Source organism: Streptomyces sp. Ru62 (assembly GCF_002920615.1).
Classification (GTDB): Bacteria; Actinomycetota; Actinomycetes; order Streptomycetales; family Streptomycetaceae; genus Streptomyces.
Map to the genome: position 1 here is coordinate 114,905 of NZ_PQSU01000011.1, position 57,671 is coordinate 172,575.

44 protein-coding genes, 1 tRNA gene and 2 pseudogenes (2 of these 47 running past the window's edge) are annotated in these 57,671 nt (G+C 67.1%); 32 read left to right on the plus strand and 15 right to left on the minus strand.

The annotated features are described in order from the left end of the window. From C3492_RS16725 to C3492_RS16740, 4 genes are all read right to left on the minus strand, one after another. Window positions 1-226: the 5' portion of a C40 family peptidase gene (locus C3492_RS16725; RefSeq protein ID WP_103812556.1), read on the minus strand. It extends 848 nt beyond the left edge of the window; the window shows 226 of its 1,074 coding nt (coding positions 1-226); it begins with the start codon at window positions 224-226; its stop codon lies off the left edge, out of view. Window positions 227-338: 112 nt separating this feature from the next. Further along, entirely contained in the window at window positions 339-641 is a 303-nt protein-coding gene (locus C3492_RS16730) for a hypothetical protein (RefSeq protein ID WP_103812557.1), read from the minus strand. A gap of 10 nt (window positions 642-651) precedes the next feature. Further along, window positions 652-1,302: a TetR/AcrR family transcriptional regulator gene (locus C3492_RS16735; RefSeq protein WP_103812558.1), complete on the minus strand. Its 651-nt coding sequence runs from the start codon at window positions 1,300-1,302 to the stop codon at window positions 652-654. A 74-nt stretch (window positions 1,303-1,376) separates the two neighbouring features. Continuing rightward, window positions 1,377-2,315, minus strand: coding sequence for a diiron oxygenase (locus C3492_RS16740; RefSeq protein WP_014674968.1), 939 nt, complete (start codon window positions 2,313-2,315; stop codon window positions 1,377-1,379). Window positions 2,316-2,438: 123 nt separating this feature from the next. On the opposite strand from C3492_RS16740, the gene C3492_RS16745 reads away from it, so the two are divergent. Together C3492_RS16745 and C3492_RS16750 are read left to right on the plus strand one after the other, a co-directional pair. Continuing rightward, window positions 2,439-3,548 (plus strand): ferritin-like domain-containing protein, encoded by a 1,110-nt coding sequence (locus C3492_RS16745; RefSeq protein ID WP_103812559.1) that lies wholly within the window; start codon window positions 2,439-2,441, stop codon window positions 3,546-3,548. A 53-nt stretch (window positions 3,549-3,601) separates the two neighbouring features. Beyond that, a complete protein-coding gene (locus C3492_RS16750; RefSeq protein ID WP_103812560.1) occupies window positions 3,602-4,450 on the plus strand; it encodes a hypothetical protein in 849 nt (282 codons plus the stop codon). A 39-nt stretch (window positions 4,451-4,489) separates the two neighbouring features. Here C3492_RS16750 and C3492_RS16755 read toward each other — a convergent pair whose 3' ends face one another. The 5 genes from C3492_RS16755 to C3492_RS16775 form a co-directional block, all read right to left on the minus strand. Beyond that, window positions 4,490-5,947: a penicillin-binding transpeptidase domain-containing protein gene (locus tag C3492_RS16755; protein ID WP_181140418.1), complete on the minus strand. Its 1,458-nt coding sequence runs from the start codon at window positions 5,945-5,947 to the stop codon at window positions 4,490-4,492. Between the two features lie 32 nt (window positions 5,948-5,979). After that, window positions 5,980-7,341: an FtsW/RodA/SpoVE family cell cycle protein gene (locus tag C3492_RS16760; RefSeq protein WP_103812562.1), complete on the minus strand. Its 1,362-nt coding sequence runs from the start codon at window positions 7,339-7,341 to the stop codon at window positions 5,980-5,982. 142 nt (window positions 7,342-7,483) lie between these two features. Beyond that, entirely contained in the window at window positions 7,484-8,743 is a 1,260-nt protein-coding gene (locus tag C3492_RS16765; protein WP_103812669.1) for a HAMP domain-containing sensor histidine kinase, read from the minus strand. Continuing rightward, window positions 8,743-9,468 (minus strand): hypothetical protein, encoded by a 726-nt coding sequence (locus tag C3492_RS16770; RefSeq protein ID WP_103812563.1) that lies wholly within the window; start codon window positions 9,466-9,468, stop codon window positions 8,743-8,745. The genes C3492_RS16765 and C3492_RS16770 overlap by 1 nt, the downstream gene beginning before the upstream one ends. Before the next feature lie 92 nt (window positions 9,469-9,560). Next, entirely contained in the window at window positions 9,561-10,067 is a 507-nt protein-coding gene (locus tag C3492_RS16775; protein WP_181140405.1) for a dual specificity protein phosphatase family protein, read from the minus strand. 100 nt (window positions 10,068-10,167) lie between these two features. Between C3492_RS16775 and C3492_RS16780 the strand changes: the two genes are divergently transcribed. Further along, window positions 10,168-10,971 (plus strand): nuclease-related domain-containing protein, encoded by an 804-nt coding sequence (locus C3492_RS16780; RefSeq protein ID WP_103812564.1) that lies wholly within the window; start codon window positions 10,168-10,170, stop codon window positions 10,969-10,971. Between the two features lie 94 nt (window positions 10,972-11,065). Here the strand turns inward: C3492_RS16780 and ligD are convergent, their stop codons facing one another. Then, window positions 11,066-11,953: a non-homologous end-joining DNA ligase gene (gene ligD, locus C3492_RS16785; protein ID WP_103812565.1), complete on the minus strand. Its 888-nt coding sequence runs from the start codon at window positions 11,951-11,953 to the stop codon at window positions 11,066-11,068. A 54-nt stretch (window positions 11,954-12,007) separates the two neighbouring features. Here ligD and C3492_RS16790 point away from each other — a divergent pair, with 54 nt between their 5' ends. Together C3492_RS16790 and C3492_RS16795 are read left to right on the plus strand one after the other, a co-directional pair. After that, window positions 12,008-13,081, plus strand: a complete 1,074-nt coding sequence (locus C3492_RS16790) for a Ku protein (RefSeq protein ID WP_181140406.1) — start codon at window positions 12,008-12,010, stop codon at window positions 13,079-13,081. Between the two features lie 289 nt (window positions 13,082-13,370). Beyond that, window positions 13,371-13,979 carry a hypothetical protein gene (locus C3492_RS16795; RefSeq protein ID WP_103812567.1) on the plus strand — a complete coding sequence of 203 codons (609 nt, stop codon included), beginning with the start codon at window positions 13,371-13,373 and terminating at the stop codon, window positions 13,977-13,979. A 112-nt stretch (window positions 13,980-14,091) separates the two neighbouring features. Here C3492_RS16795 and C3492_RS16800 read toward each other — a convergent pair whose 3' ends face one another. Then, complete coding sequence (locus tag C3492_RS16800; protein WP_103812568.1) at window positions 14,092-14,547, minus strand: GNAT family N-acetyltransferase; 456 nt, start codon at window positions 14,545-14,547, stop codon at window positions 14,092-14,094. 199 nt (window positions 14,548-14,746) lie between these two features. Then, window positions 14,747-14,956 (minus strand): hypothetical protein, encoded by a 210-nt coding sequence (locus C3492_RS16805; protein ID WP_103812569.1) that lies wholly within the window; start codon window positions 14,954-14,956, stop codon window positions 14,747-14,749. Window positions 14,957-15,465: 509 nt separating this feature from the next. Here C3492_RS16805 and C3492_RS16810 point away from each other — a divergent pair. Further along, window positions 15,466-15,741 carry a hypothetical protein gene (locus C3492_RS16810; RefSeq protein ID WP_103812570.1) on the plus strand — a complete coding sequence of 92 codons (276 nt, stop codon included), beginning with the start codon at window positions 15,466-15,468 and terminating at the stop codon, window positions 15,739-15,741. A gap of 749 nt (window positions 15,742-16,490) precedes the next feature. Beyond that, window positions 16,491-17,966, plus strand: a complete 1,476-nt coding sequence (locus C3492_RS16820) for a sialidase family protein (RefSeq protein WP_103812571.1) — start codon at window positions 16,491-16,493, stop codon at window positions 17,964-17,966. A gap of 1,481 nt (window positions 17,967-19,447) precedes the next feature. On the opposite strand, the gene C3492_RS16830 is transcribed toward C3492_RS16820, so the two are convergent. Further along, window positions 19,448-20,353, minus strand: a complete 906-nt coding sequence (locus C3492_RS16830; protein WP_181140407.1) for an LppX_LprAFG lipoprotein — start codon at window positions 20,351-20,353, stop codon at window positions 19,448-19,450. Window positions 20,354-20,996: 643 nt separating this feature from the next. Here C3492_RS16830 and C3492_RS16835 point away from each other — a divergent pair. Then, window positions 20,997-21,716, plus strand: a complete 720-nt coding sequence (locus C3492_RS16835; protein WP_258055738.1) for a DUF6308 family protein — start codon at window positions 20,997-20,999, stop codon at window positions 21,714-21,716. A 107-nt stretch (window positions 21,717-21,823) separates the two neighbouring features. Beyond that, window positions 21,824-23,260, plus strand: coding sequence for a DNA phosphorothioation-associated putative methyltransferase (locus C3492_RS16840; RefSeq protein WP_103812574.1), 1,437 nt, complete (start codon window positions 21,824-21,826; stop codon window positions 23,258-23,260). Between the two features lie 6 nt (window positions 23,261-23,266). On the opposite strand, the gene dndA is transcribed toward C3492_RS16840, so the two are convergent. Next, complete coding sequence (gene dndA / locus C3492_RS16845) at window positions 23,267-24,421, minus strand: cysteine desulfurase DndA (RefSeq protein WP_103812575.1); 1,155 nt, start codon at window positions 24,419-24,421, stop codon at window positions 23,267-23,269. 260 nt (window positions 24,422-24,681) lie between these two features. Here dndA and dndB point away from each other — a divergent pair, with 260 nt between their 5' ends. The 19 genes and pseudogenes from dndB (at window position 24,682) to C3492_RS16930 (ending at window position 52,341) form a co-directional block, all read left to right on the plus strand. Beyond that, complete coding sequence (dndB, locus tag C3492_RS16850; protein WP_103812576.1) at window positions 24,682-25,821, plus strand: DNA sulfur modification protein DndB; 1,140 nt, start codon at window positions 24,682-24,684, stop codon at window positions 25,819-25,821. Further along, the gene (gene dndC / locus C3492_RS16855) at window positions 25,818-27,398 is read left to right on the plus strand and encodes a DNA phosphorothioation system sulfurtransferase DndC (protein ID WP_181140409.1); all 1,581 of its coding nucleotides are present in this window, start codon (window positions 25,818-25,820) and stop codon (window positions 27,396-27,398) included. The genes dndB and dndC overlap by 4 nt, the downstream gene beginning before the upstream one ends. Continuing rightward, entirely contained in the window at window positions 27,385-29,412 is a 2,028-nt protein-coding gene (dndD, locus tag C3492_RS16860) for a DNA sulfur modification protein DndD (RefSeq protein WP_103812577.1), read from the plus strand. The genes dndC and dndD overlap by 14 nt, the downstream gene beginning before the upstream one ends. Beyond that, the gene (gene dndE / locus C3492_RS16865) at window positions 29,402-29,782 is read left to right on the plus strand and encodes a DNA sulfur modification protein DndE (RefSeq protein ID WP_103812578.1); all 381 of its coding nucleotides are present in this window, start codon (window positions 29,402-29,404) and stop codon (window positions 29,780-29,782) included. The genes dndD and dndE overlap by 11 nt, the downstream gene beginning before the upstream one ends. A gap of 902 nt (window positions 29,783-30,684) precedes the next feature. Further along, a complete protein-coding gene (locus C3492_RS16870; RefSeq protein WP_146075693.1) occupies window positions 30,685-31,371 on the plus strand; it encodes a GIY-YIG nuclease family protein in 687 nt (228 codons plus the stop codon). 7 nt (window positions 31,372-31,378) lie between these two features. After that, the gene (locus C3492_RS16875; RefSeq protein WP_103812580.1) at window positions 31,379-33,607 is read left to right on the plus strand and encodes a DNA sulfur modification protein DndB; all 2,229 of its coding nucleotides are present in this window, start codon (window positions 31,379-31,381) and stop codon (window positions 33,605-33,607) included. Between the two features lie 246 nt (window positions 33,608-33,853). Beyond that, window positions 33,854-35,659, plus strand: a complete 1,806-nt coding sequence (locus C3492_RS16880) for a hypothetical protein (RefSeq protein WP_103812581.1) — start codon at window positions 33,854-33,856, stop codon at window positions 35,657-35,659. Beyond that, window positions 35,659-37,803 carry a DEAD/DEAH box helicase family protein gene (locus tag C3492_RS16885; protein ID WP_181140410.1) on the plus strand — a complete coding sequence of 715 codons (2,145 nt, stop codon included), beginning with the start codon at window positions 35,659-35,661 and terminating at the stop codon, window positions 37,801-37,803. Before C3492_RS16880 ends, C3492_RS16885 begins: the two co-directional genes overlap by 1 nt. 46 nt (window positions 37,804-37,849) lie before the next feature. Further along, window positions 37,850-38,014 carry a hypothetical protein gene (locus C3492_RS44640; protein WP_019524112.1) on the plus strand — a complete coding sequence of 55 codons (165 nt, stop codon included), beginning with the start codon at window positions 37,850-37,852 and terminating at the stop codon, window positions 38,012-38,014. After that, the gene (locus tag C3492_RS16890; RefSeq protein WP_103812583.1) at window positions 38,011-40,068 is read left to right on the plus strand and encodes an AAA family ATPase; all 2,058 of its coding nucleotides are present in this window, start codon (window positions 38,011-38,013) and stop codon (window positions 40,066-40,068) included. The genes C3492_RS44640 and C3492_RS16890 overlap by 4 nt, the downstream gene beginning before the upstream one ends. After that, window positions 40,068-40,535 (plus strand): DNA phosphorothioation-associated protein 4, encoded by a 468-nt coding sequence (locus tag C3492_RS16895; RefSeq protein ID WP_103812584.1) that lies wholly within the window; start codon window positions 40,068-40,070, stop codon window positions 40,533-40,535. The genes C3492_RS16890 and C3492_RS16895 overlap by 1 nt, the downstream gene beginning before the upstream one ends. 133 nt (window positions 40,536-40,668) lie before the next feature. Continuing rightward, complete coding sequence (locus C3492_RS16900) at window positions 40,669-43,296, plus strand: hypothetical protein (protein ID WP_103812585.1); 2,628 nt, start codon at window positions 40,669-40,671, stop codon at window positions 43,294-43,296. Between the two features lie 45 nt (window positions 43,297-43,341). Continuing rightward, on the plus strand, window positions 43,342-45,690 hold the full coding sequence (locus C3492_RS16905; protein ID WP_103812586.1) for a UvrD-helicase domain-containing protein: 2,349 nt from the start codon (window positions 43,342-43,344) through the stop codon (window positions 45,688-45,690). Window positions 45,691-45,992: 302 nt separating this feature from the next. After that, on the plus strand, window positions 45,993-47,711 hold the full coding sequence (locus C3492_RS44185) for a hypothetical protein (RefSeq protein ID WP_146075694.1): 1,719 nt from the start codon (window positions 45,993-45,995) through the stop codon (window positions 47,709-47,711). Window positions 47,712-47,719: 8 nt separating this feature from the next. After that, a complete protein-coding gene (locus tag C3492_RS16910; protein WP_103812587.1) occupies window positions 47,720-48,673 on the plus strand; it encodes an HNH endonuclease signature motif containing protein in 954 nt (317 codons plus the stop codon). Window positions 48,674-48,869: 196 nt separating this feature from the next. Continuing rightward, window positions 48,870-49,151, plus strand: coding sequence for a hypothetical protein (locus C3492_RS45810; RefSeq protein ID WP_258055739.1), 282 nt, complete (start codon window positions 48,870-48,872; stop codon window positions 49,149-49,151). Window positions 49,152-49,718: 567 nt separating this feature from the next. Then, window positions 49,719-50,801 (plus strand): annotated as a pseudogene (locus C3492_RS16920) (replication initiator); the annotation flags it as partial. After that, window positions 50,801-50,971: an AlpA family transcriptional regulator gene (locus C3492_RS16925; RefSeq protein ID WP_171159685.1), complete on the plus strand. Its 171-nt coding sequence runs from the start codon at window positions 50,801-50,803 to the stop codon at window positions 50,969-50,971. The pseudogene C3492_RS16920 and the gene C3492_RS16925, both read left to right, overlap by 1 nt. Then, complete coding sequence (locus C3492_RS16930) at window positions 50,968-52,341, plus strand: tyrosine-type recombinase/integrase (protein WP_103812590.1); 1,374 nt, start codon at window positions 50,968-50,970, stop codon at window positions 52,339-52,341. The genes C3492_RS16925 and C3492_RS16930 overlap by 4 nt, the downstream gene beginning before the upstream one ends. 710 nt (window positions 52,342-53,051) lie before the next feature. Here C3492_RS16930 and C3492_RS16935 read toward each other — a convergent pair. Beyond that, a tRNA-Arg gene (locus tag C3492_RS16935) sits at window positions 53,052-53,123 on the minus strand. A 117-nt stretch (window positions 53,124-53,240) separates the two neighbouring features. Between C3492_RS16935 and C3492_RS16940 the strand changes: the two are divergent. From C3492_RS16940 to C3492_RS16955, 4 genes and pseudogenes are all read left to right on the plus strand, one after another. Further along, window positions 53,241-53,738, plus strand: a pseudogene (locus C3492_RS16940) (response regulator); the annotation flags it as partial. A gap of 421 nt (window positions 53,739-54,159) precedes the next feature. Further along, a complete protein-coding gene (gene nrtL / locus C3492_RS16945) occupies window positions 54,160-55,593 on the plus strand; it encodes an ArgS-related anticodon-binding protein NrtL (protein ID WP_103812591.1) in 1,434 nt (477 codons plus the stop codon). A gap of 53 nt (window positions 55,594-55,646) precedes the next feature. Beyond that, a complete protein-coding gene (gene lysA / locus C3492_RS16950) occupies window positions 55,647-57,038 on the plus strand; it encodes a diaminopimelate decarboxylase (protein WP_103812592.1) in 1,392 nt (463 codons plus the stop codon). Between the two features lie 159 nt (window positions 57,039-57,197). Continuing rightward, window positions 57,198-57,671, plus strand: partial view of a homoserine dehydrogenase gene (locus C3492_RS16955; protein WP_103812673.1) — the 5' portion only. 816 nt of this gene lie beyond the right edge of the window; the window shows 474 of its 1,290 coding nt (coding positions 1-474); the start codon lies at window positions 57,198-57,200; its stop codon lies beyond the right edge, outside the window.

The window sequence follows — 57,671 nt, forward strand, 5'->3', positions numbered from 1 at the left end:
CGCCGTCGAGCCGGGCCACCTCGGCGCGCTGCCGCTTCAGCTCCTCGGTCACGGCGTTGTAGGTCTCGGTGGCCTGCTCGGTCTTCCGGTAGAGCTGCTGAAGTTCCGTCAGCAGCTCGGCCACGGACCGCTGGGGGTCCGGTGTGGCCGCCGCGGGTACGGGCACGAGGACGGCCTGGGCCGCCGCCACCGTCGTACAGGCCAGACGCAGAAGCCTTCCTGACACGTCATCACCTCCGCTGCGAGGGAAGCGGAATCTCCACTTCCCAGCGCAACCCGATAATCAGACGTGTCGGTGCCGGCTGGATACGAAGCCTGCGCGGTTCGGCGCAGCGGTTTCACCCGTTCGCGTCGTCCGGCTTGCCGGACGGCGTGGCGTCCGGCTTGGACCAGGGCCAGCGGAGCCTCCCGCCCGACCTGTCGTCCGGGTCGTACCGGTACTTCCACCCCTGGATCAGCCCCAGCCGCCTGCTGTGCCCCCGGGGCACACGGCGGTAGACCAGTACCGTGGGCGGGCCGCCCCCGGGATCCGGGACGGGGATGCGGTACGTCTTCGGGGGGTGCCCGGTGGGGCCGACCAGGACGGGCAGCACGCGTCCGTCCATGGGGCCGCCCTCGAACGGGGTGTCCTGGCTCTTCACGGGTCCAGTCTCAGCCATCCGCCGACAGCGCGGTGACCAGCGCGGCCGTCTGCGGGTCCCGGCCCGCGGTGACGGTGAGGACGGCCAGGAACTGCTCCACCAGCCAGTCGCGCAGCTCCTCCACCGGGGGCTGCTTGTCCTCGTCCAGCCAGATCAGGGAGGCCGCCTCCACCGCCGTGATCCACATCCTGACGGTCATGCGCAGCCGGGGACCGGGATCGGCCACGCCGAGGTGCTGGTGGATGTGTTCGGCGGCGGACCGGCGCACCCCGTCCACGATGGCGGTGGTGCGGGAGGTCTCCACCACGCTGCCGCCCTGGAGCAGCGCGCTGAAGCCGGTGTCGTGCTCGTCCACGAAGGCCAGATAGCGGTCCAGGGCGCGGGACAGCCGGGGCAGCAGGGGGCCCTCGCGGGGCTCGTCGAAGCACTGCCGGAGCTCTTCGGCGGCGGAGCGCAGCGCGGCCTCGTAGAGCTGCTGCTTGCCGCCGGGGAAGTACCGGTACACCAGCGGGCGCGACACCCCGGCCGCCTCCGCCACGTCGTCCAGGGAGACGTCCTCGGGCGCGCGGTGCGCGAAGAGGCCCAGGGCGGCGTCGAGGAGCTGGCTTCGCCGCTCCTCGACGCTGAGCCGGCGGTATGCGGGGGTGGCCGACGGGGTCATGCCTCGCAGCCTAATCGCCGCGCGGCCCCGGCCGGCTTCCAGCCGCCGGTGCGCGGGGCCGCTCGTGCAGTCGCCTATGCCAGGAGGCCGGAGGACCTCCACAGGCGCCGGCCGACACCCCGCAGCACCCCGATGTCGTCGAGGAAGTCCGTCAACCGTTTCGCACCCGTCTGCATGACCTCCCGCCGGTGCGCACTGGCCTTCACCTGCGCCATCGCCTCCCGCTTGTCCAGGCCGACGTTGGTGTAGACCTCCGGGTTGACGAAGGCGACCGAGAAGACGCGGGCGAACTCGCCCGACGTGACCCGGGTGAACTCCTGGGACCACTTCGGCGCGGTCACCATCTGGCGCCGCAGCTCCTCACGGGCGTACCGCACGTGCCGCGCCTCCTCCACCACGTGGATCCGCGTGACGCCCCGGATCAGCGGCTGCACCCGCTCGTCGGGGAACGTCAGCCGCTGCATCCAGTCCAGCACCTCCTCGCCGAGCAGCGTGGCGGTGAAGGAACCGGGGGTGGTGGAGATCGTCTTGAACAGGCGGCCGAGGTTCTGGTGGGCGCGGCTCACCGGGTACCAGGGCGTGCCGCCGTGCGAGATCAGCCGGGCGAACATCTTCGAGTGCCGGCACTCGTCCTCGATCTCGGTGAGCGCGTACCGCACGTGCGCGCTCGTCGCCGCCTTGTCGTAGATGTGCCGGACGAGCAACTGCATGAGGATGATCTCGAACCAGATGCCGAGCGAGGCCAGCGCGGCGGCCTCGTGCCGGGAGAGCAGGATGCGCTGTTCCTCGCTCATCCGCTTCCACATCGGCGTGTCGTACAGCGACACCAGCTCCGGCGGCCAGAACCACTTGCCCTCCTCGAAGGGCGCGTCCCAGTCCAGCTCCTCGTCCGGGTCGAAGGAGTGCTTGGCGGAAGAGACGAGCAGCCGTTCGGCCACCTGTTCCCGGTCCTTGAGCAGGCCGAGCGCGTCGCGCAGCCCGTCCAGCGCGTCCGCTTCCGTCAGGGTCGTCATGGCTCCCTCACCTCGTTACCCGGGGGTAGTCGTCCTGCCTCTTATGAGACTGCCTGTCAGCAAGGTCGTCAATCCCTTGCGCATGACTTGTTGACCCGGCGTCTACGTGTGAGCCTGCGGGGTATGCCGACCCATGAGCTCTACGCCAACGAGCCGGGAGACTCCCCCTGGCAGGTCCCCGCCGCCGGCGCGGCCCGGTTCAGCTGGGAGTACGACGACGGCCGCGACCGCCTCCTCGCCCTGTACCAGAAGGGCAAGGACAAGCAGTGGGACGGGCTGACGCGGATCGACTGGGACCTGGAGGTCGACCCGTACGACGCCCTCGGCACGCCCGACGAGGCGATGTCCCTGTACGGCACCCCGTACTGGGACAAGCTCTCGCAGAAGGACAAGGGCGAGCTGCGCCGGCACTACGCCTCCTGGCAGTTCAGCCAGTTCCTGCACGGCGAGCAGGGCGCGATGATCTGTGCGGCGCGGATCGTGGAGTCGGTGCCCGACCTGGACGCCAAGTTCTACTCCGCGACCCAGACCATGGACGAGGCCCGGCACGCCGAGATCTACGGCCGCTTCCTGCACGAGAAGATGGGCCTCGTCTACCCGATCAACGACAACCTCCGGTCGCTGCTCGGCGACACCCTGCGCGACAGCCGCTGGGACATGCCCTACCTCGGCATGCAGGTGCTGATCGAGGGCCTGGCGCTGGCCGCCTTCGGGATGATCCGGGACACCACGAACAAGCCGCTGCCCAAGCAGATCCTCACGTACGTCATGCAGGACGAGGCCCGGCACGTGGCCTTCGGCCGGATGGCGCTGCGCGACTACTACAAGCAGCTCACCGACGCCGAACTGCGCGAGCGCGAGGAGTTCGTCATCGAGGGCTGCTACCTGATGCGCGACCGGCTGCGCGGGGTGGAGGTGCTGGAGAACTTCGGCATCCCCAAGGCCGAGGCGGAGGCGCTCAGCGAGCGGTCCGAGTTCCTCCGGCTCTTCCGCAAGCTGCTGTTCAGCCGCATCGTCCCGTGCGTCAAGGACATCGGCCTGTGGGGCGAGCGGCTCCAGCGGGCCTATGTCGACATGGGCGTGCTGGAGCTGGGCGACTCCGACCTGGACCTGCTGATGGCCCAGGACGAGGAGCTGGCCGAGCGGCTGGACGCCGAGCGCTTCGCCGCCGAGGAGCGGGAACGGGTGGCCGAGGTGGAGACGGCGATCGAGTCGGGGGCGGCGGAGGACTGACCGGGCGCGGAACGCGGTGCCGGCCGTTCACCCGGGTGCAGTAGCGTGCTGGCGTGTCCATGCCTCCACCGCCGCAGAATCCCGGCCCCTACGGCCAGCAGCCGCCGCAGCAGCCGGGGCCGTACGGCCAGCAGCCGCCGCAGGCCCCGGGCCCGTACGGCTCCCCGTATCCCCAGCAGCCCTACCCGCAGCAGCAGCCGTACCCGGCCCAGCAGCCGTACCCGCAGCAGCAGCCCTATCCCGGCTGGGGCGTGCCGCCGATGGCCCCGCCCCCGAAGAAGCGGCGGATCGGGCTGGTGCTCGGCATCGTGGGCGGTGTCGTCGCGGCCGTCGTGGTACTGCTCATCGTGCTCGGCATGGTGGCCGAGAGCGGCTTCCCCGCGGCGGAGCACAAGCTCACCCTGCCCGGGAAGCTGCTCGACGGGACGTACGAACTCGTCGACGACCTCTCCGGGTCCGAGGGCAAGAAGATCAGCGACGAGGCCGACGGAGCCTGGGACGCCAAGGACACCCACGGCGTGGTCGGCACCTACAGCCCGGGTGGTGACGAGGCCAAGGGCACCCTGGTGGTGTCCGGCATGTACGGCCGGTTCAAGAACACCGAAGAGGCCCGTACGAACATGATGAAGGGCGCCGGCGAGGGCGACGGCGCCACGATCGCCGTACCGGCGAAGGAGTTCGAGCTGGACGGCATCACCATCAGCTGCGAGGTGATGACCGAGGAGCACCTCGGCACGAAGATCACCGTGCCGGTGTGCGCCTGGGCCGACGGCAACACCGGCGCCACGGTCGCCGAGGTGGCCACCGCGGCCATGGATCAGGCCCCCTCGGACGTCGACCTGGAGGCGTTCGCGCGCAAGACCCTCACGATCCGCTCGGAGATGCGCAAGCCGATCGGCTGAGCCTCACGATCCGCTGGTGGGGCCGGTCGGCTGACCGGCTCACCGCCCCAGCACCGCCCGCATCACCTCGCGCGCGATCGGCGCCGCGTCCCCGCCGCCGCTGATCTCGCCCCGGTCCGCCGAGGCGTCCTCCACGACCACCGCGACCGCCACCTGCGGCTCCAGGGCGTCCTCGGCCTGCGCCCAGGAGACGAACCAGGCGTAGGGCACCCCGGCGTTGCCGATCCCGTGCTGGGCGGTGCCGGTCTTGCCGCCGACGAGCGCGCCGGGGATGGCCGCGTTGGTGCCGGTGCCGTCCTCCACCACGCCGGCCATCAGCTCCTTCATGAGGGCCGCCGTGGACGGCCGCATCACCTGCCGCGCCGGCCGGGCCGCGCTGCCCGAGACCGTCTCGCCGCCGTGCCGGACGGTCCGCTCCACCAGGTACGGCGGACGCAGCCGGCCGCCGTCCGCGACCGCCGCCGCGACCATCGCCATCTGCAACGGCGTGGCCCGCGTGTTGTACTGCCCGATCGAGGACAGCGCGAGCTGCGCCCTGTCCACCCGCGTGTCGAAGGTGCTGGGCGCCACGGCGAAGGGGATGCGCACCCCGGTGTCGTTGAACCCGAACGCCTGGGCCGTGGTCGCCATGTCCCGCACCCCCACGTCCACGCCCAGCTTGGCGAAGACCGTGTTGCAGGACCACTCGAAGGCGTCGCGCACCGAGGCGTCCCGGCAGCCGTCGCCCTCGTTGGTCAGCCGGGTGGTGGTGCCGGGCAGCCGGTAGGGGTCGGGGGAGTCGGTGCGCTGGTCCAGGTCGGTCACCACGCCCGCGTCCAGCGCCGCCGCCGCGGTGACCACCTTGAACGTCGACCCCGGCGGATAGGTCTGCCGTACCGCCCGGTTGAGCATCGGCTTCTCCGGGTCGCTGTTGAGCCGCGCCCACGCCGCCGTCACCGCCTCGCTGTTGCCGGACAGCTCAGAGGGGTCGTACGACGGGCTGCTCACCAGTGCCAGGACCCGGCCCGTGGCCGGCTCGACCGCGGCCACCGCTCCCTTCCGCCCGGCGAGCCCCCGGAACGCGGCCTCCTGTGCCTGCCGGTTCAGGGTCGTGACCACATCACCACCGCGGCCCCGCGCCCGCGTCACGTCGTTCCACAGCGGCAGCGGCGCGAGCACCGGATCGGTGCCGGACAGCACCCCGTCCGCCGCGTGCTCCAGATACGTGGTGCCGTACTTCTGCGAGGAGAAGCCGGTGACGGGCGCGTACAACGGGCCGTTGCCGTAGGTGCGTTCGTAGCGGAGCTGCTCACCGGTGTCCACGGAACCGGTGACCGGCTCGCCGCCCACCAGGATGTTCCCGCGCGGCACCTGGTACCGGGCGATCGCGGCCCGGCGGTTCGCCGGATTGCCGTTGTACTCCTCGGACTGCACGACCTGCACCCGGGTCGCGTTGGCCAGCAGCGCCGCCAGCAGCAGCGCGCAGAACACACAGGCGTGCCGGATGTACCTGCCCATCGGGCGCCCGCCGTCGGGAAGGCCGTACTCGGTCACGGCGCCTCCCGGCCGTCGTACTGGCTGCGCGCCGAATCGCTCACCCGGACCAGCAGGGCCACGATCGCCCAGTTGGTGACCACCGAGGAGCCGCCCTGGGCGAGGAACGGCATCGCCATGCCGGTCAGCGGGATCAGCCCGGTGACCCCGCCCGCGATCACGAACACCTGCAACGCCACGATCGAGGCGAGCCCGACCGCCAGCAGCCGGCCGAACGGCTCGCGCAGCGCCAGCCCCGCCCGGTAGCCGCGCTCCACCAGCAGGGCGTACAGCAGCACGATCCCCGCCAGCCCCGCCAGGCCCAGCTCCTCGCCGGCCGTCGCCAGGATGAAGTCCGACTTGGCGGCGAAGCCGATCAGGATGGAGTGGCCGAGTCCGAGCCCGGTGCCGAGGAACCCGCCGGCGGCGAAGGCGAACAGCGACTGGGAGAGCTGGTTGGGGCCCTGCCCGGCCTCGATGGTGGCGAACGGGTGCAGCCAGTCCTCGATCCGCCCGCCCACGTGCGGTTCCAGGCGCCCCACGGCGAACGCGCCGAGCACGGCCAGCAGCAGCCCGACCGCGATCCAGCCGGTGCGCCCGGTCGCCACGTACAGCAGCACCACGAACAGCCCGAAGAACAGCAGCGAGGTCCCGAGGTCCCGCTCCAGCACCAGCACGCCCACGCTCACCAGCCAGATCGTCAGGATCGGCCCGAGCACCCGCCCGGTCGGGAACTGCAACCGCCACAGCCGGCGCCCGGTGTACGCCAGCGCGCTGCGGTTGGCGGCCAGGTAGGCGGCGAAGAACACCGCGAGCAGCACCTTCGCGAACTCGCCCGGCTGGATGGAGAACCCGGCGATCCGGATCCAGATCCGGGCCCCGTTGACCGGCGGGAACAGGATCGGCAGCGCCAGCAGCACCAGGGCGGCCACCACACACACGTACGCGTACCGCTGGAGCACCCGGTGGTCGCGCAGCACCAGCACGACGGCGATGAACAGAGCCACCCCCAGCGTGGACCACACCAGCTGCGTGGGGGCGGCCCGGTCACCCGGTGTCTCCAGGTCCAGCCGGTAGATCAGGACCAGCCCCAGCCCGTTGAGCAGCACGCCGATGGGCAGCGGCAGCGGATCGGCGTACGGCGCCCGGATGCGGACCACGACATGGGCGAACAGGGCGAGCACGCCGAGCCCGGCGCCGTAGCCGACGGCACCGGGCGGCACGGTACCGGTCCGCGCCAGCCCCACCGCGCAGTAGCCGTACACGGACAGCAAGACGGCCAGCACGAGCAGGGACAGCTCGACGCCCCGGCGCCGGGGGAGGCGCACGGCACGCGCGGGAGCGGGAGCCGCCGCCAGGGTGGTTCCGGCCTTCGTCATGTCCGGAACCTACCTAAACGGGGCGTCTTGTGTGTGACGCCGCCCGGGGACAGCGCCCCGAAAGGGGCGCGGGGCCGGGTCGGCATGCGGCTCCGCCGTACGGGCGCGAGCAACCACACACGACGGAAAGCCGGAGAACCGTCTACGGCCCCGGCCCGGACCCGGCCACCGGCAGCGTCAACGTCGCCACCGCGCCCCCGTCCACCGCGTTGGCGAAGGTCAGCGTGGCGCCCAGCACCTCCGCCTGCCCCACCGCGATGGTCAGCCCCAGTCCATGTCCCGTGGCGCCACCCTCCGTGCGGAACCGCTGCGGCCCGTGCGCGACGAGGTACCCCGGATACCCGCCCCCGTGGTCCCGCACGGTCACCACGGGCCCGTCCACGGTCAGCACCACCGGCGGCGCCCCGTGCTTGTGCGCGTTGGCCACCAGGTTCCCCAGCACCCGCTCCAGCCGCCGCCGGTCGGTCTCCACCCGCGCGTCCCGGAGGATCCGCACCTCCGTCTCCGTACCGGACGCCCGCACCACCCGCCCGGCCAGCGCGCCCAGCTCCTCCGTGTCGGCCTCCAGCAGCTCCCGCCCGGTGTCCAGCCGCGAGATCTCCAGCAGGTCCTCGGTCAGCGTGCGCAGCGCCGCCACCCGGTCCCGGACCAGCTCCGTCGGCCGCCCGGGAGGCAACAGCTCCGCCGCCGCGTGCAGCCCCGTCAGCGGGGTACGCAGCTCGTGCGCGACGTCCGCGGTGAACCGCTGCTCGCTCAGCAGCTTGCTCTGCAGGCTCGACGCCATCGTGTCCAGGGCCGCGGCCACCGCCGCCACCTCGTCCTGCGGGCGGGTCGGGTCCTTCGTCCGGGGGTCGTCGACCCGGGCGTCCAGATCGCCCGCGCTGATCCGCCGGGCCACCCGCGCGGTGGCGTGCAGCCGCCGGGTCACCCGGGTCACCGCGAACACGCCGACCAGCACGGTCGCGCCGATCGCCAGTCCCGACGACCACAGGATCGACTGGTCGAGACCGGCGATGGTGCGGGACTGCTGCGAGTAGTCGACCTCCACGGCCAGCGCCTGGTGCCCGGCCGCCGGTCCCGCCGCCCACATGGTCGGCCGTCCCCGGTGCGTGGCGACCATCGTGCCGCGCTTCCCGGCCACCGCCAGCGTCCGCAGCGACGCCGGCAGCCCCTTCGGGTCCACTCCGGCGCCCGGCAGCAGCGTGTCCCCGGCCTCGTACGCCTCGGTGGCGTCCGCGAGCCGGGACAGCGCCAGGTCACGGGCCTGGCCGACGGTCTGGTCGGTCACCGAGACATGCACGAGCACGCCCAGCAGCGCGGCCAGCGCGCAGCACATCACCGTGATGAACGCGGCGGCCTTGACGGCGAGGGTCCCGGCCCACTGGGGGAGCCCGAGCCTCATCACGGGCTCTGCGCCGGGGAGGGCGACGGGGACGGCGTCCTGCCGTGCCGGCCGTCACCGACGTGCAGGTACTCGTCGCGGGAGAACACCATCGCGCGCTGCCCCGGGTCCCACAGCCAGGTGGTGCGGTACTCGTAGCCGGAGATGTCGGCCGGCGAGCGTTCGATCAGCGCCCGGCCGGCCAGCTCGACGCCGATGATCGCGTCGTTGTCGGCCAGCACCTGCACCAGCCTGTGCCGCTCGACGGTGTAGACCCGTACGGCCGTCTGGTTGGTCGGGTACAGCCGGAAGCCGAGCGTCAGATCGGCCCGGCCGTCCCCGGTGAGGTCCCGGTAGTACGGCTTCAGCAGCGGGCAGCGGGCCCGGTCCCCGCCCGGCCGGCACTCCTTCATCCGGTCCACGGTCCCGTGGTAGGCGCCCTTCGACCCGTAGTCGTCGGGGTGTGCCTTCAGCTCCGCCTCCACGACGTCCACCGGGTCGACCGCGCGCATGTCGTCACCGGGGACCGTGACGCCCCGCACGGTCGCCCGGGTCGCCACGTCGTACGGGTAGGCCGGGCTGGACGCCGGGCGCAGATCGGGCCAGAGCCGGGCGGGGCTGACCGCGGTGGGCGTCGGCCCGGCGCCGCGCAGCTCACCGGTGTCCCCGCAGGCCGTCGCGGCCGCCGAGAGCAGGGCGACGGCGGCCACGGCGAGGGCGGTACGCGCGGGACGGTGGACTGGCATGGTCACATTCTGACGGAAGTGAGCTTTGTGCTGCTTCGGGGGTCCGGAGCGGGGCAGCGGGACAGGCTGATCGTGCCCGGCGCCCGGCGAGGCTACTCGGCCAGCTCCTCCAGCAGCCGCACGGTCGTCAGGCCCGCCCGCAGGTACTCCACGAACAGCTCGTTGTGCAGCGCCCAGGCCGAGCGCCGGGCCCGGATCAGCTGGATCGCCTGGTCGGCGGAGTCACCGCGCTGCGCCAAGGCGTGCGCGATCACCAGCCCCGAGCGGTTGTACCCGTGGTAACAGCGCACGAGCACCCGGCGGCCGGCGTCCAGCGCCTCGTTCGCCGCGCGCGCCAGCCGGATCACCCCGGCGAGCTGCGTCCCGTCCAGCGGACCGTCCGGGATCGGCCACACATGGTGCTCCACGCCCGGATCGGGGCCGTACCCCGGCAGCCGCAGCAAGGACTGCACCACATCGAACTCGTCATGGACGACGGCGAACTCCAGGCGTCCGGACCCGCCCCGGAACTCGTGCCCGCCCATCCACAGGCCGGGCACGATCTCGCTCCACGGGCTGTCCGGAGCCGGTACGTCGGGCTGCTCTCCGCGGGTCCGCAACGGCGCCTCCCCAACTCCCCCTCACCGGGCCGTCCTCCACGGTAACCGGTCTTGCCCCGGGAGCACCCCGCCTGTTCCCATGGTCGAGGGGTGATGGCGCATGAGCGGACTGCGCGTGGTGCCGGCCTTCCGGCACGGCCGGGAGCGGCTGTACGTCTGCCGCGAGGACGGCAGCAATATCGCCTGGTACGACCGTGAGACAGGCCGGGTCAACCTGCTCGGCGAGGACAGCAGGGACGATGTGCTCCACGCCCTGAAGCCCTTCCTGACCGGACCGGTGACCGTGGGCCCGCCCCCGGTCCCGACCCCCGCCGAACTCGCCCGTCTGACCCTGCACCCGGACGACGACCTGGCCCCCAACCGCCCCGGCGAGGCCCTGCTCGTCGCCCTCGACCGCGACCCCGGACCCACCCACCGGCTGCGCCCCGACCCGCGCCGGCGCGCCCTGACCGCCGAGCAGACCGTCGGCGAGGCCCTCGACGGCCTGGAGGGGGCCGGCTGGCACACCCTGCACTCCCTCCCCCTGCCCGGCGGCGACCGCATCCACCACCTGGCGATCGGCCCCGGCGGCCTGTTCGCCGTCCACGCCCTGTACGCCCGCAAGAGCCGGGTCCTGGTCGCCGACCCCCTGGTCACCCTGGGCCGCCGCGAGGCCGAGCCGCTGCTGCGCCGGCTGCGCGCCGACGCCGACCGCGCCTCGTACGCCCTCACCGCCGAGGTCCGCCCGCTGCTGGCCCTCGTCAGCCCGTCCGAGGTGACCGTGACGGCGCAGCCGCGCGGTGTGCGCATCATGACGGACACGGAGCTGGCGGGCCTGGCCCGGCTGGGCGGGGTCCTCAAGCCGGCGGACGTCGAGGCGCTGCACGGGATGGCCCGGGACCGGCACACGTGGGGGAGGCTGTAGCGGGGGCGGCCCGCGCGGGTGCGGATCAGTGGCGGGGGCGGCCCGTGCGGGTGCGGATCAGTGGCCAGGGCGGCCCGCAAGGGATGGCGTGCCGTTACGGCAACGGGGCCGCCGACCGCCGGTCCAGCAACGGTTCCATCAGGTCCCCGTGGTCCTGAAGGCGTGCCGCCATGTCCTCCGCGTGGATCTCCAGCTGCCCCGGGCTGCGGCAGTCGGTCACCTCCTCCCAGGTCACCGGCGCGGACACCAGGGGGAGGCGGCGGGCGCGCACGGTGTACGGGGTGGCCGTGGTCTTGCGCGCGGCGTTCTGGCTCCAGTCGACGAACACCTTCCCCGGCCGCAGGCTCTTCGTCATCCGGTGCACCACCAGCCGGGGCATCGCCCGCTCGGCCTCCACCGCCAGCGCCTTCGCGTAGTCGGAGGTCCGTTCGGAAGAACTCCCGCGCACCGCCGCCAGCAGATGCAGCCCCTTCGACCCCGCGGTCTTCGGGTACGCCTCGATCCCGTCCGCCGCGAGCCGCTCCCGCAGCCACAGGGCGACCTCGCAGCAGTGCACGATCGTCGCGGGCGCGCCCGGATCGAGGTCGAAGACCAGCCGGTCCGCCTCCTGCGGGGACTGCACCAGCCACTGGTGGGTGTGGAACTCGGTGACGAGGTTCGCCGCCCAGACCAGGCTCGGCAGGTCCTGCACCACGACCATCCGGGCCGGGCTGTCCGCCGACGACCGCGGGACCTCGGCCGTGGTGACCCACTCGGGCGTACCCGGCGGCACGTTCTTCGTGAAGAAGAGCTGCCCTTCGGGGCCGTCCGGATAACGCAGGAAGGACACCGCCCGGTCACGCAGATGCGGCAGCAGGGCCGTGGCGGTGGTCGCGTAGTAGTGCAGCAGCTCCCCTTTGGTGAAGCCGGTCTCCGGATACAGCACCTTCTCCAGGTTGCTGAGCGCGACCCGGCGCCCCTCCACCTCTGTGATAGGCGTCATAGGATGACAATCCCAGACGAACCGGAAAAATCGGCAAAGGGAAGGGTGCGGCACGTGCGATCGATATGGAACGGCGCCATCTCCTTCGGGCTCGTCAGCATCCCGATCAAGCTGGTGAACGCCACGGAGAGCCACGCCATCTCCTTCCGGCAGATCCACACCGAGGACAACGGCCGCATCCGCTACCGCAAGGTGTGCGAACTGGAGGACCGCGAGGTCAGCCAGGGCGAGATCGGCAAGGCGTACGAGGACGCCGACGGCTCGATCATCCCGATCACCGACGAGGACCTCTCCCACCTCCCGATCCCGACCGCCCGCACGATCGAGATCGTCGCCTTCGTCCCGGCCGAGCGGATCGACCCGCTCCAGATGGGCGCCGCCTACTACCTGGCCGCCGGCGGAGCCCCCGCCGCCAAGCCGTACACCCTCCTGCGCGAGGCCCTCAAACGCAGCAACAAGGTCGCCATCGCCAAGTACGCCCTGCGCGGCCGGGAACGCCTCGGCATGCTCCGCGTGGTCGGCGACGCCATCGCCATGCACGGCCTGCTCTGGCCGGACGAGGTCCGGTCCCCGGAGGGCGTCGCCCCCGACACCGCCGTCACCATCCGCGACAAGGAACTCGACCTCGCCGACGCCCTGATGGACACCCTCGGCGAGGTCGACCTGGAGGACCTGCACGACGAGTACCGGGAGGCGCTGGAGGAGGTCATCGCCGCGAAGGCCTCCGGCGAGGCCCCGCCCGAGACCCCGGAGCCCGCCGCCGGCGGCAAGGTGCTGGACCTGATGGCCGCGCTGGAGAACAGCGTCCGAGCGGCCCGCGAGTCCCGCGGCACCCCGCCCCCCGGCGAGGAGGCCGAGGTCAGACCCCTGCGCCAGGGCCGGGCCGAGCCGAAGGAGACGGAGGGCAAGAAGTCGACGTCGGCGAAGAAGACGGCCGCCACGAAGAAGGCGGCACCCGCACGCAAGTCGACGGCCAAGACGGCGGAGGGCACGAAGAAAGCGACGAGCGCGAAGAGCACGGCTTCCACGAAGAGCACGGCGAATGCGAAGAGCACGGCGAACGCGAGGAGCACGGCGACGAAGAAGACGACGGCGAAGAAGACGGCGTCACGGAAGAGGTCGGCGTGAGGGGGACGGGGGCCGGTCTCGCGCGCACGTACTGACAGGCCGACACCGGCATCGCCGCGACGGACGACCCGGGCGGCCTCACCCTTCCTGATCCCGGCGTCGTGCACAGCGCCCGGTTCCCCTGCTCCCTCGACCAAACCGATCGGAAGCCGACGGACGGGCGTACGCCCATCCACCGGGCGAACCTGTCCGATTCGCGCTCTTTACTCAGACCCCTGCTCCTGCCGAACCTGCCCTCAGGGTCTTGGTAGCGCGAAGGGGGGAGGCGCCTGCCCGGGCGCCGGCGACGATGGATGCTGCCTCGACGGCCACTTTGCTGGCCGCGTTCACCACCGCGTTGGTGGCACTCATGGGCTACTGGATCAACCAGCACGCCAAGCGCCGTGAGCAGAAGAGCCGTATGTACGCGGAGGCGCTCCAGGTCATTCACTCGTACGAAGACCTCCCCTACCTGATCAGATGCCGCCCCGCGTCAGATCCACCGACCAGGGCGGCACTGGCCCAGCAGATCAGCGACGTCTTCACGAGAATCAACCTGCACCAGAACCTGCTGCTCATGGATTCCTACGTCGTCGGTCAGGCATACGCCGACCTGTTCCAGCAGACCCGCCGCCATGCCGGTCCACACCGCCTGGAGGCATGGAACACACCGCCCGTCGCGACCGACCCGGAAATGTCCGGAAGGGCGTACTTCCCCTACGACAACCAACCGGAACAGGAAATCTGCCTCCTGGCGATGCGAAGAGAACTGTCCCCCTGGGGATGGCTGCTCCGCCCCCACACCCACAGACGGATTCGCCACCTACGCCACCGACGCATCCCATGGTCCGAGCCCGACTTCATGAGAGAAACCCGGGCCAGACTCCTGTCGCCCCGGGGCGGAGGGGCCAACGAGTAGACCGGGTGCGAGTAGACCGGGTGCCACTGGACCAGGTGACGCGCAGACAGCTTCGCACCCCCTGCCTGCACGGCCCGTCCGAGCGAATGCCGCATCGCCGTCCCGTATGAGGTCACCGAGCGGGGAAGACGAGCCGCAGAACGATCTCGCCGTCATCGATCTCTCCGGTGGGCTCGAAGCCGAACTTCTCATAGAACGGCCACGGTTCGCCCTCGCCGGGATCGTAGCTGGTCAGCAGCTCGGTGGCGCCGTCCGCGCGAACAAGGGCGGCGATCTGGGTGAGGACTTCCCGGCCGATGCCTCGCCTCTGGTGCCGCTTGTCGATGAGGAGGCGCCAGATGAAGTGCCGACCTCTGTAACGACCGGTCGGCGGCTTCCATGACAGCATCACGAAGCCGACCGGCTCGTCACCGACGTACACCGCGCGGTACCAAGGATTCGCCTCCGGATTCTGTGCCGCCTGCTTGAGCGACTTGGACACGGAGGCGACGAACTGCTTCTGGTCACGTCGGACGCGGAGGGCACGAACGGCATCCCGGTTGTCGTCGGTGACCTCCCGCAGATGCACGCCAGGAGGCCTCATGCCACACCCCTTCTTCATGCCACGTGCTCCGTGAAGCGGTCAAACCCGCTTCAGCGTGCCGAGGTTGCCACCGAAGACAGCCGTCACCGCAGCCCGTAGAGGGTTCCTGGGGTCCCTGTGCACGACAGGAGGCCAGGTCACAGGGAGCACCGGCGGAGCCGCCGGACCACCACCCGCCCCTGGCTCAGGTGATGCGTTCCGAGTGCCCGTCGGGGAACGTGCAGCTGGGGCCGCGGTAGGGACCGCCCTCGCTGACCGTACCGCCCTGTGCCGTGCACTCTTCGGACGAGATGGACGGATACGTCGCTGCCTGAGCGGTGACGGCGCCGACGGCACTCATGCCGGCGAGCGTCGCGGTGGCGAGGGCGAGCCCAAGCAGTCGTCGTGTGCGCATGGCTTTCTCCTCTCGCGTGTCCCTGGCCCGGCCTGCGGGATGGACCGGAATGTGCGAGGGACGGCCTATTACTCAGAATGGGTGACGGTGAGCAGACACGCGAGTCGTGGCAGGCGGGCGCCGTGACATGCCACCGCAATGGCGGCCCAGCAGCTCGTGGGGAAGCGCTTCGGGCCGCCCGGCTACCGTGCTTCGCGCAAACGCAGTTACTCAGCGCGGCCGCCCCCGGGTGCCCAGGACGGGCGGGGGAGAGGATGCGACGCTGGAGTGAGGGGCCCGCGAGTGGAGGTCCGAGTGCGTCTCATCCGATCCAGGACCCTCTCCTCCGGCCTGACGTCCACGTCCCGGTGCGTGCGGCTCGATGGATGCGACGCAGAAACGTGCGGCCAGTCCATGAGCCCGCCGGCCGGGGGCACCACTCACCGAGCCTCGCCAGGCGGCCTCTACCGCGTGGATCCGGCCCGCCGGGACCCGGACCGCGCGGCCAACCCGGAAGGCAGGTGCGTCCCATGCGCACGTCGACCCGTATCGCCGGTGCCCTCACCGGCCTGACCCTCACCCTCGGCGGCGCGGTCCTCACCGCTCCCGCGGCCCGGGCGGACATCCCCGCCTGCACAAAGATGGCCGAACTGGCCGGTGCCACCGCTTCCGACTCCGTCACAGCGGCCTGCAGCCGTGGCGTGGTCGGAGACCTCCAGGGCTGTGTGACCGGGCTGACCGGGGCCGGAGTGGCAGGCGGCGCCGCGACCGCTGCCTGCCGGGCGGCCGCCCACGAACCGCGTTAGAGGAGCAGGCGGCAGCCGCAGAGAACAGGCGCGGCAGCCGAAGAGGACCACGCGGGCAGCAGTCCGCCGACGGTCAGACCGTTTCAGGCCCCTACGCCGGCGACGTCTGCGTGCCGCCTGACGGGACCCCGCAGGCGCTCACTTGACCGGTCGGCGCACGGCCGGACAACCGGTCACGCCGATGCACCCGGCGCGGTGGGCAGGGGCCGTTCGCATTTCCAATCCGCATGTGTTTCCCAGCCGTACTGACCACGAGCGTGGTTGACACTCGACAGGTGTTGCACAGGCGCACAAGGACGAAGAGTCCCGCCGGCCTCGATCGAGCCTGTAGGGGCCCACACCGCTGGAGTCTTCCTTCCGCGCGGGCGATGATCGCGCCGCTGTCCGCCCCGCCCCCGCTTCACCAGCCGTCTGAGCCAAGGCCGATCCCGGATCGGCATCGTCAACCCGCACGCGGCCACGGCCCTCCCCGGGGGACCTACGAGACGGCTGCCGCAACAGCACGACCAAGGAGCCGACCGGCACGGCGCATCCGCCGGTCGGCTCCGCCATGCTCCTGAACGAACCCGGGATGACTCCGTCGTTCGGCCCATCAAGGGCACAGGCCGCAACGCCGAAAAGGACCAAGCGGAGTCGCCGACCCTCGCGTTCCGGTACACCTTCGCGCCCCAGGCCGCCCGGATGACGGCGGTCCCGTACCCCGGCCGACAAGCCCGGAGCCCGGCCGACAGGCCCGGAGGAGATCCCGCATGCGCGCCTTCCTGCCCCCGACCGCCGTCACCACCGCCGCGCTGCTGCTCGTCACGGTCACCGGCACGCCTCCCGCCGCGGCAGACAACCGGAATCCCGACGGCACACCACTGGTCAAGGTGTCCCACGGCGACCCGTACGCGAAGTGCACCATCGGAGCGAAGTCCCCCGACAGCATCGTCTACCCGGCCACCGAGGTCGAGCCGTACCTGTCCGTCGATCCGCGCGACCCCAAGCGGGTGGTCACCGTGTTCCAGCAGGACCGCTGGAACGACGGCGGCGCCCGGGGCCTGGCGGCCGGCTGGACCACGGACGGTCGCACCTTCCACCGGAGCACCCTGCCGTTCAGCCTGTGCGCCCCCGGCGGCGCGGACTACGAACGGGCCTCCGACCCCTGGGTGAGCACCGGACCGGACGGCACGGTCTACGCCGGCGGGGAGGGCATCGACTTCACGAAGAGCACGCGCAGCGCCATTCTGGCAGTCACGTCCCGCGATGGGGGCCGCACTTGGCGGAACCTCACCACCACGCACGTCGACGAGCAGCCGTTCTTCAACGACAAGCCCTCACTCACCGCCGACCCGATCCGCAAGGGCACCGCCTACCAGGTCTGGAACCGCCTCGACAACGACCCACCCGGCCCCAGCTCCCTCGACGGCCCCGGCTACATCTCCGTCACCCGCGACGGCGGCCGCACCTGGAGCAAGGCCCGACGGTTCGTCAAGACCAGCAACGTGCCCAACACCCAGACCATCGGCCACCTGATCGTCGCCGACCGGCGCACCGGCACCCTGTACGACTTCTTCGACCGGATCACCTACTCCGACGACCTGAGCACCGTCGTCCGAGCCCGCTACCAGGTGGTCACCTCGACCGACGCCGGCAAGACCTGGAGCGCCCCGGTCACCGTGGCCCGGGACACCTCCGTACCGGAGGTCGACCCGAACGACCCCACCAAACTACTGCGCTCCGCGGCCACCCTGCCGAGCCCGGCCGTCGACCCCAGGACAGGCACGCTGTACATGGCCTACGAGGGCTCGGACTTCTCCGGCGGAAAGTTCGACTCCGTCCAGCTCGTACGCTCCACCGACGGCGGACGCACCTGGGGAACCCCGGTACTGATCAGCCCCAAGGGCGTTCCGGCCTTCTCACCGTCGATCGCGGTCACCGAGCGGGGCACGGTCGCGCTCACTTACTACGACCTCCGCTTCCTCACGCCCGGCAACACCACCACCCTGCCCACCACCTACCAACTGGCCACGCTGAAGCACGGAAACCCGAAGCTCCGCACCGAACGACGGATCTCGCGGGTCTTCGACTGGCTGCAGGCGCCGTACGCCGGGGGCTACTTCCTCGGCGACTACCAAGGCCTGGCGGCAGACGGCAAGGGAGTACGTGCGGTACTCACCGAAACCCACTCCGGCGCACCACAGAACCGTACGGACGTCTACACCGGCAGCCTCCGCACCCCCTGACCGACACGGACACCGCCGGCCGCCCCGCCCCCCCGTCCGCCGACGGCTGCGACTGCACGCTTCCGGAGCCGGGCTGGATCCGTATCGAGCCGGCCGAGACCCGCCCCCACGGCGGACGAGGCATGGACGGAGGTGCTGCTGACCCGCTACGCGAAGCGCCTCGATGGGCGACAGGACGTCGCCAACCGACGCATCGAGGACCTGCTCCGCGAGTACGAGTAAGTCACCTCCAGCCCCTTCGAGGCCCGGGCATGTGGAGCATGCGAGGGAGCGTCACAGCACGCGGTGCGTCGAGCGGGTCGCAAACAGTCCACACAGGCGCTCGACTGGGTCTTCCCAGCCGAGCGCTTTGCGTGGTGGGGACGTCCAGGCGCAGTCCGATGTGCAGCTCCTCCCGAGCTGTGCGAAGGGTGCCACGGGTGGGCACGGCTCCCTGACGGCACCGCGGCACCGCGGCACCGCGGCCCCGCTTCGTCCGGTTGGAACGTCTCGGGCGACGGGTTGGTGCAGCTCGGGACCGTTCGTCCCGAAGCGGCTGAACTGCTGGCCGAGCTGATCACGGCGGGACTGCAGGCAGAGCTGGACGGCTCTGAGAGTGAGAAGGGTGTCTCCCCACGCCAACGTGAAACGCCTGCGGCCTGAGCGGCCTCCGGACGCCGACTGTCGACGGTTCGAGCGTGCTCCTGTGATCAGTCGGCGAGGCCCCGCACGACATCGTTCCTGGCGCTGTCGTGCGGGGCCGCTTGCTGCCGTGGCCCACTTGGTCGGCGTGCCGCTCGGCCGGGACCGGCGCCCCAGCCCGGACGAGGCGGCAGGCCGACGTGTGACATCGGCTTGGGAAGCTGCGATCTCTTGAAGCTGCCTCGGGCGCTGACCTGGGCAGGAACGCCGGATGGTGCCTCGTCGACTTCGGCGGCTTTCACCGTAATCCCCGCTGTTGCCCGCTCGATCTGGTGAGGTTGTGGTGCGAGCCTTGGTCCGTCTGCGTCCGTCGATGCTAGTGAGCGTAGGCGTACAGCAGGACGATGACCACCACGACGCCCAGCCAGACGGGCATCCCGGTCCTGGTGAATCGGCCGCGGCTGTCCCTGGGCTGCGGCCTTCGACGCTTCGCCATACCTCCCCCTACGGTCGTGAGGCTCCTCTATGGCTCAGAGTGCGGTTGGCTGGAGCATGTAGGTAGAGCGCGAATCGGACACGGAGCATGGACGTCCCGTGACGATTGAGCCTCGACGCGCGGGGACTGCCGACGAACCTGAATCTGGGCGACATCGAGCCGCATCAGCCGCTGCTCAGCACGCTCTTCCAACTGTGTTGGGGGAGTGGTGGGGCATGTACAGGGGCATTCACTGCGTACATGGGCGGTTGGCCACCGGAGCCAGGACGCGTTCGGGTCTCGTCTGAACGGCCGTGAACGGGGCTGATGAAACGGAAGCCGAGACGGTGCCACCGGCCGGACGTCCACGTCCCCCAGGTGTTGCTCAGCCTGCCGGCGCATGGTCCGCCAGCGTGGCGATGTCAGCGGTGTCTTTGGATGGTGGGGCCTCGACGGTCACCGGCTGGTTGACGTCGAGGAAGGTGATGGTCAAGTCGAGTTGGTTGCCCTCGGCGCCGCCCCGGGGGTCGTTTGTGTCCCCCCGCATGCGGAACTGCTTGGTGTGGTTGTCGTTGTCGATCCACAGATCCATGGTGAGCGTGTCGTCGATGTGCAGCGCGATGAATTGATCAAGGCTCTCGATCTGGCGCTCCTGAGTCGTCTGGTCAGCGGCGGCATCACGGGCAGCGCGCAAGCCGCTACTGGTGACCGTTCCCCTGTAGTGAGTGGTTCCGGTGCCGTTGATCGTTTCTGTCCCGTTTTTCTGCAGGTCCTTAGAGGCGGCCAGCAGCGTGGACTGTACGGCTGGGTTCCCTTCAAGCTGGCTGGGCAGTACGCCGTGAGAGTTGTTGTCCACCGCGCCGCGGCCCCACGCGGCTGGGTGGGCTCGGTACCAACTCTTGCCGTCCAACTTCTCGGAGGCGACCGCACTCCCGCCGACATACATCACCTCGTCGACGAACCGGACCTCCAGACGGCCGTTCTCGCCCTGGTCGGCCGTGGTCATCTGCATACTCATGGCCAGCGGTTCCGTGCTCATGGAGGCCTCAGCCTCCAAACGGCCCCTCTCCGGCACGGTCCCGGTGATCCGGTAGTGGAGCGATGCGATGTCCTCGGAGTTCTTCGCCGCCTTCGCCACGGCCGCCGCGGGGGTCACCTCGGGCCGGCGCTCCTTCGCGGAATCACTCACGGAGCCTTCGCCACAGGCAACCGTTCCCCCGGCGAGCAGTACGGCGGCGAAGGCCACGCTCGTCGCTCTGCGCGGTACGGAACCACGCGCTGAAATACCCATAATTCCCCCGGAGTCAGGCGTCCAAGCCACACCAAGACCGGGAGCGTATCCCGGAGGCGCGTCCGCTGATCCGATGGGTACCCATGAGCGTGCTCAGGCTTCGGCACATACCTCAAGTCCACGGCGTGATTTCGCGGCCCTGCTGAGCGGTCGGAGTCTCAGCTCGGGAAGCCGCGATCATCTGGTCCGTTCAGGCGCTCACCTCGGCAGATGGCTGGAGAGCCGTCTCATCGGCCTGACTGCTTTCACCGTGGTTCCCGCTGTCTCTGGTGCGCTTGTGGTGCGGGCGCTCGGCCCATCGCGGGGAACACCACCGCAGCCGGCGGAGCTTGCTGTACCCGGAAGCCTGCGAGGTGCGGCGGAAGCAAAAGGGCGGTTCACCTGTCCCGCACCGCCGGAATGCCTCGAACTGCATGGGGAGGGCGTACACGTAGTTCAAGATCGCTTCCGTGAGCGGTCCGCAGCGAACTCGCTGATGGCGGGGTCTTTAGGCACTCCATGTGAAGCCCCCCGTCAGGATTCGAACCTGCGCACACGGCTCCGGAGGGGGATTGCCTTGCAGGCATCGTCGCCGGTCACAGCCCTGTAGGCGGCCGTTAGCCGAGTATGGGTCCGCACATGGTCCACAGCTCGTAGCATGCGCATGAGCATTGCTCTGTTAGAGCGGCGGTGCTGCCGTGCGAATCGTCGAGGCTGCGGGGGCTACGTGAGGACCATTGGAGCACTGCGCGGTTGCGCGGAGAAGCACCTGCAGACCTACACAGATCCCCGGGGGCCCAGAGCCTTCCGCACGTATGACTGGCAGGGCGATCCGGAACGACTGAGTCCGTTGGACTGCTTGGCGCCAGCCCTACTGAGCGTTCGTATGGGCTATAAGCAGGTCGTACCGTTGTTCCACCCTGACGGCCCGGGGGCTGAAGTCCTGCAGGCGATGGAAGCGGTGCTTGCGGATAAGACGTGTAAGACAGCGGACTTCTTGGACGTGACGCTGGACCCGTCGACGGGACCCTGGTCTCTGGTCGATCGAGCACTGGTCGCGACAGGTGAATCCGGCGGTACGGGGCTGCCCGACTTCAAGGCCGTTGCCGTCACCAAGATCCTTCACCGCAAGCGGCCGAACCTAGTGCCGATTTTCGACAGCAGCATCTACCAGTTCTACCTCGGCCAAAAGCCAGCTCCGGGAGCCTACAAGGACACCCCTCGACGCTTGTGGCCACTCCTGCAAGCAGACCTACGCCGTCATCGGGATTGGATCCAAGATCTAATCGTCCCCATTCGTACGCCTGACGAGAGGCCTCTCAGCCTTCTTCGAGCGGCAGACATTATTGTCTGGGAGCACACGGCCAGCGGATGCGCCGCGTGACGGTGCCTTGCTGACACTTGGGGGGCATGTTCGTCGTTGCGTGAGTGTGCCGGGCGCGCGTCTTCTACCCTGCTGATGGTGTCGTTACCTGGACGCAGGTGTCTGTTATGCAGCAAATCTGGGGTAGTGAGCGTCGCCGGACGGCGATTGGGCGGATGACGCTGTCGGTGCCCGCTCGTCAAGCGCTGGCGGACCGCCAGTTGGTACCTGAGCGGACGATCCTCGACTACGGCTGTGGTCGTGGTGACGATGTCAGAGCTTTGCAGCAACTGGACTGCCAGGTGGCTGGATGGGATCCGTATTACCGCTCCGACACGCAACTGGTTGCCAGCGACGTGGTGTTGCTGACCTACGTACTCAACGTGATCGAGGATCCGGCGGAACGTCGGCAGACCTTGGAACAGGCGTGGGAGCTGACCTCGACGCTGCTGGTTGTTTCAGCCCGGCTGACGTGGGAGAAGTCAAAGGTCCACGGTCAGGAGTACGGTGACGGCCTGCTCACGAGCCGACAGACGTTCCAGCATCTATATGCCGCGAGTGAGCTGCGGGAGTACGTGGAGCAGGTGACCGGCGCGCGGGTGGTGGCGGCTGCGCCAGGGGTCGTCTACGCGTTCCGGGACGAGGGCGCCCGGCTGAGCTATCTGGCGCAGCGTGTGATCCCAGATGCCGAGTGGCTTGCTTCCGAGGACACTGCCTCGGCGGTAAGTGCGGTGGTGGACTTCTTCGAGCGTAGGGGACGTCCGCCGCGGATTGAGGAGATGCCGCGGACCGTTGCGGAGCTGTTGGCTCACCTGCGGCCCGGCGAGGTCAAGCGCCTGGTGCGGGATGGTGCTGATCCTGAGCGGGCCAATGCGGGGGCTAAGCGATCGACGCTGAACACGTTGCTCTACCTGGCGGTGGAGCTCTTCAACGGCCGTGGACCGTTTGGCAGTCTGCCAGTGGGGCTGCAGCAGGACGTACGCACGTTCTTCAGCTCCTACAAGGAGGCGTGCCAGCGGGCTGACCGGCTGTTGTTCAAGCTCCGCGACGACGGCTATGTACGCAGTGCCATGAACGCCTCCGTTGCAGGCAAGGTGACACCGACGGCGCTGTATGTGCATCGACGTACGCTGGAGCGGATCCCGACGGTTTTGCGCTTGTACGAGCACTGCGCTTCGATTGCTGCCGGTCGCCCGGAGCAGTGGACAGTGGCAAAGCTCAAGCACCAGGGACGAGCGGTGTCGTGGCTGGACTACCCCGACTTTGACAAAGACCCGCATCCGCGGATTCGGTCCTCCTACATGGTGGACTTGCAGACGCTTCAGGCATCCCACCTCTCCTATGGAAACTCGGCCAATCGCCCCTTGCTGCACCGCAAGCACGAGTTTCTGGCACCGGATGATCCGGACGTGCCGCGATACCGCCGGTTGACTGAGTCTGAGATGCGGGCGGGGTTGTATGAACGGCCGCACCTGATCGGAACCGAGAACGGCTGGGAGGCGGAGCTCGTCAGGTGCGGCCGGCAGCTGCGAGGGCACCGCCTGGTGCGTCGCACCGAGGCTTAGGGATGGTCAGTCTTCCTCGGGCTGCATGTGGGCGATGGTCTCGGCAATAGGCAGCGGGTCGAAGTCCCTCGCCTGCGGAGGGAACCAGGAAAACCGCAGCCCATTGGCCGCCACATCATCGGGAAGGCCCATGGCCTGGAGCACGTGGCTAGGGGTGTAGGAGGCGCTAGTGCACGCCGACCCTGTTGCAATGGCAACCTGGTCCTTGAGCCGAACGATCAGTGCTTCAGCGTTGAGCTGGTCGAAGGAGACGTTGAGGATGTGCGGCACGGTGTGTGACTGATCTCCGTTGAGGCGGAAGCGCGTCTTGCCGAGTGCTTGCAAGATCTGCTCGCGCATCGCTCGCGCTTCGCGCTCCCAGTTATCCCGGCTCTCGTGGAAGATCTTCGCGGCCTCATAAAGGCCCATGATCAGGGGGACGGGGAGGGTTCCGGGGCGCAGCTTCCTCTCCTGACCGCCGCCGAACATGATTGGTTCCAGCGGCACCTTGTCCCAGCCGCGACGTCGTGTAATGAGCGCTCCGACCCCCTTCGGCGCGCCGATCTTGTGGCCGCTGATGCTGATCAGGTCGATCGGGGCTGTCAGATCACCCGGGACCTTGCCGTATCCCTGGGCGGCGTCGACGTGGAGGTAGGCCGGCGTCGTGCGCAGTTTTTCGGCGAGCTCGGCGACGGGCTGGATGACTCCGGTTTCGTTGTTCACGTGCATCAGCGACACGGCGAGTGTGTCGGGTCGCAGCCGCTCCAGTACCGCCTCGACGGAGATGCGGCCGGAGGGTCCGGGCTGGAGGAAGTCGACCTCGAAGCCGCGAGTTTCCTTCAAGTGCAGGAGAGGTTCGATGACGGCTTTGTGCTCGATGGCAGAGGTGATGATGTGCTTCCTGCCGGTCTTCTCGCCATGTGGTGCTAGTCCAAGCAGCGCGATGTTGTTGGACTCCGTCGCCCCGCTGGTGAAGATCACCTCTTCGGTCTTGGCATTGACCGTGTCGGCGAGGAAGGAACGAGCTTGCTGTACCGCCTTCTTGGCGCGGGCTCCATACTCGTGGGTGCGGCTGCCAGCGTTGCCGAAGTCTTCCGTCATCCAGTGTAGGACGACGTCGGCGACCCTCGGGTCCACCCGTGTCGTCGCCGCCACGTCCAGATACGCCACCACGGCGCTCACCCGCCTCTGTGCCCGTTTCACGCCACTGCGTACGTCAATTGATTAACGTACACGCTGCACTCCTGCCGCACGAAACCGTGTGCTGAGCCTGTGCGCAGCAAGCGTTGCCTGGGGGGTGCTAACAGCAGGCGGCGTCTGCTTCTTCCTGCCGGCAGCAGGCTGTGTGCCTACCTGGGGCACCGTACGTCTCGTCTCACGCACGGGTACGTTGAAACGTGGGCCACGTACGTTTCCCTGGTCACGTACGCTACAGTTTCGCTGTGCAGACTGAAGCGGCGAGTAAGGTTGCGGGGCGGGCTGTCTCGCGAGCGTCAACTGGCTTTGAGTACACGTTCCCTGCCATTCGTGGAGTGCAGGCGGGGCGGGAGTTTTACGCCTCGATGTGTCCTTTGCGGCTGATCCCCAAGATCTTCCTCTTCGACGAAGATGATCTTTCGGCGGAGCTGAGAGCCCAGCGCGTCTTGAACAAGGGTCGGCTTCCCGCGCTGGCCCGGTACATCCTGGACAACCCGGACGACTACGTCTTCAGTGCCCTTACTGCGTCGGTTGACGGTGACATGGTCTTCGAAAGCCAGGGAGACGAAGGCTCGGCGCACCGTACCGGACAGCTGCGCATCCCCATGGATGCGCGCTTCCTCATCAATGACGGGCAGCACCGCCGTGCCGCCATCGAGCTCGCCCTCAAAGAAGAACCTGACTTGGGGGATGAGACGATCGCGGTGGTCTTCTTCCATGACGCGGGTCTCGCTCGGTCGCAGCAGATGTTCGCCGACCTCAACCGGCATGCGGTGCGGCCGGCACGCTCCATCGGCGTGCTGTATGACCACCGGGACGTCAACGCCCAGATCACCCGTTCCCTCACGGAGTGCTCCGCGGTCTTCAAGGGCTTCGTGGAGATGGAGAAGAGCACCTTGTCGGCCCGTTCCCGCAAGTTGTTCACCCTCAGTGCCCTGTACTACGGAAATCACTCCCTGTTGCAGGGCCTTGAGCTCAAGCAGGACGAGGCCACTGCCTTGGCCCAGACATTTTGGGAGACCATTGACGCGGCGCTTCCCGAGTGGGCTCTGGTCCGCACGAAACAGCTGTCCGCTCAGGAGATGCGCCGGGACTTCATCCACAGCCACGGCATTGCCCTGCACGCACTCGGTCGGGTCGGCAACGCGATCCTTCGCGAGACCGCGAAGCCCGCACAGTGGAAGAAACGACTGATGCCCCTGAAGGACGTGGACTGGACCCGGTCGAACACGGACTGGGAAGGGCGGGCCATCGTTGGCGGCCGCGTCTCCAAAAGCCATCAAAACGTGACACTTACTGTCAATTACTTGCGAAAGCGTCTGGGTCTGGAGCTGAGCCCGGAAGAGCAGCGCGTGGAAGACGCTTACCTGCGAGGCGATGCATGAGTACCATTCCATTGAACCTCCCGATTACCCCCGTACGACGCAAGCCGTTTAATGGGCGATCACTGGACGAGGTCACTGGCGAGCTGACGGCGGAAATCCGCGAGCTATACACGGCCGACCAGGTCCCCTGGGTCATCGGCTACAGCGGGGGTAAGGACTCCACCGCGGTTCTCCAATTGGTATGGATGGCCCTGAAGGACCTGCCCGCCGAGCAGCGCACCAAGACCGTCCATGTCATCAGCACCGACACCCTCGTAGAAAACCCGGTCGTGGCCGCCTGGGTGTCCACCTCGCTGGAGACGATGGAGCAGGCGGCCCGCGCCCAGAGCCTGCCGATCGAGCCGCACCGCCTGACTCCGGAGATAAAAGACACGTTCTGGGTCAATCTGATCGGCCGCGGTTACCCTGCTCCCCGCCCGAAGTTCCGATGGTGCACCGAACGCCTCAAGATCAAGCCGTCGAACGCCTTCATCCGCAGTGTCGTGGCAGCGCATGGCGAAGCGATCATGGTGTTGGGCATCCGGAAAGCGGAGAGCCAAGCCCGTGCCCGTGCCATGGAAAAGCATGAGAAGCGGCGGGTGCGTGACCGGCTCTCACCGAACGCGAACCTCCCCAACTCCCTCGTCTACAGCCCTGTTGAGGACTGGACCAACGACGACGTGTGGGAATTCCTGATGCAGAAGCCCAATCCCTGGGGCTACAACAATCAGGATCTGCTCACCATGTACCAGGGCGCCTCCGGTGACGGGGAATGCCCCCTCGTCGTCGACTCCACGACCCCCTCCTGCGGCTCCAGTCGCTTCGGATGCTGGACCTGCACCCTCGTCGAGCAGGACAAGTCGATGTCCGCGATGATCCAAAACGATGAGGAAAAGGAGTGGATGCTGCCCCTCCTGGATCTGCGCGACAAGCTGGATGCACCGTTCGGCTACTACCAGGAAGGCGATGCCGACCTGCCGCCTGGCCGCAAGGCACCCTTCCCGCGCCCGGACAAGCCGGCCCGTGACTTCCGCCGGATGAACGGCACCGTGATGCTGTTCAACGACGATGCCATCCACGGCCCGTACCTGCAGTCCTACCGTGAACAGTGGCTTCGTGAACTGCTGGAAGCGCAGACCTGGATCCGTGCCCACGCTCCGGAGCACGTCCGCAACATCGAGCTGATCACGCTCGACGAGCTGCACGAGATCCGTCGCATCTGGGTGTTCGACAAGCATGAGGTCGAAGACAGCCTTCCGCGGATCTATCAGGACGCCACGGGGGAGCCCTTCCCGGGCGGCCCGCTTGATGAGCAACTCGTCATGGGATCCGACGAGATGGATGTCCTCAAAGAGGTCTGTGAGGGCGACGACCTGCACTACGACATGGTCCGCGAACTACTGGCCGTCGAGCGCAAGTACCGCACCATGGCACGCCGCTCGGGCTTGTTCCAGGCACTGGAAAAAGCCGTACAAAAGGGATATTACGAAAATCACGAAGATGCGGTCGAATTCGCTGCACGCAAGAAGAAGTGGCGCGACGACATCGCCGAGAACCTGACCTTCGACGACGAAAACGAACTCGATGCTCCTGCGTAAGATCACCCTCGAAGAATTCGGGGCCTACCGCGGAAAGCAGTCACTCGACCTCACCCCAAAGAAGAACAAGCCGATCATTCTGATCGGCGGGTTGAACGGGTGCGGCAAGACGACCCTGCTCGACGCCATCCAGCTGGCGCTCTACGGCAACCGCGCCCGGTGTAGCGGACGCGGCGCCAAGGCCTACGAGACCTACCTGCGCGAGAGCATCAATCGCAAAGCTGACCCACAGCGCGGTTCCGCCATCACGCTTGAGTTCACCATCCTGACCGACGGTCAGGAGCATTATTACCGCGTGGTGCGCAGCTGGCATATCAGTGGCAAAACTCTCAAGGAATTCCTCAACGTCTACGTCGACGAAACTTACGGAGAGCGCGCCAAGTCGCAACGCACTGGTGATCCGGACTGCAAGTTCAACCGACTGCTGAGCGAAGGTTGGGCCGACCACGTCGAGTCCCTGCTCCCGTTGGAGATTGCATCCCTTGCCTTCTTCGACGGTGAGAAGATCGAATCTCTCGCTGACCCCGAGCGTGCAGCCTCCGTCATCGAATCCGCGGTGCACTCGCTGCTCGGTGTGAGCACCGTCCATCAGCTGCGCAACGACCTTTTGGCCCTCCAGCGGCGCCAGAAGCTGTCCGACGAAGAGCAGCACCTCCTGGACAAAATTCGCGCGCAGGAAGCCGAACGTGACGCCGTCCTGTCCGAGTACGAAGTGGCCCATCAGGAGTTGGGCCAGTGGCGCACCGAGCTGGGCAAAGCACAACGGACACTGGACAGTCTGGAGGCAGCCTTCGAGAAGGAAGGCGGTCACCTGTTCACCCGGCGCGTGGAGTTGGAGAACGACAAGAAGCAGATCGTTGCCCGCCTGGCGGAAGTGCGGGCCGAGCTGACGCAGATGGCTTCGGGGCCTCTTCCGCTGCTCCTGGTTACCCCACTCCTGGACAACCTGCGTGAGCAGGCGGCAATTGAGCAGGAGGCACGGCAGTCGGCGCAGGTGCTGCAAGTACTGGAGCAGCGTGACCAATGGCTGCTGGATCTGGTGCCCGACACTGTGCGCGCGGATGTCCTCAAGCAGCTGGAGACCGACCGGGCTCAGCGATCCGAAAAGACCGACCTTGCCGTTGACCTTCGGCTCCCGCACGACGCCCTGGCCCAGCTCACTGTCCTGGACGAGCTCCTGGAACGGGACACAGCCCGCTCCGCACAGCTACTCACATCAGCTGCGGAGCTGACCGAACAACTTGATCAACTTGATCGGCAGCTGGCCGGGGTTCCCGCCCATGACAAGGTCGAGGCTCTGCAGCGCTCTCGCGACGAGCAGATCGTGGAGGTCGCCCGTGTCCAGGCTGCCCTGGACCGTGCAGTGGCCAGGCTGGAGGAGCTCAAACGGCGTCGCGAATACGTCACCACGCTACTTGAACGCGCGCACAACGAGTTCGTGCGCACGAAGGTCAAGGCTGAAGAAGTCGAGCGGATCATTACCTATTCAGAAAAAGCCCGTAAGACTCTGGAACGCTTCGCCTTGGCCCTTCTGCAGCGCCATATCGGCAAACTCGAGACGGCCGTGCTGAAGAGCTTCCAAGAGCTCATGCGTAAGCAGGGCTTGGTGCACGGCCTGCGTATCGACACGGATAAGTTCACCCTTACCCTGGTCGATGGTGACGGTGAGCGAATCGATCCGAGCCGCCTCAGCGCGGGCGAACGCCAGCTCCTGGCGGTGTCACTGCTGTGGGGCTTGATGCGGGTGGCCGGCAACCGGCTGCCCAGCGTCATCGACACACCCTTGGGCCGGCTCGACAGCCGACACCGCGAACACCTCGTGGACCGCTACTTCCCCAACGTCAGCAACCAGGTCCTTCTTCTGTCCACCGACGAGGAGATCGACGAGTACCTGCTGGGCCGCCTGAAGAAGTCCGTTGCCCACACCTACACGCTCGTCCACGACGATACGGAGTTCACCACCAGCGTTGTCGAGGGCTACTGGTGGAACGCAGGAGTGCAGCATGTCGGTTGACAACGTCCGCCTGTCGCAGCCGGCCAAGGACCGGTTGGTCTATCTCAAGCGCACGACCGGCATCACCCAGTGGAATGTGCTGTGCCGCTGGGCGCTGCTGCTGTCGCTGAAGGACTCCTCCACCCCCCTGGTGAAGGACATTGTCACCGACTCCAACGTTGAGATGAGTTGGAAGACCTTCGCCGGCCAGTACGGCGACCTCTACCTGGCCCTGCTCAAACAGCGCTGCGTCGCCATAGGCGAGGAACCCACCGACGACAACATTCAGCGCCTACTGACCATCCACCTGCACCGCGGCATCGGTTACCTTGGCGCCGACAAACAAATGGCCACGATCGAAGGACTAGTTGGCGCCGTCGTATCAGCCTGACGTTCCTCTGTTCGTTCCCCCAGGAAGACCGTCCTGGGGGATCGGTGTATCTGGGCTGCGCTGTCGGCAGAGCGCTGCCGATGTAGAGCCATCCGTCCTATCGCTGTCAGTCCGTCCCGACCGGTCTCGCCCGGGATGCCAGACGGTGGGCTGGCGCTCAACCCTCGCGCCCGCAAGTCGCGGCGACTCCTCCGGTTATGCCGCTTTCCTCCTCGCGGCCCGCGGATCACGCCATTGTCCCGGTGTGCCGCACCTTCTACTGCAACTGGCGCGGGGCGACCTTCGTGTGGTCATATTGTGAAAGGTGTAATAGTCAAGCAGCTCTGGGGGGTGGGTGAGGTGTTGCGGTCCCAGCTGGGTGGGGCAGGAGTTCGAGTCGCATGGGATGCGACAGGGAGTCTGGCGAAGGTCGGGCCGGGCGGTCGTCACCCCCGAATGTGCGGTGGTCGATGGCTGCTTTTCCTGCGGGTGGCGAGTCTTGACTGAGACGGAGGGTCGCTGGCGCCGCCCGTGCAGGGGTTGGCTGCTGTCCGGGTTCCCTGGGGAGTCTCGGGCTGGATCGCAGGCCGGTATCCAAGGGCAACCTTCCGGGAGCCTCGTGTGTCAGTGTGATCGTCTACGCTAATTTTTCACAATCGAGTGAAGGTGCAACCTGCGGGGGCGCTGACGCGTCTGGGGGAGAAGGTCGAGCATCAGTGCATCATCTATACGCCAAGGTCCCTAGTGGCGCTCAGTCGCGATGCGGCATCCGTGTGCAGATGAGTCGGGCCAGCTTGCCCGCGACCCGATCGCATCGCGCGAGCGGTCTTGCTCCATGGGGCACGGTCGGGCTGAATAGTTCCCTGCACATGGGCGAATGAGGGACATTGGCCTTGAATACTCTCTCGCATAGCCGCTACTCCATGCTGGACGTAGACGAAGCGCCCGAAGCTCCCGGTCTGTATGCCTGGTATGTGAGTTTTCGGGCGAGTCCGCATGACTGGAAGATGCAACCAAGCCCCCAGGGCGATCAAGCCATTGACGGCTTCCTGCGGTTGCTTAGAAGGTATGCGGGCTACTACGAGCCGCTGCCCATTTCCTTGCGTGGACGCGGTTCCTACGGCGCCGCATGGGAGGGCGACCTCGAACTGGATACGCCGCTGCGTCAACCCGATGAGGAAGCCGATAGTTCCCCCGCGGAAGAGGACAAGCGACTAGCGATCCTCATGGACTCGCTGGACAGTCAGGAGCGGCGACGGGTGATGGCCACCATCTTGGAGATGGCCGCCCCGGTGTTCTCCTCACCGCTGTACATCGGCGTGGCGGAGAACCTGCGTGAGCGTCTGCGCACCCATCGCCGTGACTTCACCAAGGCGTACGACTGGCTGCGTGAGCACCCTGAGGACGCCGCGGAGGTTCGCGCGAAGGGAAAGACGTTCGGCGCGCGAGCAGCTGCTCGCAACATGACCATGCGTCAGCTTGAAGCCTGGGTGATTGATCTGGGCGATCAAGAAGACGACGCTCTGACGCTCAAGCATCTGCGCCACACTGCACAGTCAGCAGAGTGGCTGCTGCACCGGCTGTACGCGCCGATTCTCGGAAGGCAATAGGGAAACGATGTTCGGCTCTGGAACCAAGCTTACGTTCCGCGACTACGTGCAGGGGACGTGGGGCACGTTCACCACGCCGGCGGGCCGGGTGGACTACATCATGACCAAGGCACGGCTCGGCGAGGAGACCGACGATCCCGAGCGTCAGCTCACCAAGAGCCTGGCTCCCGTCCGTGAGGTCATGGAAGCCGGCGACCTGGACTTCAACCAGCTGCTGCAGCGTGACCTGGACGATCACCGCGTGGCGGTCAAGTTGATCCCCTACCTGCTGGATCTCAAGCCGACCGGTCCTGCCTTCCTGCCGCCCATCGTCGCTGTGCTGCTGCCCTTCCGTAGCAAGCGCCCCTCATACTTCGAACCGCTGGGCCAACCCAGCGTGGTCACCGATGACGGCGCCCAATGGCAGCAGGAGCAGGCCGGCACCGCGTTCCAGGTCCAGCGCCTGGTCGGAGCCAACGATCGTCTGCACCCGGCCAGCGTGGGCAAGTTGTGGTGGAACAAGACCGAGGCGCAGCTAGTTGTCCTCGATGGCCAGCACCGCGCCATGGCTCTCTTGGCTATCGAACGTACGATGACCAAGAGCTGGCAGAACTCCGGCGGTGCCCGTTTTCGCTCCTTCTACGAAAACCAGGTCCTCCAGGCGCTCGATGACTTCGGTGATGTCGACCTCAGCCGCATCGAAGTGCCGGTGACCGTGTGCTGGTTCCCCGACCAGACCGGCGAGGATGCCCGGCCCCATGAGGCTGCGCGCAAGCTGTTCGTGGACGTCAACAAGGAAGCGCGTCCGCCGTCGGAATCCCGGATCATCCTGCTGTCGGACGCCGAGTTGAGCAATGTGCTCACTCGCCGCGTGCTCAGCGAGCTGCGCAACGACAAGAGCGACTCGCTGCTGCCCATCTATGCGGTGGAGTACGACAACCCCGAGGTCAACTCCACCAGGCCGGCCCGGTGGTCGGTGCTGACCAACATCCACTTGCTGAAGTTCGCCGTCGACCGCTGCGTCTTCGGCCCTCCCAAGTACCTGCGGAACGTCGCCCAGAAGATCGGCGGCCGGCTCAGCCAGGCGGAGCTGGACGCTTTTATGCAGGAACAGCTGGGCCTCGACCACCTCCTGCGAGACCAGCTTGAGGAAGGCGGCGTCACCTACCAGCGCGACAAGATCGGCAACACGGCGTTCCCCTTGGGCTGGATGGACGCCATCAGCGACCAGTTCGCCGCCACTTGGGGCCGGGCGATCCTCACTCTCCTGTCGCGTACTGCTCCCTACGCAGCCCATGCCACGGCGCTGACGCAGCTGAAGGAGGACTGGCACATAGACGACACCGGCCTGACGCTTGCCCACGACGCCCTGTTCAGCGGGGTGGGTGTGTTCTGGACGCTGCGCGACAGCTACGAGCACTACCTGGACGAGAAGACCGCGGGCAGGAAGACGACCAAGTCGGATGTGATTCGGGCCTGGGAGGCGCTTAAGGGACGGGAGGAGATTTTCGAAACCTACCGGGCCCAGGCATATCTGGACTCTGGTCGCAACGCCGCGCTCAAGCAGTCGAAGGCTGCCTACGCCGTGTTCAACACCCACGCCTGCCAGCTAGGCATGATGATGACCCTGGGCTCGCTGTGGGAGCTGCGCAAGGCTCAGCCCGGCGGCGCCGACATCAAGGACCTGCCGCAGTTCGCGGAGGCGCTGGTGAAGGCGTGGAACGCCTACTTCGCTCTGGAGGCGGGCAAAGCCAAGGACCGCAGGCTCGCCTTCAACAAGAACGAGATCGCCCACCCCTTGAACCAGATCGCCAACATGGATACCCCTCAGGCGGTCTACTTCCGTTACTTCTGGTTGCAGATACTGGACACCCCTCAGGCGTGGACGCACGTCTCCGACTGGTTCACCGACCGGACCGGATTCGAAGACAAGCTCGGCACTGCGCGGGGCCTGTACCTGAGCCTGTGCCAGGACCAGCAGCTGAAGGCACTCAAGACCAGCCGGCCCGGCGTTGCCGAGACGAAGCTGCGGGGGGAGGCGGAAAAGGCCGCTCGCGCTGCGCTCGGCCGCGCCCTGAAGGAGTGGTTCTACGGCTCTGACGAGCCGTACCAGAAGTGGCTGGCGCAGATCGACCAGCAGGGCGTGCTCGCGCAGGAGACGCAGGATGCGCTCGCGGAAAGCGAAGACGGTGCAGCCGGCGCCGAGGAAATCGAAGACGGGCCGGTGACCAGTGTGAACGATCTCCTGAGCGAATGAGCCGTGCCCGGCGGCTAGGAACCCAAGGGAAGTCCTTGCCGCCGGCGCCGCAGCGGGTTCACCGGCAAGAACAGGGTAGGAAAGATGTCAGCTTCGCTCTCGTTGATCAAGCCAACGTGGCACATCGTGCTGCCGTGGCTGGATCAACTAGGGCCTGAGCAGTTGCTCGCACTCCAGCGGATGGGAGGGCCGGCGCAATGGTGGCTGAACGAGACACCGGAAGAGACAAGCGCACGCCGCCCATACATGGACGACGTCTTCGACCTGCTCGCCTCCTTCCTGGGCTGGGGCGCAGCCGAGCTGGATACACGACCTTTGCACCTGCTGCTTCCGTCGTTGCCTCAGCAGATGCCGGCGGCAGAGCTGGAACTGGAACCAACCGCACTGGGCGTCTTGCAGGCCGCAGGCGGCAGGACACTGGCCGACATCGCCCTTCTGACGCCGTCGAACATTGCCTGCCTGGCCAAGGTTCGTACCGACACAAAGCGCGACATCCTCGCGGCTCTCGTGCGTGCCGCCGCCCTGTTGCCGCAGCAGGAGCCGTCCCCGGGCGAGGCCCCATACGAGCCCGTGTCGCCCGCGCACACCGAGCCGGACAGCCCCGACTATGCGGTCCAGGGATGGTTCATCTCTCTAGATGCGCGCCAGCAGGACCTGATCACGCAGCACCTGTGCGCACCGACCCCTGTCCCGGTCGACGAACTGGCTGTGCGTTACCGCACCATGCGGTCGTGGATGACACGGCTGATGGAGGAGCTACCCCAGCAGCTACAGAAGGCGACGCTGACGTCTCCTAACCTCGACTGCGCCTTGCAGTTGTTTGAGTCGGCAACCCAGACTCCCGTCACCCGAACGGACCTGGTGGACCACTATCCCTGGCTGGCCGAACGGCTGCCGGGCAGCGAGGTCCTGGTGCTTGAGCTCCTACTTGCCCTGCACTGGTCGGGAAGCAGTGACGGGGACTGGCTATTTAGCGGTTCGCTCGCGCACGCCCGCAAGCTGACCCGCAGCGCGCTCGACCTGACCCCGGGGGAGGCAGTGTCGCTGCCCACGGCCGCGCGGCTACTGAAGGACACCGGGCGTCCCCTCAAAGCCACCGAGCAGTGGCTTCAATACTGTGGGCTCCGCATCGTTGGGGGCCAGCAGGTTGAACTCGCACCCGAACCGGAGCCCCGCGCCGCTGCAGCGACAGATGGCGACTACGAACTGGCGCCGCCGCGTCCCGCCGCTCTCCTCGATGACGCGGATGCAGGTGCAGCAGCTCCCTCTTCTGTTGTCTCCTCCATGCGCGCAGACTCTGAGCCGGGATTGGTACCGGAGCGGACGCTGCGGTTGGAGGAGGTCTTGGAACAACTTCGCGTGTTCGCCTGCGCGCAGCGCCCGGGCGAGCAGTTGTCCGACCTGCTGAGGGACAGCGAGGAACTGCCCGAGCCGCTGCGGACGCTGGTGGCACGCACCCTCGCCGCGGTCGCCACCCCCAGCGGCTGGCAGCTGCCCGAGGACGCCCCCGTGCTCGGTGTGTCCGAGGATCTTGCCAATCTGCCCGGTGACGAGCCCGCCTCGCCCGGCGCTGCGCAGCGCGCACCGCTGGCCGACCGTGCTGTGGTCGTGCTTGAGGAACTTGGCCACCCCCTGGACTGGCCACTGCTGGTGGACCGCATGGGCCCGGGGGTGAACGCCCGCTCGCTGAAAGCCCAGCTGTTCAAGGACGACCGGTTCGTGCGCAGCGACGTGAACTCGTGGGCACTTGCGCAGTGGGGGCTGCGCCCCTACACCAGCATCAAGGAGCTGATCGCGCAGGAGGTGGACCGGGCCGGCGGGTCGATCCCCACCGACGAGCTGGTCGCCATCTTGACCCGGGAGTTCACCATCGCCGCCGCCAGCGTCCGCGTGTCCGCCTCGTCGCCTCCCTTCACCGCACGCGACGGCTTGGTCCGTCGACTCAGCGATGTTCGCCGCGAACACGGTAGCGAGCAGTCTCTGGCCAGCGGCGGCGTTCCCGACGACGACGGCCCGTCCTCCGACGACCTGATCAATCTCATGGGGTTGTGATGACCCGACACCCCGACGGACTGCGCACGGCGAATCTGCACGCGGATTACCGCAGCGACCGCTGCGACATCGTCCGCGAGTTCTATATTCCTGCCCTTGACGCGGCCGCCACCTACGACCGTGCGGTCGGTTACTTCAGCGCCTCGGTGCTTGCCGTTCTCGGTCAGGGGCTGGACGATTTCGCCGCTCGCGGCGGGACGATGCGCATCGTCGCCTCCCCCCAGCTCACCGCCGACGACGTGGAGCAGATTCACGCCGGATACGAACTGCGGGCCGTGCTCGAGCAGGCTGCCGCGCGGGATCTGGAGCAGGCGGCCCAGGACCCGCGGGCGGCGAGCGGGCTGGGCAAGCTCGGCCTGCTCATTGCTGATGGGCGCCTTGACATCAAGCTCGCCTACATCAGCTCCCACGACCGGGTCGGCATTTACCACGAGAAAATCGGCATCTTTCGCGACGGCCACGACCTGGTCGCATTCAAAGGCAGCGCGAACGAGACCATGCCGGGACTGGTCGGCAACTTTGAATCCATCGAGGTCTTTCGCACCTGGGAGCCAGGTGACCGGAGCCGGGCCGTACGCATCAGCCAGGACTTCGAAGACCTCTGGGACGACCGGACTCCGTTGCTGCGGGTAATCGACTTCACCGGCGCTGCGCACACGGTCATCCAACGCTGCGTCCAGTCCACCGCGCGCGAGGTGGAACTGCCGCTGCTGGACGGTGCCCTGATCACCTTGCCACGCCCGGAGACTCCCGGACGGCTGGCGATCCCGGGTGAACTGACCGTGCGGGGTTACCAGAAAGAAGCCGTCGAACGCTGGTTTGCACAGGGCGGCCGGGGCATCCTGCGCATGGCCACCGGCACGGGCAAAACCCTGACGGCACTGTCGGCTGCGGCCCAGCTGACCCGTGTGCTGCAAAAACGCGACCAAGGGCTGCTGACGCTTGTCATCGCCCCGTACCAGCACCTGGTCGACCAATGGTGCAAAGACATTGCCTGGTTCGGTGTGCAGCCTATCCGCGCCTACGAATCCACCAGCAGCTGGTATGGCGAAGCCTCTTCACTCCTGGATGCCCTGGCCTTGGGCAGTGCCCAGGGCGGAGTCCTGGTCACTACGAACGCCACTTTCGCCGCAGGCCCGCTGCAGTCGATCCTTGCCCGCCACCGTGGCCGCCTCCTCGTCATCGCCGACGAGTGTCACAACCTCGGCGCCAAACGTCTGCGGGAGAAGCTCCCCGAATCCGCTGCGTACCGGTTGGGCTTGTCGGCCACACCGGAGCGCTGGTTCGACGACCAGGGCACAGCGGCATTGTCGGACTATTTCGGAGACGTCGTTTTCGAGATGGGCATCGGTGATGCCATCCGCGCCGGAGCCCTGTGTCGGTACATCTACACGCCAGTCCTGGTCGAACTGGACGACGAGGAGGCCTACCTCTACGCGGAGGTGACGGAAAAAATCGCCAAGATCATCGCGGCCGAGGGCCTTTCTCACGACACCGACGACGACAGCCCGCTGGGCCAGCTGCTGCGGCGACGCTCCAACATTCTCGGACACGCCCGAGCCAAGCTGCCCGCCCTGCGCCGCGAGATCACTGCGCGGCGCAACGACTGGTACCAGCTGCTGTACTGCGCCGAGGGCCGCCACCCCCTGTCCTACGAAGGTGGTGACCCGCACGAGCCGACCCAGCTGCAGCAGGCACTGGCCATGGTCGGCACCGAACTGCGCATGCCCGCAGCCCCATACACCGCAGACACCAAACGCCCGGAACGCCAGCACCTGTTGCGTCAGTTCGCCACCGGCACGCAGCTGCAGGTCCTGCTGTCGATGAAGTGCCTCGACGAGGGAGTGGACGTGCCCGCCGCACGCACCGCCTACCTCCTTGCGAGCTCCTCTAACCCGCGCCAGTTCATTCAGCGCCGCGGCCGCGTCCTGCGTAAGGCACCGGGCAAGGAACGCGCGGACATCGTCGATTTCATCGTCGTCCCCCCCAGCGCTGCCAGCGATCTGCAGCACGAGACCGAGCGACGCATGGTGGCCCGCGAGCTGGCACGGGTGACGGAGTTCGCCCGGCTTGCCGACAACGAGGCGCACACCCTCGACATCCTGCGCCCGCTGCGCCTGCGCTACGGGCTCATGGACACCTGACAGCACGTGCACGACCGACAGACAGCCCGACGTGTGGAGAAAGACCATGGGGACGACGGAAAGCCTGAAAGACATCATGGACGACCTGTCGCCGGAAGCCAGGAAGCTCGTGGCGAAAGTGTGGCAGCTCGAACGTGAGCACCTGCATGTGAAGAATCCGACCCTGCTCACGGACGAGATCGTCCGCGCCACCAAGGAGCTGGCCAAATGAGACTGCTTAAGCTCACGTTGGACAATTTCCGCGTCTTCTACGGGGCCCAGCAGCTTGATCTCGAGGTCACTCCAGACAAGCCGGTCATCCTCATCTTCGGCATGAACGGCGCGGGGAAGACTACCCTGCTGAACGCTTTCACGTGGGCGTTGTACGGCGCCTTCTCCGACGATGTCGAGTACCAGGAACGCGTGATCAACGATCACGCGTGGACCCAGACCCCCTTCGGCGGCGTCGTCAGCGCCTCGGTGAAGGTCGAATTCGAGCACGAGGGGCTACTGTTCACCGTGCTGCGTACGGTCACAACGACGAAGAACACTGAAGAACAGGTCGCATTGACGCCAAAGCTCATCGTTACTGAGTCCGAGCACGGCGTCAGTACCACCGTCACCAATGGCCAGGACCGCATACAAAAGATCCTTCCCGAAGGCTTGCGGCAGTTCTTCTTCTTCAACGGTGAGCGCATGGAGCGCATGTTCACCGGCGACCGCACGGACGAGGTCAAGCAGGCGATCAAGACCCTGATGGGGCTTGAGGAGATCGAGCGGGCCATCGCGACCCACCTGCCGAGTGCGTCACGCAAGCTCAGCCGGCAGATCGGCAGCAGCGGCGACGGGCGCCTGCAGGCGCTGATGGCCGAGCAGGAGCGGCTGGAGCAGCACAAGCTCGACGTCCACAAACAGCTGCTGCAGCTCTCTGAGACCGCCAGTGGTTATGAGCGTGAAGTCGAGGCGGCCAACCAGGCGCTCCTCGCCAATGGCAAGGCTGCGCCTCTGCAGCGTCAGCGCGCCAAGCTGAAAGTGCGTCTGGACGAGCTGGTGACCAAGCGGGCCGAACGCCAGGAGAAGAAGCGCGATCTGCTCGCCCGGAGCAGCTTCCTTGCCTTCACCGGCGGTATCGACAACCAGGTTCTCGACCTCGCCGAAGGGATGCGCAAGCGCCGCGAGCTGCCCGCCGGCATCCAGCGCGACTACATCGACGGCCTCCTCGAAGACGGCTTGTGCATGTGCGGGCGCGACCTGCCCGAGGGCTCCCAGGCGCGGATGGCGCTGGAGGAACGCCGTTACAACGCCGGGCTCGCCGACGTCGAGACCCGCTGGATGTATCTGCGCGGTAAGGCAGCCGACCTGACCTTGGCGAGGGCGGACCTGCTGGCGAAGCTGCGGGAGTGCGTCGCCGACATCGAGGAGATCGAGTCCTCGATTCGGCAGATCGATGCCGAAGAGAGCGATATCGCCCGCGAGCTGGAGGGCGTCGATGTGATGGACGTCCAGCGCCTGGAGGAGCGGCGTAAGGAGTTCGACCGCAAGCGCCTGGATGCCTTGCAGCAGCACCGGGAGGCGCAGTCCCAGCTGGCTGAGCTGGACGAGCAAATCGAGAAGGTCAAGCGCCAGTTCCACTCCGCGCGGGTACAAGATGAGGAGTCCAAGCGCATACAGCGGCAGGTGGCCCTGGTAGACGAGGTCCTCACCGCTTTCCAGCGGATCCTGGCAGTCAAGACCGAGGAGGTCCGCCAGCAGCTCGACCAGAAGGTAAAGAGCGTCTTCGGGCGGATCTGCATCAAGCCGTTCACCCCCAACCTCACCCCGGCCTTCGCGTTGGAACTGGTCAACCACTCGGCCGGAGTCGCCGCCGCCCGCAGCACCGGCGAGAACCAGATCCTGGGTCTGTCATTCGTGGGAGCTGTCTCTGAACTGGCCAAGGAGACACACGACCGCAAGCAGAAGACACCCGACGCCGTCCTGGGAGGTGGGGGCGTCTATCCGGTCGTCATGGACGCGCCGTTCGGAAACCTCGACGTCGCCTACCAGAACGACATTGCCGAATCTCTCCCCAAGCTTACCTCGCAGATCGTCACCCTTCTGTCGAAGTCGCAGTCCCGCGGCATGGTGCTGGACCACCTCGGAGGAGCGGCATCCCGTATGTACGTGCTGCGTTCCTACATCACCAACCTCGACGCCGACGAGGACACCATCACCATCCACGGGCGTGCCTACCCTTACGTCTCTCACGGCGAGTTCAACCACACAGTCCTGGAAGAGGTGACCGTCTGATGGCTGTCGAGATCCGCTTTCGCCGTCCCGCCGAACACGAACAGCTGTTGTCCCTCCTCACCGGCAAGGACGGCCCCTTCCGTGCCAACTACGAGGCACTGCTGTTCGCCGCCTCCTTGGGCCGTCGAAAGGAACGCCGCGTCCCTTTCGAGAAGTCTGGGGAGGGGATCCGCTATGCGCTGGTGGAGAACCGTGAATACGGCGACGTGCTCATCGACCTGATCGCAGCAGCCGAAGTGCCCGAGGACGCGAAGATTCTCGCTGACGACCGGCTCGGCGAGCGGCTGAGGATTTTCGAGGAGTACGCCAACGGCGGCCTGCACTGCCTCCAGGCAGAGATCAACACTCGAGGCAGCAGGGACCTCGTCGCCATCGTCAGCTCGCTCGTGCTCGATGCGCTCACTCCGACTGCAGACACCACCGAAGACCCCGCCGTCAAGGACATGCTGGACGCCTTGGAGTGGTAGCACGACGCACCCTCCAGGTCTAGCAAAGCTGCAGAGCCTCGCACCGTGCCACCCACGGGTGCGAGGCAGCGCGCCGCGGCAGGTGGCCCCCACGGCGCCCACACCATCGAACGTACGAGATGCGGAACCTCACGTGACTGGCCTGATCGAACCCAAGCCGCTATGGCACCACGTCCTCGCCGATCTGCTGCCGGCTCTCCGCTTCGGTGAGCCGCACCAGCTCGGGCGCGTGCTGAACGACGCTCGACTGCCCGGGACCTGGTGGAACGACACGCCGCTGAGCGACGCCATTGCCACTATCAGCGCATCAGAGGTCGCCCAGCGAGCCGCACACGCGCTCTCAGCCCACTGGCCGCACCTGACGCTCGCCACGGCCCTGCCTCAGCTGTGCTTTTGCCTAGAAGGCCAGCAGACGGACCTGACCACCAGCATCGCCCACGCCGCCAGCGAGGAGACCCTCCCGCAGCTCGTCCTGCCCCTGCTGCGTCCCTTCCTCACCGGCGGACGCGACCTGACGAAAGCCGCCAGCGCTGCACCGAACACAGCAGCCGAGCCCGACGCGGACGTTACCGCCGTCACAGCCTGGCTGGAGCGCCTGCTCTCCGCCGATGCGCCTCCCGCCATCCGCACTGCCGCAGAGACGCTGTGCGCATGGGCCAAGCATCCCGGGCACGAAAGCGACACCCCCACCGCCCGCCCTTCAGCTCGGCCGGCCGTGGCGACGCCCGAGACACCCGCCCCTGTCGGCACCGCGGTGCCCGCCCTGGCAGCACAACCGCTCGACGCACTCGCCCCCCTCGTTAGCACCTGGGGCGAACGACAGCTCGCCATCGCAGCAGGACGCACCTTCAGCCAGATCCGTACGTCGCTGGAAAGCCTCGGCGAGCAATTCGGAGTCAGCCGCGAACGAGCACGGCAGATACAGGTCGAGCTGGAGAAGAATCTCCAGCAGTGGCTGCACTCCGACGCTGGCCAGCCCTTCCTCAGCCACCTCCTCGCCGTCCAAGACCACCTTGGGCCGGTGGCCACCGAACAGAGCCTTCGCGCTCTGCACCCCGCGCACGCACAACCCGTTGTCGCTCTCGGCCTCCCGCTGTGGCAGGTCATCGCCTCACTACTGCCTGACCGCACCTGGACGAGGGGCTGGCTGGTGCAAGGCGATCTCGACCAGCGCCTCGAACGGACACGCAGCGAGCTCGCAGCACGCTGCGCCACCTCCGTGCCCCCCTGGTCCGACGTCGTGGAGCTGTTGGCCCATCAAGCTATCCGTGACAGCCACGCTGACGCCTGGCTGCAGGAGATCAAGGGCTTCCGCCTCATCGACGGGCACGTGCTGCCCTGGGGCCGCTCGATCAGCGACCGGGCCGAAGCCGTTCTGACACTGGTGGGGCATCCCTTGTCGATGGAAGACCTCCTCAGCCGCCTGGACGACAACACAGCTCTTGCCAGCCTTCGCAATCAGATCCAAACCGACGACCGCTTCCTGCGACGCGACCGCGACCTGTATGGCCTGAGCCGATGGGGTGGCACCCCCTACCTCGGGATCCGGGAAATGATCAACCGGGAACTCGAGAGCTGCGGCGGCGAGGCCCAGACCGACGAGATCGTCACCTCGCTCTGCTCGCAGTTTGACGTGTCAGAGAAGTCGGTCCGTGCCTACCTCGCTGCTCCGGAATACGACCGCTTCCAGCGGGGCTGGGTCCGTCTGACCGCCCCCGACGATCCGGCACTCACTGACTACCAGCCACGCCGTGACGTGGCGCAGACTCGGCGCTGCTTCCAGACCGGCCAAGGCACCTGGTGGTATCGCCTCGACGTCAACGGTGAACACCTGCGCGGCTCCGGCTTCACGATCCCCGCCGGGTTCGCCGCCCACCTCGGCCTCGTCCCTGGCGGCCGACTGGAACTATCCCATGAAGTCGGCACCACCCACCTCGTCTGGCGCAATCAGCCCGCCTGCGGCTCCCTGCGCACCCTGCTCGAACACATCGAGGCAGGAGAGGGAGACCATGTGTTCCTAGCGGCCAAGGACGGCCACCTCAAGGCACTGCGCCTGGCCGAGAAGGACGAATGCGACCTCACAGACACCCAGCGGGCCCTGCGGCTTATGGCCTTGTCTGGCCAGATCCTCGAGAGGGACATGCCGCCCGTCCTGGGCCGGCGTATCGGTCTCAACGACGCCATGACGATGGACGAGGTCCTCACCCACCTGCGTACACGGGGTGATAAGGACATTCTCGAGCTACTCAGCCCGCAATACCCCACCGCTCTCGACGACCCCAGCCCTGTGACAGCGTCCGATCAGTCCGTCACACCCGCCCCGAAACCCGCCAGCGCCCCAACACCCGAGCCCGCCGACTCGCCCGATGCGCAGCTCGCCGACGATCCCGCAGTTGAAGCCCACCAGCCTGTGACGCTGCGGGACCCCGCCTGGAACGAAGAGATCATCCCTCTGCTCGACCGAGACAGCGAAGCCGACCTAATCGACGTCGCCCGCGCAGTCGCCGCCCACGGCAAGACAGCACCCATCTTCGGCTACGAACTCGGCGATGGCGGCTGGCAAGCCGACTTCGCGTGGGACCAGAACAGCACCAAGGTCGCCATCGTCTCCTCCGCGCCCCACGCGGGCCCGAGTCCGGAAACCGAGCGCCGTGACAGCGCCTACCAAGCAGCTGGCTGGACCATCCGCAGTGCCACCGACTGGCTCACCCGCCTCGACGAACTACTCGCCCTGCTCCCCGACGCCCCCGCTGGCAGCTGAAACAGCCCCAGGTAGATCCCTCCACCATCCGGAAGACGCCATCAGATGACCGTCCGCCTCAGCCTGTACCAGAAGGCCGAACACGAGCTCTACAAACTCGACCGCTCGGTGAAGGCCAAGTTCTACGACTTCTCCCACCGCTTCCGGGAGAACCCGTACGGCAACGGCCTGCAGCTCAAGGCCCTCAAGGGCGACTCGCACATCTTCTCCGCACGCATCGACGACTCCTACCGTGCCCTGCTCACCCGGACTGGAGCCGACGAGTACGGTCACGAGAACTGGCTGATCATCGCGGTTCGGCACCGCCGGGACGTCTACGAACAGCTCTCCGTGGCCATCAACCGGGTCTCCGGAGAGATCGAGTTCGTCGACCTGTCGGTCGTCGGAGAAAGCGCCCTGCGCCGCGCCGGCATCCAGCTCGTTGCAGCTGAACCGGAGACCGCCGGTACAGAAGAAGCCGAACCCCTTACACTGCCTGGGCCGGCTGTCCCCGAGGACGGCGAGTCGGCTGCCGCGGCGCCTCCATTGCTGGCCGCCCATTCCCCCCAGCTGCTGAGGGAACTCGGCGTTGCCGAATCCCTTATCGACGTCGCGCTCACCCTTACCGACACCGCCGACCTCGATCGCCTGGTAGCCGGAGCACCGCTGCTTTCCCAGGACATCCTCTATGGCCTGGCCGCGGGGATGAGCCCCGACGAGGTACGCGCCGAGATCACCGACGCAGTCGCGTCACCGGAGCACATTGACCTCGCCGACTTCGGCGCCGCCCTGGCTCGCACCACCGTCACCACCGTCGACGAGGCCCTGAAGAGCGTTTTGGAAGCAGGGGACTTCCAGGCCTGGAAGGTCTTCCTGCATCCCACCCAGGCGCGCCTGGTGAACCACGACTACAACGGCCCTGCCCGGGTCTCCGGCGGTCCCGGTACGGGCAAGACCATCGTGGCCTTGCACCGCATCCACCACCTCCTGCAGCAGCTCAAGCCCGGCCGGGACAAACCCATCCTGCTGACCACCTTCACCAAGAACCTCGCCGCCGACCTGCACGCCCGCCTCAGCGACCTCGTCGGCGATCCCGCTCTCCTGGCCCGCGTAGACATCACCCACATCGACGAACTTGCCTACAAGGTCATCACCGAGAACGCGCTCAGCGGCCGCAGCAAGCGCCGCATCGACGACCGCACGGCCCTGAACGAACTACGCGCGGTCCTGAACGAACTCGGCCAGCAGCGCTCTTGGGAGCCGGAGTTCCTCCTCGAGGAATGGGAACAGGTCATCCTCGGTCAGTCGGTGACCACCCGGGCCGCCTACTTTCAAACCCGCCGAGCCGGCCGCGGGCACCCACTCACGCGCCCCGAACGTGCCGCCATCTGGGACGTCCTCGACCGTTTCACGGCCAGCCTCGACAACAAAGGCGTCGAAACCTGGGGCCAGGCCGCCGAACGCGCCGCCCGCTACGAGATGGAACGCGCCGCCCGCATCCAAGCCCGCCAGGCGTACAAGGACCAGGTCGGCGGCCGCGAGTTGATCCACCGCGACGCCGAGGCATCACCGCTCGACCTCAAACACCGCTACCGGCACGTCGTCGTGGACGAAGCACAGGACCTGCGCGCCGCGCACTGGAAAATGCTTCGGGCGATGGTCGCCCCCGGCGACAACGACATGTTCATCGCCGGCGACACCCACCAGCGCGTCTACGACAATCAGGTCTCCCTCGGCTCCCTCGGCATCAACGTCCGAGGTCGCTCCGCCCGCCTTTCCCTGAGCTACCGCACCACCAAGGAAATCCTCGCCCAGGCCCTGTCGGTGATGTCCGGCGAGACCTACGATGATCTCGGCGAGGGAACCGACACCCTCGCCGGCTACCGCTCCGTCCTCCACGGTCCCGTCCCCGAACTACACGGCTACACCACCTGGGAGGAGGAACTCGACGGTCTCGCCGCCACACTGCGCACCTGGCGCGACGAACTCGCCGGCCACGACGACGCCACCGAGCGCGAAACGCGTGGTCTCATCGGGATAGCAGTCCCCGACCGCGACAAGGTCAGCCAGGTCATCTACCACCTCGCCACCAAAGCTGGTCTCGGTTACGCCCAGCTAACCTCCGACGGCCCCCGCGGCGACGGCACCATCCACGTCGGCACCATGCCCCGCTTCAAGGGACTGGAATACCAGCGCCTCGTCATCGTCGGCGCCAACGACCGGCTCGTGCCAAGAATGGAGGCCATCGACCGGTATCGCACCGAAGACCCCGCGCGCTACCGTCGGGAGCTGCGCAAAGCCCGCTCAATGCTCTTCGTCGCCGCCACTCGGGCCCGGGACGCCCTCACTATCACGTGGCACGGCACTCGCAGCCCGTTCTTGACCAGAACAGCGACTGAACTCTGCTCGTCCTGAGTGCCGGGCGATCTAAACGGTGTAGACGGGGCCGGTTGGCCCTGCAGCGACGTTTGACAGAGAATTCGTCATTTCCTGAGGTTTCGCGGCGCTTATGTTCCTCCCGGTGCCCGCAATCCCCAAGCGGCACGTCTCGCCCACCACAGCGGAGCAGCCATCCGGTCTGCCCCTTGAGTGGGTCGTGCCAACCTCACTTGCCACGACAGTGGCCACGGAGTACCCCATCTCTCCCCGTAGCACGCTGAGTTGGGTATGGTAAGGCGCAACTGCCCAGCTAGCGGGTCATCAGACTGCGAGGACGTATGAGCGATATCGTTAAAGAGTACGACGCCTTTGTCGTCCATCAGACTCTAGAGAGTAAGCCCCTGATTCTCTTCGCGGCCTCTGCGCTAGAAATTGAACAGTGGGCCGGTGTCCCAGAGCGTCGCAAGCTTGCGAATGAAGAGACCACAGGTTTTCAGCGGCAGCAGGACCCCCGACGTATCACAGAGTTGCTGAAATTCTTCGGTGATCGGAATAACGTCGTTCAGAACCCGCTACTCGGCGCGCTTCAGGACAATCAGAGGGTGCAATTTTTGCAAACCTCGCCTGATTCGCCGTTTGGCCGCCTGCGTATTACTTATGAGGATCATTCATCTCTATCGATGATGGCCATATTGAAGCGAATCGTGGCACATCTTGAATCCCGCGTAAGCGGCCTCGAGGATGATGCTGCAGTCGAGGCGCGCGTCGCGTCCATTATGCGCTTGGAAAGTGCGGCCGCAATCCCGGCGGATAATGAAAACGAAGATCGGGACTTTGATGACTCAGGCTCAGACGGCTATGAAATCCTAGAGCAAGATGAGTCGACGATAGACGATGCTGAAGCCACTGCGTCCGTGATGCTCGCGGAAGAGACACATCTCGTTGATTTCTACACTGAGCTGCGTGCACGTATTAGGGTGTTGGAGCAGCGAGGCATTGAGGATGTTGAGGAGATTCAGGGCTTCACGAAATCGGCACTAATTGCTTATTTGAAGCCTGTCGTTCTTGTGGATGGTCAGCATAGGTTGAGAGGAGCTGTCGAGTCTGCCTATCAGAGCGCCAAAGGAAGTGACGGGAAGACAAGAATTCTCAATGCAGTGAAAGGCGGCATTTCGCCTGAACTGGCCGAGAAGCAGCTGATCGATAGCGAATCTCGACGGCTTCCAGTTTCGCTGCTTATGGATGATAGCCCGAGCGAGCATGTTTTTCAGTTCGTGGTCGTTAACCAAAAGGCAACCCCGATGGGTAAAGCGCTACTCGGGACGATTGTTTCGACGAGCTTGAGTCGAAGTGAGCTTGCGGCTGTTGCAGACCGTCTCCGCCGTGCAGGAATCAAGCTAGAAGATTCCCAATCCGTTGCATACCTGACGCGAGCAGAGGACAGTCCATTCCGGGGCTTGGTGCAGACCGGAATGACTGGAGATCGCCCTGATCTCTTGCAGTGGACGGTCCTGCGCGGTCTCGTTTCCATTTTCCGTGAGCTACGGGGTGGCCGCCCCTATAATCAAAAGATCGACTATGCGCGAGCATGGAAATCGGAATATTTCCCGCAGTGCGGCCTTGTGGGTCCCGGAACAGATGAGGAGAGATTTGAGGAGTGGTCTCGCCCGGATGGCCCGTGGCGAGATATTTTCGTCAGATTCTTCTCGCGTGTAAGAGACCATTTCGGTGACCCCGTCGAGGTTGATACCTTCAATGGTTGGGGAAGCACCGCAACCAGCAACCTATTCAATAAGGTCTCACTCACTATCCTTGCTGCGGATTTTTTCGACTTCCTCTACACTCAGTCAGAGTCACTGGCGGATATGGAGGATTTTGAACGAACAATGAATGACTGGCTCAAGGGGGGGAGGGTGAGCTCTTCGTACTTCAATCGAGACTGGAGGCTAGAGAGCGTCAAGAAGGATCAATTGGCAGTAAAAAGGCTTTGGGCTCAAAATTGGCAGGAGTACCGTAAGGTGCCTGCAAGTGGACTTCCCAAGAAGTTCAAGCCGTAGATATTGCCATGGACACTCACGGGATCAATCAGTTCTACAAGGTACTCGCAGATACGCTTCCGACTCGATGGACGGAACGCGGACTACGTGAGGTAGCGGGCCTCAGCGCTCCATCGGGAATCCTCGGCAAAAATGAGTGGCTCCTGAAGGCCGACTATGCCATTACAGTGGGTCGCTGGTTTCTGGAGGGCTTGGTCGATTTGGCTAGGCATGTCGAATCTGGAAACAATATCGGTCACGTTTATATTGAGATATTTGCCCAACTGCGCATGCTTGCTCAGCATGCGCCGGAAGATGAAGTCGAACTCGCGGCTACTCAACTTGCTAACTTTGCGTGGCGCGAGGTCGAGGCACGTAGGGGTATGGGGCGGGAGCGGATAAGCGCGGCCTTGAAGGAAGCGGTATGGTTCAACAGCGCCCCAGACCAGAGATGTTATCTCTGTGGATACCAATTCACGCAGCATGCGCGAGATCTATTTCTCCGTCGAACGCGACAGGAGATGACACCTTTGAACTTGGTTGACTTCACTCGCCCTAGAGGAGCGAAAGCGAGACATCTTCGAATAGAACTGGACCATGAGATCCCCGTTGCTGAAGGTGGCGCCACGGACGAAGATAATCTCTACCTGGCATGCGGATGGTGCAATCTCACCAAGAGTAAGTTGTGGAGCGTATACGACGCCAGGGCGTGGGCGGCAGGGGTATTTAGGCATCCTGATCCGAAGATTGGCACCGTAACACTTCCGCAGCCCCTTTGGATCTTGCGATTGATCGCTGCGAGAGGGCGTTGTGAAGCTACGGCATCATGTCCTGCCCGCCTGAATAATAGTGAACTCTTTGTGGCGCCGTTTAATACTAAAGGTGCGCTAACGCCAACTAATCTGATGGTTGTTTGTGCTGAGCACGACCCCTGGGCTGCCAGCCGATTCATTGCCCCGTCACTCTTGCCAAATAGAAAATAGGGCTGCAAGTTGCAACTCTCTCAGCCGCAAGGCTGATGGGCGCGGTGTACTACCGCACGAACCTGACCCTCGGCGAAGACGAACTCGGCCTCCCAGCGTTCGCGGTAGAGAGCGGCCAGTTGCCGGGCCGCATGGCGTCGGGCGCGTCTGACGGGCAGGAGCCGTTCCAGGAGGTCCTGCCGGGCATCACCTCGACATGGCCACAGGGCTGCCGGATTCGGTGGTCGAGAGGGCTGCCTCGATGACTTGGTATGCCTTCGCTCTGAAGTACCTGGCCATGAAGTGGCCACACGCGGCGCCGAACACACACAATGGGATCAATGAGGCCCTGACCGCCGTGACGATGGCTCTTCTCGACGATCGGCCGGGGCAGCTATCCGAGGAACTGATCAGGAGGGCACTTCGCAACTGGGCCTTCGTCCTTCCCGGTCCGAACGAGCGTGAATTGCCGACCGAGATCGCGAACACCTTGCACTGAGTGGCCAAGGCGTCCCCGCCCTCTCTCAGACCTTGGCGATGCTGCGATCGGTAGGGCCGTCCTGGACTCGCTCAAGCTGAAGCTCGATGGGACGGCGGCAGCTGCGGAGACCGTCCGGTGTACCGTCCGGCGTAGGCGGCGGACACTCGTCAACGCCCTGCACTATGCGGTGGACCTGGGAGAGTTCAAGGAGAACCCGATTACGGGAATCCGCTGGAAGAAGCCGAAGGTCGCCGGGGAAGTCGATCCCCGGGTGGTCGCCAATCCCGAGCAGGCTCGTTCCTGCTGACGGCGGTTTCGTACGTCGGTGAGTACTGCCGTGCATGCACGTGGCCGTCGGCTCGTCGGCCTGTTCGCCTGCATGTACTACGGCGCCCTGCGTACGGCTGAGGCTGTCGGCGTCACCAGCGCGGACGTGAAACTGCCCGAGACTGGCTGGGGGACGGTCCTGCTAAATCGGACGCGCCCCAGTGTCGGCAAGCAGTGGACGGACTCTGGTGAGACCCATGACGACCGGGGGTTGAAGGACCGGCCGGCGGAGGAGGTCCGGCTCGTACCCATTCCGACGCCGGACTGAGCGGCGGCAAGGGCATCGGCCCGTCCGTCGCCCAACACCCCCGCGTCTTCGCCACGTTCACCGCCCCTTCCTTCGGCCCCGTCCACAACCGCCCCGCCGGTGGCCGCTGCCGCTGCGGACGCTTCCACCCGGAGGACGACCCCGCCCTGGGCACACCGCTGAACGCAGAGCGGTACGATTACCGGGCAGCCGTCCTCTGGAACGCCCACGCCGGTGCCCTCTGGGCCCGCTTCACCACCTACCTGCGCCAACAGCTCGCTTCCCGCGCGGGCGTCACCCGAACCGCGCTGCGTGACTGCCTCAAGGTGTCGTACGCCAAGGTCGCCGAGTACCAACGGCGCGGTGCTGTTCACTTCCACGTCGTCATCCGCCTCGACGGCCCGGACGGTGCCGAGTCCACCCCACCGGCCTGGGCCACGACCGAACTCCTCACCGACTCGATCCGCTCGGCGGTCCGCCTCGCCGAGGCACCCGGCCCCGTGCTCGACGGCCGCACGTACGCCTTCCGCTTCGGTGATCAGCTCGACATCCGCCCCATCCGTTCCGCCGACTTCGCGGGCAGCTCGGAGCTGTCCAGCCGGGCCGTGGCTGCCTACATCGCCAAGTACGCCACCAAGGGCGCCGAGACCGCCGGCACCCTGGACCGTCCCGTCCGCAACCCGATCACGGACCTGATCGGCTCCGGCGTGACCGACCATGCCCGGCGGATGATCCTCACCTGCTGGCACCTCGGTGGGCTCCCCGAACTCGAAGCCCTGCGTTTGCGCAAGTGGGCCCACATGCTCGGCTTCCGCGGCCACTTCTCCACCAAGTCCCGGGCCTACTCCGTGACCCTCGGCGCCCTCCGCCAGGAACGCGCCGACCACAACGAAGTTTTGGCCCGCGCACGCGCAGCCGAGGCGGGCCACCTGCTGCCCGACCCGGACACCGTCCTCGTCCTCTCCCACTGGCGCTTCGCCGGCACCGGGTGGACGAGCGCGGAACGCCTCATCGCTCACGGTGTCGCCCCTCGCTCAACCGACCCGCAGACGGAAGGAGAAACGACATGGCCCAGCGTGTCCCCGACGAGCTGATGACCGTCCGCCAAGTGCTCGATGAGCTGGGTGGTGTTTCTCGCCGGACCTTCTACCGATGGCGCGAGCTCGGTCAGGGCCCCGCGGCATTCAAGCTTCCCAACGGTGAGCTTCGGGTCTGGCGCAGTGATTTCACCTCGTGGCTACGGCAGCTGGAGGAGGCGGCGTGAAGTCTCTCGACGTCAAGGTCTGGGGCGTACGCAAGCGGGACACCAAAACGCCTTCGTACGGCGTCCGCTGGTCCATCGCGGGCAACGTCTTCTCTGACTCGTTCCGCACCAAGGCGCTCGCTGATCACTACCGAGCGAAGCTTATGAGTGCCATGCGGGGCGGCGAAGAGTTCGACACGGAGACTGGTCTTCCGGCTTCGATGGAAGAGAAGAAGTCGCCATTGTCTTGGTATGACTTCGCCCTCAGGTATCTCGCAATGAAGTGGCCACACGCTGCTCCCAATACGCGAGACGGCATCAACGAATCTCTGACCAGCGTGACCATGGAACTGCTGGCGGAGCGCGCAGGGCGACCGTCCGACGAGGAGATCCGCAAGGCCTTACGCAACTGGGCCTTCGTGCTGCCAGGACCCGATGACCGGGAAGTCCCGGACAATGTCCGGAACGTCCTGCACTGGGTAGCGAAGGCTTCCCGACCGCTCGCGGACCTCGCTGAACCGGCAACGGCTCGCGCGGTGCTCGACGGGCTGAAGCTCAAGCTTGACGGCACCGCGGCAGCTGCCGAGACCGTGAGGCGGAAGCGGCGGACCCTCGTCAACGCTGCTAACTACGCGGTCGACCTGGGGGAGCTGCGGGAGAATCCGATCACGGCGGTTCGTTGGCAGAAGCCCAAGGTTTCGAACCAGGTCGATCCGCGCGTTGTGGCCAACCCGGAACAGGCCCGCAATCTCCTGGCGGCAGTGTCCTACGTGGGTGGATACCGGCGTGCTCGCGGCCGGCGTCTCGTCGGGCTGTTTGCGGCGATGTACTTCGGCGGCCTCCGGCCCGCTGAGGCGGTCGGCCTGGTCGAGACTGACCTTGTCCTCCCTGGGCAAGGCTGGGGATCGGCGCTGCTCCACCGAACCCGTCCTTCGGTGGGCAAGCAGTGGACGGACTCGGGGGAGACCCACGACGACCGCGGGCTCAAGAACCGACCGGCTGAGGACGTTCGGCGTGTACCCATCCCGCCCCAGCTCGTCGCGGTGCTGCGCGAGCACCTGGCCACGTTCGGCACAGCGGATGACGGGCGGCTCTTCTTCGGCGAGAAGGGTTCGGTCGTCCCGTCCTCGACCTACTACCGCGTGTGGCAGGAGGCTCGTCTCCTGGCGCTTCCGCCGGCTGTTGCGGCCTCGCCGCTGGCGAGCAGGCCGTACGACCTTCGGCACTCGGCGCTGTCGACGTGGCTGAATGCGGGAGTGGATCCCACCGAGGTTGCCGAACGCGCCGGCAACAGCGTTGAGGTCCTGCTGACCCGCTACGCGAAGTGCCTGGATGGACGGCAGGACGTCGCCAACCGGCGTATCGAGGATCTGCTCCGCGAGTACGAGTGAGGCGTACCGCCCTCAACACTGAGGCCCCAGACATGTCGCCTGGGGCCTTTCTCGCTTCGTGCCCTACCTGCGGTGCTGCTTCCTCACTTGTTCGGGCAGTTGCGCTTGTCATGCCCGTGGAAGTTGCACACGCTGCACTTCCCAGCGTTGGGAGAGACGTCGCACGTCCGCTTGTCGTGCCCTCCCTCGCCGCACCAAGAGCAAGTGCGGGTCCCGCTCGCGCTCATTTCCCCTCCGTATTGTCCGTGGCTCACCGCCCTGGCACGGAGTCTAACGCCGCAAACCTGCTAGTTCGGCGTTTTGTCAGACTGCCGACGCTCCCGCCCTTCCCCTTCCCGAGTGGATGGTTACTGAGGTTCGAACGATCATGCGAGGTATGTGAGTTGGCAGCTGCGCGTGCATCCATCCGGCACCCGCTCCAGTTCCCCCATGGTTCTGCCTCGTCACCAACGCGTCCTTTGGTGGCCCCCAGCGCTGCCGCGTCGACGGCATCCGCGGCCTCTGCGCCCGCCAGGGCAAAGGGCTGAATGCGCTGGTGGGCCCTCGCCGTCTCCAAGCTCCACCTGCGACGATGCTCCAAGATCCCGTCCACGCCTTGTCCACAGACCCCGACATGTGGCCACTCCGAGCCGCATACAGCTGCACATACGCCAAGACCCCGGCCTCAGCGTTTCCGCTGGTGACGGGGTCTTTGGGCACCTCATGCTGGGTGCCCCCGGCAGGATTCGAACCTGCGCACACGGCTCCGGAGGCCGTTGCTCTATCCCCTGAGCTACGGGGGCGTGTCGGGCGCTGAGCTCTCGCTTGCGGCGACGGGTAGAACATTAGCAGGTCCGGCGGGGTGATCAGGAACCCGTTTCCCCGGGGCGGGGTCGGGGGGTCCCCTGTACGGGGTGGAAGTGGGGAAAACCCGGACGCGGTGGCCGGTCCGGACCTACTCTCGACTTGTGCCAGGCGCTTCGGGTCGGGTGCTTGTTGTGGACGACAACAAGGTCATCCGGCAGCTGATCAGGGTCAACCTCGAACTGGAAGGGCTAGAGGTCGTGACCGCGGCCGATGGTGCCGAGTGTCTGGACGTGGTGCACGAAGTGCGGCCCGACGTCGTGACGCTCGACGTCGTCATGCCCCGGCTCGACGGGCTCCGCACCGCCGCCCGCCTCCGGGCCGATCCCCGTACGCACCACCTGCCCCTCGCCATCATCAGCGCGTGTTCGCAGTACGAGGTCGAGACCGGCCTCGATGTCGGCGTTGACGCCTTCCTCGCCAAGCCCTTCGAGCCCGCTGAGCTGGTACGGCTCGTTAAGCAGCTCATGGAGCGGCGGATCGGGCATGGGGGCCATGAGGGAATCGTGGGATCCGGGGGGCTTGGGAGGCCCGGGAGGCCGGGGGGCTCCGGGGGAGATCGCAGCGGTGGAGGTCCCGGGGAGGGAAGCCCCGGTGAGGGAGGTCCCGGTGGCGGAGATCAGGGCGGGGGTGGTGAGGGAGAGTTCGATTGTGATGGGGGCTCTCCTGCTCATGGAACCGCTTCCGCTACCGAACCCCCCTCCGCGATACTCGACGGTCACGGCTCCCGGGACGGCGATCTCTCCGGCGGTGTGCCGGACGGGATGGCTTTCGGAGGGTAGGCCGGCCGGGGGGCAGGGAGGGCAACCGGCCAGGGGCAACCCGGCAGGAACAACCGGCTAGCGGCAACCGGGCAGGGACCATCGGCTAGCGGCAACCGGGCAGGGGCAACCGGCTACGGACAACCGCGCAGGGGCAACCGGCTAGACATAACCGCCTCGCTTACCCACCCCCCTTCTCCCCTACGCTTGTCCCGTGACCCCCGTCGAGCTTTCCCGCACCGTGTTGCACGCGGTGCGTCGTGCTGTCGATGACGGGGAGCTGAGTGTGACCGTGCCCGAGCGGGCCGTGGTGACCGAGCCGGGGCCCGGGGGGTGCGGGGACTTCGCCACCACCATCGCGCTCCAGCTCGCCCGGCCGGCCGGGCTGCCGGCGCTGCGGGTCGCCGAGATCCTGTGCGCCCGGCTCGCCGAGGCCGAGGGCGTCCGGGACGTCGTCGTCACCGGGCCCGGGTTCCTGAACATCTGCCTCGACCAGCAGGTCGATCCCGTCGCCGGGCTGGTCCGGGAGATCCGGGAGAAGGGCACCCGGTACGGCTACGGGGACGCCCTCGCCGGACAGGTCGTCGAGCTGCGCGTGCCGTACGAGGTGCGCGCCGAGGTCGTCGCCGACGCCGTCGCACGCCTCGTGGCCACCCAGGGCGGGCGCGCCACCATCGAGCACGGCGAGCCCGTCAACCTACGGCCCGTGCCCGCGCCGGAGGACCCCGCCCCGCTCGGGCCCGACGCCGCCCGGTGGGCCCTCCTCCACCCCGCCCCGCACGACCGGCCCCGGATCACCGCCGATCACCTGATCCAGCGGGAGAGCAATCCGCTGTTCCGCGTGCGGTACGCCCACGCCCGCATCCGTGCCCTCAGCCGCAACGCCGCCCGCCTCGGCTTCTGCGCCGAACCCGGCCCGGTCGGACTCGGCGCGCCTCCCGGTGCCGGGCCGCTCGGCATCCGTGGGCGGGGTGGTGGACGCCGTCCGGGAGTTCCCGCGGAGGCCGGCGCCGACCCCTTCGGGACCTCCGCGAGCGCCGGTGGGCGCAGCCTCCTGGGAGCCCTCGCGCACCCCGACACCGGCCTCCTCGCCACCCCCGTGAACCCCGACACCTGCCTCCCCGCTCTGGGAGCCCTCGCGCACCCCGACACCGGCCTCCTCGCCACCCCCGTGAACCCCGACACCTGCCTCCCCGCTCTGGGAGCCCTCGCGCACCCCGACACCGGCCTCCTCGCCACCCCCGTGAACGCCGACACCTGCCTCCCCGCTCTGGGAGCCCTCGCGCACCCCGACACCGGCCCCCTCGCCACCCGCGCGAACGCCGACACCGACCTCCTCCCTCCTGAGAACGCCGACGCGGCGTGCACCCCAGCCACTGCGCCCACCCCCACCCCCCTCCTGACCCCCCTGGCCGCCCACCCCCGCATCCTCGCCGTGGCCGCCACCCGTCGTGCCCCGGACCGGCTTGCCCGGCATCTCGTCACCGTCGCCGATGCCGTGCTGCCTCTGCTGCCTTGCGTGCTTCCCGTCGGCGAGGAGAAACCCTCGGCCGCCCACCGCGCCCGGCTGGCCCTCGCCGAAGCTGCCGGGACGGTGCTGGCCGGCGGCCTGGCCCTGCTCGGCATCGACGCACCCGAACACCTCTGAGGCCCGCGAGCAGATGCGCCCCGGAGAGAGACAGAGAGTCTGAGAGTCACGTCATGAGCCGTTCCGCCCACCCCGCCGGGCCCCGCCACGCCGACGTCCTGCCCGAGGGGCACTACTCCGCGCCGCCCGCCGACCTCAACGTCCTGGACCAGAAGGTGTGGGCCCAGACCGTCACGCGCGGCGACGACGGCGTGGTCACCGTCGGCGGGATTCCGGTCAGCCGGCTCGCCGAGGAGTTCGGCACCCCCGCCTACGTCCTCGACGAGGCCGACTTCCGGTCCCGCGCGCGTGCCTGGCGTACCGCGTTCGGGCCGGACGCCGATGTCTTCTACGCCGGGAAGGCATTCCTCTCCCGGGCCGTCGTGCGGTGGCTGAACGAGGAGGGCCTCAACCTGGACGTCTGTTCCGGTGGCGAGCTGGCCACCGCGCTGTCCGCCGGGATGCCCGCCGAGCGCATCGCCTTCCACGGCAACAACAAGTCCGTCGCGGAGATCACCCGGGCCGTCGAGGCCGGTGTGGGGCGGATCGTGCTCGACTCCTTCCAGGAGATCGTGCGGGTCGCCCACGTCGCCCAGGAGCTGGGCACCCGCCAGCGCGTCCAGATCCGGATCACCGTGGGCGTGGAGGCACACACCCACGAGTTCATCGCCACCGCCCACGAGGACCAGAAGTTCGGCATCCCGCTCGCCGGGGGGCAGGCCGCCGAGGCCGTACGGCGGGCCCTTCAGCTCGACGGGCTGGAGCTGATCGGGATCCACTCCCACATCGGGTCGCAGATCTTCGACATGTCGGGCTTCGAGGTCGCCGCCCATCGTGTCGTCGGGCTGCTGAAGGACATCCGGGACGAGCACGGGGTCGAGCTGCCGGAGATCGACCTGGGGGGCGGGCTCGGGATCGCCTACACCAGTGACGACGATCCCCGGGAGCCGCACGAGATCGCCAAGGCGCTCTCCGAGATCGTCACGCGGGAGTGCGAGGCCGCCCGGCTGCGCACGCCCCGGATCTCCGTCGAGCCCGGGCGCGCCATCGTCGGCCCCACCGCCTTCACGCTGTACGAGGTCGGCACGGTCAAGCCGCTCGACGGGCTGCGCACGTACGTCTCCGTCGACGGCGGCATGTCGGACAACATCCGGACCGCGCTGTACGACGCCGAGTACAGCGTCGCCCTCGTGTCCCGCGCGTCCGACGCCGAGCCGATGCTCGCCCGCGTCGTCGGCAAGCACTGCGAGAGCGGGGACATCGTGGTCAAGGACGCGTTCCTGCCCTCCGACCTGGCGCCGGGCGACCTGATCGCCGTACCGGCCACGGGCGCGTACTGCCGGTCCATGGCCAGCAACTACAACCACGTGCTGCGGCCGCCCGTCGTGGCCGTACGGGACGGCGAGGCGCGGGTGATCGTCCGCCGGGAGACGGAGGAGGACCTCCTGCGTCTCGACGTCGGGTGACCCGGACGGCCGCCCCGTGGGAGGGGCCGGAAGATCTGCGGTCTCCCGGTCCCGTACAAATGAAATAGATGTCTCACGATCCGGACGAAGGGTAGAAACTCCCGTCCGGTGAGTGAGACTGGTCCAACCGTAGACGGTAAGAGGAAACGAGGTCGGATGATGCGTACGCGTCCGCTGAAGGTGGCGCTGCTGGGCTGTGGAGTGGTCGGCTCAGAGGTGGCGCGCATCATGACGACGCACGCCGACGACCTCGCCGCGAGGATCGGGGCGCCCGTGGAGCTCGCGGGCGTCGCCGTACGGCGGCCCGCCAAGGTACGTGAGGGCATCGACCCCTCCCTCGTCACCACCGACGCCACCGCCCTCGTCAAACGCGGCGACATCGACGTCGTGGTCGAGGTCATCGGCGGGATCGAGCCCGCCCGGTCCCTGATCACCACCGCCTTCGAGCACGGCGCCTCCGTCGTCTCCGCCAACAAGGCCCTGCTCGCCCAGGACGGGACCGCCCTGCACGCCGCCGCGGAGGCGCACGGCCGCGACCTCTACTACGAGGCCGCCGTCGCCGGTGCCATCCCGCTGATCCGGCCGCTGCGCGAGTCCCTCGCCGGTGACAAGGTCAACCGCGTGCTCGGCATC

Bases quoted from the DNA above. Each gene is read 5' to 3' on its own strand.
- dndE (WP_103812578.1), top strand. From the start codon at position 29,402: ATGTCGGTTGACAACGTCCGCCTGTCGCAGCCGGCCAAGGACCGGTTG.
- C3492_RS16835 (WP_258055738.1), top strand. From the start codon at position 20,997: ATGAGCATTGCTCTGTTAGAGCGGCGGTGCTGCCGTGCGAATCGTCGA.
- ligD (WP_103812565.1), bottom strand. From the start codon at position 11,953: ATGACGCCTATCACAGAGGTGGAGGGGCGCCGGGTCGCGCTCAGCAAC.
- C3492_RS16735 (WP_103812558.1), bottom strand. From the start codon at position 1,302: ATGACCCCGTCGGCCACCCCCGCATACCGCCGGCTCAGCGTCGAGGAG.
- C3492_RS16745 (WP_103812559.1), top strand. From the start codon at position 2,439: ATGCCGACCCATGAGCTCTACGCCAACGAGCCGGGAGACTCCCCCTGG.
- lysA (WP_103812592.1), top strand. From the start codon at position 55,647: ATGAGCCGTTCCGCCCACCCCGCCGGGCCCCGCCACGCCGACGTCCTG.
- C3492_RS44185 (WP_146075694.1), top strand. From the start codon at position 45,993: ATGAGCGATATCGTTAAAGAGTACGACGCCTTTGTCGTCCATCAGACT.
- C3492_RS44640 (WP_019524112.1), top strand. From the start codon at position 37,850: ATGGGGACGACGGAAAGCCTGAAAGACATCATGGACGACCTGTCGCCG.
- dndC (WP_181140409.1), top strand. From the start codon at position 25,818: ATGAGTACCATTCCATTGAACCTCCCGATTACCCCCGTACGACGCAAG.
- C3492_RS16880 (WP_103812581.1), top strand. From the start codon at position 33,854: ATGGACGACGTCTTCGACCTGCTCGCCTCCTTCCTGGGCTGGGGCGCA.
- C3492_RS16870 (WP_146075693.1), top strand. From the start codon at position 30,685: ATGCTGGACGTAGACGAAGCGCCCGAAGCTCCCGGTCTGTATGCCTGG.
- C3492_RS16795 (WP_103812567.1), top strand. From the start codon at position 13,371: ATGGATGCTGCCTCGACGGCCACTTTGCTGGCCGCGTTCACCACCGCG.
- C3492_RS16830 (WP_181140407.1), bottom strand. From the start codon at position 20,353: ATGGGTATTTCAGCGCGTGGTTCCGTACCGCGCAGAGCGACGAGCGTG.
- C3492_RS16765 (WP_103812669.1), bottom strand. From the start codon at position 8,743: ATGAGGCTCGGGCTCCCCCAGTGGGCCGGGACCCTCGCCGTCAAGGCC.
- C3492_RS16760 (WP_103812562.1), bottom strand. From the start codon at position 7,341: ATGACGAAGGCCGGAACCACCCTGGCGGCGGCTCCCGCTCCCGCGCGT.
- C3492_RS16875 (WP_103812580.1), top strand. From the start codon at position 31,379: ATGTTCGGCTCTGGAACCAAGCTTACGTTCCGCGACTACGTGCAGGGG.
- C3492_RS16885 (WP_181140410.1), top strand. From the start codon at position 35,659: ATGACCCGACACCCCGACGGACTGCGCACGGCGAATCTGCACGCGGAT.
- C3492_RS16810 (WP_103812570.1), top strand. From the start codon at position 15,466: ATGCGCACGTCGACCCGTATCGCCGGTGCCCTCACCGGCCTGACCCTC.
- C3492_RS16890 (WP_103812583.1), top strand. From the start codon at position 38,011: ATGAGACTGCTTAAGCTCACGTTGGACAATTTCCGCGTCTTCTACGGG.
- C3492_RS45810 (WP_258055739.1), top strand. From the start codon at position 48,870: ATGGCCACAGGGCTGCCGGATTCGGTGGTCGAGAGGGCTGCCTCGATG.
- C3492_RS16755 (WP_181140418.1), bottom strand. From the start codon at position 5,947: ATGGGCAGGTACATCCGGCACGCCTGTGTGTTCTGCGCGCTGCTGCTG.
- C3492_RS16925 (WP_171159685.1), top strand. From the start codon at position 50,801: ATGACCGTCCGCCAAGTGCTCGATGAGCTGGGTGGTGTTTCTCGCCGG.
- C3492_RS16905 (WP_103812586.1), top strand. From the start codon at position 43,342: ATGACCGTCCGCCTCAGCCTGTACCAGAAGGCCGAACACGAGCTCTAC.
- C3492_RS16740 (WP_014674968.1), bottom strand. From the start codon at position 2,315: ATGACGACCCTGACGGAAGCGGACGCGCTGGACGGGCTGCGCGACGCG.
- C3492_RS16780 (WP_103812564.1), top strand. From the start codon at position 10,168: ATGAGCGGACTGCGCGTGGTGCCGGCCTTCCGGCACGGCCGGGAGCGG.
- C3492_RS16895 (WP_103812584.1), top strand. From the start codon at position 40,068: ATGGCTGTCGAGATCCGCTTTCGCCGTCCCGCCGAACACGAACAGCTG.
- C3492_RS16840 (WP_103812574.1), top strand. From the start codon at position 21,824: ATGCAGCAAATCTGGGGTAGTGAGCGTCGCCGGACGGCGATTGGGCGG.
- C3492_RS16910 (WP_103812587.1), top strand. From the start codon at position 47,720: ATGGACACTCACGGGATCAATCAGTTCTACAAGGTACTCGCAGATACG.
- C3492_RS16820 (WP_103812571.1), top strand. From the start codon at position 16,491: ATGCGCGCCTTCCTGCCCCCGACCGCCGTCACCACCGCCGCGCTGCTG.
- C3492_RS16770 (WP_103812563.1), bottom strand. From the start codon at position 9,468: ATGCCAGTCCACCGTCCCGCGCGTACCGCCCTCGCCGTGGCCGCCGTC.
- dndD (WP_103812577.1), top strand. From the start codon at position 27,385: ATGCTCCTGCGTAAGATCACCCTCGAAGAATTCGGGGCCTACCGCGGA.
- C3492_RS16805 (WP_103812569.1), bottom strand. From the start codon at position 14,956: ATGCGCACACGACGACTGCTTGGGCTCGCCCTCGCCACCGCGACGCTC.